21 protein-coding genes and 1 tRNA gene are annotated in these 48,676 nt (G+C 61.2%); 1 reads left to right on the top strand and 21 read right to left on the bottom strand.

Translation table 11 applies throughout. From position 1 onward, the window contains the following. Positions 1–73 precede the first annotated feature (73 nt). The 21 genes from IFO71_RS13830 to tpiA form a co-directional block, all read right to left on the bottom strand. Positions 74–277: a hypothetical protein gene (locus IFO71_RS13830; protein WP_192030238.1), complete on the bottom strand. Its 204-nt coding sequence runs from the start codon at positions 275–277 to the stop codon at positions 74–76. Between the two features lie 51 nt (positions 278–328). Continuing rightward, positions 329–817, bottom strand: coding sequence for an SMI1/KNR4 family protein (locus tag IFO71_RS13835; RefSeq protein ID WP_192030239.1), 489 nt, complete (start codon positions 815–817; stop codon positions 329–331). Positions 818–846: 29 nt separating this feature from the next. Continuing rightward, the gene (locus IFO71_RS13840) at positions 847–30,516 is read right to left on the bottom strand and encodes a CARDB domain-containing protein (protein WP_192030240.1); all 29,670 of its coding nucleotides are present in this window, start codon (positions 30,514–30,516) and stop codon (positions 847–849) included. Positions 30,517–30,563: 47 nt separating this feature from the next. Then, on the bottom strand, positions 30,564–31,034 hold the full coding sequence (locus IFO71_RS13845) for a hypothetical protein (RefSeq protein WP_192030241.1): 471 nt from the start codon (positions 31,032–31,034) through the stop codon (positions 30,564–30,566). Between the two features lie 153 nt (positions 31,035–31,187). After that, positions 31,188–32,630, bottom strand: a complete 1,443-nt coding sequence (nuoN, locus tag IFO71_RS13850; RefSeq protein WP_192030242.1) for an NADH-quinone oxidoreductase subunit NuoN — start codon at positions 32,628–32,630, stop codon at positions 31,188–31,190. Between the two features lie 14 nt (positions 32,631–32,644). Next, positions 32,645–34,156, bottom strand: a complete 1,512-nt coding sequence (locus IFO71_RS13855; protein WP_192030243.1) for an NADH-quinone oxidoreductase subunit M — start codon at positions 34,154–34,156, stop codon at positions 32,645–32,647. Positions 34,157–34,181: 25 nt separating this feature from the next. After that, positions 34,182–36,275 carry an NADH-quinone oxidoreductase subunit L gene (nuoL, locus tag IFO71_RS13860; RefSeq protein ID WP_192030244.1) on the bottom strand — a complete coding sequence of 698 codons (2,094 nt, stop codon included), beginning with the start codon at positions 36,273–36,275 and terminating at the stop codon, positions 34,182–34,184. A 42-nt stretch (positions 36,276–36,317) separates the two neighbouring features. Next, entirely contained in the window at positions 36,318–36,623 is a 306-nt protein-coding gene (nuoK, locus tag IFO71_RS13865; RefSeq protein WP_192030245.1) for an NADH-quinone oxidoreductase subunit NuoK, read from the bottom strand. Continuing rightward, complete coding sequence (locus IFO71_RS13870) at positions 36,620–37,228, bottom strand: NADH-quinone oxidoreductase subunit J (protein WP_192030246.1); 609 nt, start codon at positions 37,226–37,228, stop codon at positions 36,620–36,622. Before IFO71_RS13870 ends, nuoK begins: the two co-directional genes overlap by 4 nt. 60 nt (positions 37,229–37,288) lie before the next feature. Continuing rightward, positions 37,289–37,777: an NADH-quinone oxidoreductase subunit NuoI gene (gene nuoI / locus IFO71_RS13875; protein ID WP_192030247.1), complete on the bottom strand. Its 489-nt coding sequence runs from the start codon at positions 37,775–37,777 to the stop codon at positions 37,289–37,291. Positions 37,778–37,785: 8 nt separating this feature from the next. After that, positions 37,786–38,802, bottom strand: coding sequence for an NADH-quinone oxidoreductase subunit NuoH (gene nuoH, locus IFO71_RS13880; RefSeq protein ID WP_192030248.1), 1,017 nt, complete (start codon positions 38,800–38,802; stop codon positions 37,786–37,788). 4 nt (positions 38,803–38,806) lie between these two features. After that, the gene (gene nuoG, locus IFO71_RS13885) at positions 38,807–41,125 is read right to left on the bottom strand and encodes an NADH-quinone oxidoreductase subunit NuoG (RefSeq protein WP_192030249.1); all 2,319 of its coding nucleotides are present in this window, start codon (positions 41,123–41,125) and stop codon (positions 38,807–38,809) included. Further along, positions 41,122–42,435, bottom strand: a complete 1,314-nt coding sequence (gene nuoF, locus IFO71_RS13890; RefSeq protein WP_192030250.1) for an NADH-quinone oxidoreductase subunit NuoF — start codon at positions 42,433–42,435, stop codon at positions 41,122–41,124. Before nuoF ends, nuoG begins: the two co-directional genes overlap by 4 nt. Positions 42,436–42,444: 9 nt before the next feature. Continuing rightward, the gene (gene nuoE, locus IFO71_RS13895) at positions 42,445–42,972 is read right to left on the bottom strand and encodes an NADH-quinone oxidoreductase subunit NuoE (protein ID WP_192030251.1); all 528 of its coding nucleotides are present in this window, start codon (positions 42,970–42,972) and stop codon (positions 42,445–42,447) included. Positions 42,973–42,984: 12 nt separating this feature from the next. Further along, on the bottom strand, positions 42,985–44,238 hold the full coding sequence (locus IFO71_RS13900) for an NADH-quinone oxidoreductase subunit D (protein WP_192030252.1): 1,254 nt from the start codon (positions 44,236–44,238) through the stop codon (positions 42,985–42,987). A gap of 3 nt (positions 44,239–44,241) precedes the next feature. Then, the gene (locus IFO71_RS13905) at positions 44,242–44,958 is read right to left on the bottom strand and encodes an NADH-quinone oxidoreductase subunit C (RefSeq protein WP_192030253.1); all 717 of its coding nucleotides are present in this window, start codon (positions 44,956–44,958) and stop codon (positions 44,242–44,244) included. Positions 44,959–44,976: 18 nt separating this feature from the next. Next, on the bottom strand, positions 44,977–45,519 hold the full coding sequence (locus tag IFO71_RS13910; protein WP_192030254.1) for a NuoB/complex I 20 kDa subunit family protein: 543 nt from the start codon (positions 45,517–45,519) through the stop codon (positions 44,977–44,979). 3 nt (positions 45,520–45,522) lie between these two features. Then, on the bottom strand, positions 45,523–45,879 hold the full coding sequence (locus IFO71_RS13915; protein ID WP_192030255.1) for an NADH-quinone oxidoreductase subunit A: 357 nt from the start codon (positions 45,877–45,879) through the stop codon (positions 45,523–45,525). Between the two features lie 63 nt (positions 45,880–45,942). Then, positions 45,943–46,027, bottom strand: a tRNA-Leu gene (locus IFO71_RS13920). A gap of 71 nt (positions 46,028–46,098) precedes the next feature. Beyond that, on the bottom strand, positions 46,099–46,545 hold the full coding sequence (secG, locus tag IFO71_RS13925) for a preprotein translocase subunit SecG (RefSeq protein ID WP_192030256.1): 447 nt from the start codon (positions 46,543–46,545) through the stop codon (positions 46,099–46,101). Between the two features lie 30 nt (positions 46,546–46,575). Further along, positions 46,576–47,322, bottom strand: a complete 747-nt coding sequence (tpiA, locus tag IFO71_RS13930; protein ID WP_192030257.1) for a triose-phosphate isomerase — start codon at positions 47,320–47,322, stop codon at positions 46,576–46,578. Between the two features lie 167 nt (positions 47,323–47,489). Here tpiA and IFO71_RS13935 point away from each other — a divergent pair, with 167 nt between their 5' ends. Next, positions 47,490–48,287: an SDR family NAD(P)-dependent oxidoreductase gene (locus IFO71_RS13935; RefSeq protein ID WP_192030258.1), complete on the top strand. Its 798-nt coding sequence runs from the start codon at positions 47,490–47,492 to the stop codon at positions 48,285–48,287. Positions 48,288–48,676 lie beyond the last annotated feature (389 nt).

Consider the following 48,676-nt stretch of genomic DNA (forward strand, 5'->3'; position numbering starts at 1 on the left):
GCGCCAAGGCGGAGCAGCAGGCCGTGGATCGACGGCCATAGTCAATGACTAAACGGCGGGTTAAAAACCCGCCCTACAACAACCCGACGTACGCGCGGTACAACAACCCGCCGTACGCGCGGTACAACAACCCGACGTACGCGCGGTCAACATCGACCGTGGCGGCAGTGGAATACCCGAGGAAATGGCGCGATACACACGATTTGCCAGAGAGTTCGATGACCTCATCGAAACAGCCCGACAGCAGTACCTTGCCTTCCGCGCCGCCATCAAACATTCCCTGGCGGCCTGATGCAGCTAAACGGCGGGTTAAAACCCGCCTTACGAGTTACCGCGATAAAGCCTTCAGTTCCAATTTGTTGTACTCAACCATCGAAGCAAAGAAATCGGAAAACGATGCAAATCGATCAACTTCTTCGCCAGCCCACCACACCAAAGGCGGCTGCAGAGCACTGCCCTGCAACTGCATAAAAAAGACATCTTTATCTCTCGCCGAAGCAGCGATCGGGAACGCCGACGGTCTTCCAATACCACATTGAACTTCCAGGTATGGCTCAGCGGCATCGAGGATCTCATTCGCTGCAAGCATCGCAGGGCCACCGAGCAACTCGGGCGTTCCGAACAGGTTCACGCCCTGAAAAAACGACGGCCAGCCATCGGCTACAGCCAAGAAATTTCTGTACCCCGGATCCAGTTCAAAGCCCAGATGTCTCTCTACCTCGATAAGCGCAACTTCCGAAGCTGCAACGCGTGGCCAGTGGTACTCCCACAGACGCTCTTTGTCCGCTTCACACGTCGCTTGCTTGATCCGAATCATCTCGACAATGAGCGGCCTCCAATCTCGAATCACTGTAACCTCTCCAAATCTTCAATGAACTCGAAGATTGTTGGCTTGTAGCCTACCGGATACTGCCCAGCCTGCCCACCAAGACTTGTGTTAACCCGAGGGCTAAGATCTCCCCAACTCGGTGGCTCTGCCTTGCCAGTCCATGTCGTATCTGGGACGTGCCCGGCATGTCCTTGGTACGGCTCTCCCGCCGCTTCCGCACGCGCCCGTTCTCTGGCAGCAGCGCGCGAAGCCTCTTGGCGAAGTGCGCCCTTGGTTGAAACACGTCCTGTAGTTGAAAGCTCTCCTTGTGCGAGTGCCGTATTACAGCCTTCACAGTATGCGCGGACCTGTGCGATTTCCTCGGGAGTAGCGTTCGGTGGCGGGCGGAATTTGACAGGTCCTTCGTTAGTAGAGGCAACCGTAGGTGCCCCTGCGTTTTTCACATGGACTGCTGCACCACCTTCTGTGCTCTCGATCACAACTACCGGCTTGCTCTGCTGCGAGATACGCAGAGCCGCGCGTTCACTTCGCCATGTTACGTACTCTGCGCGGGCCACAACGCCCATCGGAAGCAGTCCCATGCCGGCTTCAAGCGCGCCACCAGCAAACTGCCATCCACCTTCAGCGGTGGCCATCGTGTGCACGCCACTCGCCACAGCCACAGGAGGCAAGGAATGAAAAGCAAGCTCTCCGGCAACTTCCGTCGTCCGACCATACAAGGAAATGTTGGGTTCAAAATCCAACGCCCGATCGAGATCAGCGCTGGACTGCATTGATGACAGCAGCGGAGACGATCCGTGTTCGATGTATGGGCGTCTAAAGCGCCCCGCTCCGCTGGCCAGCAATGGCTGGGCGACCATTGGCGCGTTCGCATCGCCTCCGGCAAACAGCCGCATGCGAGCTTGCGCTTCCAACAACGCACTCGCTTGTTCAGGTGTCCGCATCTGCGCCGGACTCAAGAACGGCAACGCACCCCCAGCCGTTGGCGCTGTCGTACAGCTGCCATCCTCCGCACAAGACGTGACGTCAATCTCGATGGACTGCCGCCCATCCGGATCAACAAACGTCAGCGGATTCCCATTCGCATACAGGTACTTGTTCAGCGTAATCGGCCGCTGCGTATCCCCCTCCCACGGATCCACCTGCAGGAACCGCCCCACCCCCGGCAACTGATACCGCGCCTTCGCATAATTCAGGCCGCTTTCGCTGTCGTGGTAATAGCCGGTATACCCAACATTCGACTGCAGCCCAGTGCTGGTCTGCCTCACGCCCCAAGCATCAAATCGGGTGCTGCCGGCAGTGCTGCCATCGGCATTAATGAGCCGCACGGGTGATCGTTGGGCGTCGTGGAGGAACTGGATGCTCTGGCCGCCCACATGAGAGCGTTGGCTGAGCGTATGGCCGGCGGCGTATTCGTAGACTTGTTGCGGGTTGCCTAGAACGTTTGTTTCAAGGCGGAGCTGGCCTTGGTCGTAGCCGAAGCGGGTGGCGCTGAGGGCGTCGCGCTTTTCGATGCGCAGGCCGCGGGCGTCGTAGCGATAGCGGGTGGTTTGGCCTGGGGGGGCGCCTTGCAGGCTGAGGGTGGCGAGCCGATCTTCAACGTTGTGGCGGAACTCGCGGGTCTGCCCGCCTTCGGTTTCGCTGGCAAGGTTGCCGTAGGGGTCGTAGGTGTAGGTGGTGGTGATGCCGCTGACCGCGTCGCGACGCTCGGTGAGCTGGTCGCGGTCGTTGTAGGTGTAGCTGATATTGGCCGTCAGCACCTGAGTGCCGGCATCAGTCACGCGCTCGGTCTTGCGATTGCCAACCGCATCCAGGGTGTAGACCGTATCTTGCTCGGGTGTGTGAACCTCGGTAAGGCGATCGTCATCGTCATAGACGTAGGTGGTGAGTCGCGTCGTACCGCCGCTGCTGAGGGTTTCGGTGAGTCGGTTGCCGCGGGCATCGTAGGTGTACACATAGCTTGCGACCTGCATGCCACTTTGTCGGTGGATCAGGGTGTCGAGTCGACCAAGATCGTCGTAGCGGTATTCGCTTTCGGCATGGGGACCGTTGATTTCCTTCAGGCGACCGGCCGCCGTGTAGTCAAGACCGAGCGCCTGGCCTTGACGTGGGTTCACCGCAATCACCCGATTCAGGGTATCGGGCGTGAAATCGGTGATGCCACCGACGTCTTCTCGCCTCAGGCGATTGCCGACGGCGTCGTAACTCCAGGTGGATTGCAGACCGAGGGGGTCGTTGTCGCTGGTCAAGCGGCCCAAGGCATCCCACCGTTGACTGCGATCGGTGGCGCCACTGACGCGCGACTGACGCTCAGTCAACACGCGGCCATTGCCGTCGTAGTCGAGGCTGACAGCAGTGGGTTGCTCGTTGTCAGTGAAGTCGGTGCTGCCGGCGGTGTAGTGGCGGCTCAGCGGTCGATTCAGCGCATCGTAGTCGACATCGACTTGCCGACCCTCGAAGTGCTGCTGAACCCGATTGCCGTTGCCATCGTATTCGAAACTGATGACCTTGCCGTCCGGCCAGGACTGGCCGCTAAGCCGATGCTCGGCGTCGTAGCTGAACTGGGTGTTGTGCTGCTCGGCATCGCGAATCTGGCGGCGCAGGCCGTCGCGCGTGTAGCTGTATTCGGTGCGGTGTCCGCTCGGGCTGATCACGGCGGCCAGTTGATTGGCCGCATCGTACTCGAATGCCCAGGGGTGGCTTGCGTCGGGCAGCGTGGTCGATGTGCGATTGCCTACCGCGTCGTAGCCGTACTCGGTGACTTGGCCGCGAGCATCCTCTTGCTCGATGCGGCGCTGGCGCACATCGTAGCGATAGGCCAGCTCGATGCCGTCAGCATCGGTTTCGGTTTCCACCTGATCGAAGGGCGTGTAGGTCCATTGGCGGTGATAGCCCAGCGGGCGCTGCTCGGACAGACGGCGGCCAGCCAGGTCATAGGTGTAGCTGGTGGTGCGCCCCAGTGCGTCGGCTGAGGTAAGCAACCGTCCGGCGGCGTCGTAGGTGCGGGTTTCGGTGGTGACTTCCAGCCGCGAGCTGGCGCCCTCGGCCGATAGGCGCTGGGTGACAAGTGGTCGGTTATTGCGATCGTAGCTTTGCTGCGTGCGCTCGCCGGCCCGGTCCACGGCTTCCAGCACATTGCCGGCCACGTCATAGCGCCAGCGCTGGCTGTAGTGTTCACTATCCAGCGCTACCCGCTCCTCGCTGCGACGCTTCAAGCCATCGTAGCTGAGGGTGGTGACGATGCCGCGTGCATCGGTTTGCTCAGTGAGATTGTCGTTGCCGTCATAGGCGAACCGACGCTCATGCCCTTCGCTGGCCTCAGGTACCGGCGGCCCGGTCGTCGAGATGCGGCGGTTGAAGGCGTCGTAGCCGTGTGTGGTGACATGACGCTCGGCATCGGTTTCGGTAAGCGTGTTGCCAATGGCATCGTAGCTCCAGTTCATCACCCGCTGACCGGCGTCGGTGGCCGGTAGGCGACGCTCAGTCTCGCGGCCGAGCGCATCCCACTGCGAGTGGGTGGCGCGATTGAGCGCATCGACTTGCAAAGTGACGTGATCATCGGCGTCGTAGGCAGTTTGGCCGACAACACCGAGTTGGTCTTCGATGAGAGTGATGCGATTGAGTGCGTCGAAAGATTGGCTCAGTTGGCGGCCGTCGGGCGATGCAATCAGGACACGGTTGCCGTTTGAATCCAGGGTGTACTTGGATTCCTGGCCTTCTTCAGGGCCCCGCTCCGCAATCACTCTATCCCGTCGATCGTACTCCGTTGTCCAGTATCCACCCGATGGATCCGTTCGGCCGATCTGATTATTGGCTTCGTCGAACTCGAAACTGGTCTGATTGCCCTCGCCGTCGAGGCTAGCCACAAGGCGACCGCGCGGATCATAGCGCCACTCGCGCTGCTGCGGAACGAACTCAGGGTCGTCGGCTGAACTCAGCGTTTCGAAGCGCTTCTGATCGGCGGCATCGTAAACGTAGTCGACCACACGTCCCTCAGGGGCACGTGTTTGCGCCCGACGATCGCGGTCATCGTAGCTGTGCTCAGTGCGGTTACCCTCCGCATCGACTTCCAGCGTGACATTGCCGTTGTTGTCATACTCGAAGCGCGATTCGTAGCGCTGCCCTTCGGCTACCCGCGCGACCTTGGTTCGCCAGTAGTTGGGTGCCTCGTACTCGTATTCAACAACGCGCGGCGGCGCTTCGCTGTTGCTCTCATCGGTAATCGATTCAGTTAACACGTGGCCGAGAGCGTCGTGCGTGTAGACCGTCTTGCGCCCCAAGGGCTCGAGCTTCTCGACCAGACGGTTGGCTGCGTCGTAGACATAGGTAGTAGGGTTACCGCGCCAATCGGTACTGCTGGTCTGATTGCCGTTCTTGTCGTAGGTGAAACGACGGGCGCGTTCAACCTGCGTGCCCACCGCCTGCGTCTCTTCGATGACCCGCCCCATCTCGTCGAAGCGGGTTTCGTGGACGATACCGTTGGGATCGGTGTGGCGGATCAGGCGCTGGGCGTCGATGTACTGTGTCGATTCTTGATCAGACCCGGCTTGCGACTGATCGGCCGTCCCCGGATAGCGCACCAGAGTGCGACGTCCACGAAGGTCGTACTCAAATGTAGTCTTCCTGAGTGCCCCATCCTGCAGCTCAACTTGCTCACTCAGATCGTTGTAGCGAGCCTTCCAACGAAGCCCGATCTCATCCCGCTGGGAAACTTCATGTCCGTACTCGTCGTACGAATGCAACGTTTCATGCAGCAGCGCATTGCTGGATGAGCGACGATCGCCGTTGCTCGCGACGACGTAGATCTCGCTGGAGTCTCCGCGGCTGACACCGAGCAGGTTGCCACGCGGGTCGTAGCTGTAGGTGGTAGCGATCTGACGTTGATCAACATAGCGCAACGGTCGATTTCGAATGGGCAGCGATTCGCCGTTTGCTTGCCTGAAGGCGGCCTCAGGAACGAATTCCCAAGTTCGAGAGTAGCTCCTGCCTGCTTCACTTCGAACTTCGCTGATCTTGTTGCCCGCATCATCATACTCATAGGCAACAACCGTGCCTTCGGCATCGGTGACTTGAGCCGGCTTCTGATGCAGGAGGTTCCATACTGTGGTCGTCGTACCCGCCGGATCCACAACCTGCTCGACGCCTCCGTATCGATTCAAGTGATAAGTTGTAGAGTGCGAGCGTGCATCTCTGACTACCACCCGCAAAGGGTCTCGCCCACGCAGCCCTTGATAGGCGAAGCGGATGTCGCCTTCATCGGCTTCCTCAAAGCGAACCACGCGCAGCTCGGGAACCAGCATGAGTTCACCAGGCTCGGGCTCCAGTGCGTTCCAGGCCTCCTCGTATTCATAAGCCTGGCGCGTCGACTCAACCGGTCGCACCACATCGGTAAGCCGAAATCCAAAGACCACAAAGCGCCGATCGCCATCCGGCTCAAGCAACTGAGAACCGCCAAAGTCCTCATACTCGTATTGTTCGATGTCAGTGACTCCACTGCCGTCGCTGGATGCCAGTTCGACCTTGATCAAGTTGCCCCAACCGTCGTAGCTGTATCGACGCTCCCTGCCTTCCGGCATCACCAGTCTTGTGAGCATGGGGCGTCGTACGCTTGAAACTATCGCGCCAGACCCACCGGTTCGGTTGATCAGTCTGACTTCATGCTGGAGCAGCAGCTCTCTACCACTTGTTTCGCCTATTCGCGACACAACCCATACGCCACCGAGTTGCTCGTAGTGGTAGTCAACTCGATTGCCGTTGGGATCTTCGATCTTCACCAGTCGATAGCCGAGCAAGGGCCGATCGCTATCGCCGTATGCGTACACCGTGCCGTCCGGTGATACAAATTCAAACTGGCCGGCAGTCAGCTGGCGCAGCGTGCCATGGTAGCCTCCGAGTGCGCGATAGATCGTACGGCCTTGCGCTTCGTCGTAGTGGTCGGCAACGAATCGTTGCCCCTGGCCCGCCCCACCCACCACGGTGTGCACGCCGCATCCATCAACCTGTAGTTCAGACTCCAAATCACTGAACCAACCATTCCCAAGGAGTTGCAGCAAGTTTCCTTGGTGACTGCTGTATGATCGCGACAACTTCAGCCCAGGCCCCCGGCCACCGAGCGACAAGTCCTCTCGGCTGATGACTGCATGCCCATCGAACAAATCAACCCCTTTGACAAAGCTGTGGGCCAAGGACGTGGTGTCGCGTCGCGTTAGCTGGTTGAAGAACTTTCCTGTGTAGTGTTCGACGGTGCCGTCATCGCTCAGTGCGCGAACCGTATACTCGTACGCGCCCATGGGAAGCTGCATCGGCCGCAGGTTGAGCGTATGCACTCCTGCGTTTCGACGAGCTTGCGGCAACCAGCTGAGAACCTCCGCGCTGCTGTCTCCGATCTGGTGGATCGAAACCGATAGGTCTGCCGTAGTTCCAATTGCGACAGCCAAACGCGTACCGTGTTCGCAGACGTGTTCGGCTGCCACGTCAGCCTCGAAGCTCATGTAAACAGGTTCAGAGCGTGATTGCGGAACAAAATTGTCCAGTTCTGGCGTTTGTTCAGCAGCGTTCAGCACGCGATGGCCTATCAGGGCCTTTCCCGTCAGCTCTACTGTCGCAGGCTCGGACACCATTTCGAACTTGGTGCCCACATTGATTCGCGTACGGATCTCGATTGGAGACTCTGCATCGAGTCGTTGGCGGGTGAACAGCAAACAAGAGGCCCGATCCCTGGCACCCAGTTGCAAACAGCGATCGCGGGGATCGACATTGGTCTCCCACTGGGCGGAATGGGCGGTGTAGGGCCGAAGGTGTTGACTCGCCTGCTGAATCCGCAGCTCAGCCCTGAGTGGGCTCGTGGTGTACTGCAGCGGATCGAGGGCCAGCGGTTGCGGGCTGAGTTCAGGAGGCATCAGGTCGATGACCCAGCTCTTGAGTAACTCAAAAACCACAGCCATTCCCCTAGTCTCACCTGGCTGCGATCCGACGAATCCGAACATTCCCTCGATCTCACCGAGGGATTGGCCTCGAAGATCGTACTCCCAGACGCATGAGCTCAATTTTCGTACGGATTCGGCGACACCGTGCTCCAGTTCGAAAATCCGGAGATCTGTGCTCTGTCCGAAGAACGTGCATGACTCCTCTACCAGATGAGCGCCCTCGCTTCGCAGATAGCCAATCTGAATTCTTCGTGGCTCAGGGAATAGGCTACCCGGACGAACGGCATCAATCTTGGTGAAGTCGTCTGCGTAGTTACCGTACCACCCTTCCTCCAGTTGCCTCGCATAAATGAAGCCCTTCCCCTGCGCCTCGTCTCCCAGCACGGTGGTTGCCCACTGCGTTGCCAGCAGCAATCCCGACAATCGCGCACTGCAATGGGTACCATTCCGTCCTACATAGCCGTTCCGGCCGAACGTGGCGGTGGGGCCATCCTCGATGCTAACCACAAGACGAAGGTGGCTTAGGGCCGAATATCTAGGGGCCAGATGAACCAGTGCCCCCCAGTGCTTGCTGGTCACCTGGACAGTCGGGCTTGCGCATGCGGGGACACTGGTCGAGTAGCGAGGCATGGGGCACTGGGAAGGCTCTATCAACAGACTGGCGCGACCGCCGCCAGCGCCCGGGCAGTCGGCGAGATGATCTCTCACTTCAACCTTAATGGATGCGTTCGCGACCGGGTTGCCAAATCTGTCCAACGCATACAGCGCCACCGGGATCTGCCCCGCAAACGACGTGTGCAGAAAGATTGAATGCGGATAGGAGTCTGAATCTGTTGGCGGAATCTGGCCGGAGTTGTCGAAAAGGAACAGATAGTCCGACCCAAGGCCCATGGTGAACTGAGCCGGCTCATCAGGGAAACCGTATGCGTAGAACGACGCATCAGAACTCACTTCACCGTCATAGGCGACTACGCTGGCACCCGTCCTGCTGTAGCTTGCGCGGTCGGCGAACTCGCGTTCTGAGCGCAAAATGTAGTTGCCAAGCCCGTTCGTCGCTTCCGCAAGCCAAGCCGGCATGTAGGCGATTCCGCGAGCGTCTGTCAACGCGACTGCAGCACTGGCATCTGCTGATGGTGTTTCCCCGAGGCGCAGACTGCCCTCCAAACGTGAAAAAGTAACGGCAGCCCCTTCTACCGGCCGCCCATGCCGATCCAGCACTCTGGCCGCCAGATCGGCCGGAAGGCGTTGGCCGACCGTTCCAAACTGCACGCTGGAACCCCGATCAATCTGTACTATCGCCGCAGCCAAAGGATCCTGATTGGGCAGCGGCGCATAAGGCTCAGCGATCAACGCCGCCAATTCGCTAAATAGCCACAAGCTTGGCGGTGTGATGGTCACACCACCGGCGTAGCCTCCGCTGATGAAGTAGCCGAATCCTTCTGCGTCGGGTGCTTCCACTATCCAGACCGAGCCGCGCCAGGACTGCAGTGAGAGCGGAATCGCGGGTGCCTTCACCTGGTAACCGCGGCGCAGCCAGGGTTCGATGGCGTCACGTACCGACTGTGGATGCGCGGCAAGGGCGGCGAGATCGGCGGCGCCGCGCAGCTCGATCAGTGAAACGCCCTGTTCGGCGGAGAGGCGCAGGCCCTTGTCAGCCGAGATGCTTTCCACGCCCCATTGCGACTCGAACACCTGGTGTTCGAGCGCGCTACCTTGCAAAGCAGAAAGCCGAATGAAGTCCTGCGGGTTGGCGCCCAAAGCCAGGGCGACCGGCACCTGGGGCCGGGCCATGGCATCGAGGGCCACGCCGTGGAAGTGGAAGCGCTGCGGTAAGTCGAGGCTGCGCTCGATCTCGTACTGCGGAATCGCCAGGGCCAGGCTGGGAAGTGGCCGAATGATGCGTGTGGCGGTGAAGTCGGCCAGGTCCTGGTCTGCCGCATTCCATTCGCTCAGATATCGCGCAAGAAACTGGTTAAGCACGCGCGAAGCCTGACCTGCGGCATCTGCCGGCAGGGCTTGCTCGGGATCAACCAAGACCGCAGCATCGTTTTGCGCATCGACGCGCAATGCTGCCACTCCGCCGGCCAGCAGCGTCTGCTGAGCAGACGCGAGCGGGGTATCGCCGATCAGCGACTCCACTGCGAACTCCACCGACTCGCCAGCCCAAATCGTACCCTCGCCGACTTCAACCGGGCGGCCGTCTACCAGTAGCACGGGGCGCAGTTGCAGGAGGTAAAGCGGAACGTCATGCAGACTCACTGCGGCGTTGATCAAGGCCTGATCTTCAACCGCCGCGGCCTGGAACTGGATCGCAATCTCCTTGCGATTCAGCGCGCTGAGAGGAAGCTCGACCTGCAGCAGCGGCGCCCCGTCGCTGGACGCGCGGATGACGATCCGCAGGTGCTGACGGAACATATCATCAAGTTGCGCCGACTCGGCGAATACTCGTTGCACGACATAGGGCGTGCCAGAGGGTGCGGCCTGCAGCGCCACCGCCGCGTTGTGGTGAATCGGGCGGTGCAAGTCGGGATCGGTGGGCGGTGTGAGTTGCAGGAAGTAGTCGATCAAACCCTGGCGCAACTCGGTCAGCGGCGCCTCGACGCCCGCGCCTTGCAAGTAATCGTGCACAAAGCCACTGGCATCGATCTGCGCCTGCTGCAGCAACGACGGCTGGGCAACGAATTCAGCCGGCTTCAGCGCAGGCATCAGGGGCAGCCAGGTCAGTTCATCCTGGCTGGCGGCGTTGCCGCGATAGACACCCACCGGGATACGCGCCGCGAGCCAGGTGTGTTCGATGTCGTAGGCGCGTACTCTGCCACCCGCCACGACCGGTTCGTGCGCAAGGCCAGCGGCGGCCAGGCCTGCACCGACTTCGCTAGGCTCGACACCCAACTGCTGGGCCAGATCCGCCTGCGGCACGCGCACCACGCCATGCTCGTAGCGCACCGCAACACCCGACGCTCGCAGCAAAGCGGCAAGCAGACTGGCCTGATCGACATCGTTACCGGCGCCAGTTTCCAGCGTGCCCTCAGCCGCCTTCTGCGCTCCGGCATACCATTGGGTGCGAATCTCGGTGCGAACAAAGTCGATGATGCGCAGGTAGTTGAATTCTAGTGAAGCGGCCTTGGCCAGTACCGCCTCGCTCAGGGGGGCATCGCCCGAGCCAAGATAATCCTCGGCGCGCGGTTCCGGATCGGTGGCGCCATTGGCGTAGACCGGTGCAATGATCGGCGAGCTGCGCGGTGCGGCAATCAGCGTCTGCGGTTGAAATACCGGCAGGCTTTGATTGCCAAAGACATTGGGACGATTCGTTACGGAGCGCTTCTTGCGCAGAGCACTTATCACCGACGTTGACGAACCTTCGTCTGCAAGACGTCGCAATGTATCGTCCGCCTCGGCCAACCATTGTTGACGCGCCTGCGCCAAACGCGCACGCGCCGCCGCCGACGCGCCCCATTGATCCAGTGCTTTGGCGTCCTGATCGAATGCCAATTCAGCCAAAGCGCGTTGCGCTCGCAGGCCCTCCAGCGGCAGGACTGACTTGGTACCGGGCTGCCAGTGAGCGACAAAGCGATCAAGCTCCTCGGAGAAGCTCAATCGCGGATCGGTCGGTGGATGCCACTCATACGATGGCTGCTCCCCAGCGGATTTTCCGTCAGCCTGGGCTTTCGCCACATAGCCTGCGGTTTCCTCGCCTCGCAGCAGAGCTTCAAGCGCGGGACTGACCCCAGCCCTTAGCGGCGGAGAGTACGCACCCAGCAACAGCGCAATCGCCATCAATGGGGTCAGCAGCGCGAGGCCGCGACGGCGCGCACGCAGCGCCACACTGGCGGCAACCAGCCCTGCCAGCATGATCAGCCAAGCGAAGCTCGTGGCCGGAATTTCCGGTGGCCGCTCAGGTCGCATCACGCCCAGCAGAGCTTCAGGGCTGCGCCTGCCCTGTGCGGTTTCTGCACGCAGCACGAAGCGATTCTGGCCCGGGTAAAGATCAACGTTGCGGAACACGAATCCACCTGCGGCATCGGCATAAAGACTGGCCAGCTCGTCGCGCTGAATAACCCCCGACACCGGAATGCGGCTTTCGCGCCAAAGCGTGACTTCCGCGCTGGCGGCCGTTCGCCCTTGAATGGAAGTCCTATCGCTGTACAGCATGCTGTTGTTCACGGGTCTATCAATCACCAAGCTGATATCGGCGGTCTCTACCTGCAGTTCGGCGGCATCGAGCTGCACCCAGCTACCGTCCGCTCTTTGCAGCATGAGTTGCAATGCCACCGCTCCGGCATTCCACTCGTGCGAATTCAATCGCACCAAGCGCTGATGGCTGGCGCCCGCAGCGAGGTCGAGCACGGCCTCTTCGGCCAGCTCAACGGGACGTTGCGCGGGCTGTTGATTCAGGCGATAGCGAAGACCGGAGAGCGCAGCGCTACCGGTGTTCTCAAGATTGATCTGCACGTCAACCGCATCGCCGGCGAAGACTCGCGAGGGTGCCTGCAACCAGCCCGCCAGCGGACTCGATGGATCGGCCACGCGACGCACCGATCGGATGGCAACAGGCCCGATGTTGCCGGCGCGATCGGTTGCCTGCGCCGACAGCTCGGTGTCGCCGATGGCAAAAGGCCAGCGCGCCACCAGGAACTGGCCGTTGGCATCGGCCTGGATCTGCATCGATTTGAGCGCGCTGTGCAACTCGACGATGGCGTCCGGTTCGGTTGATCCACCGACGCTGCTGAGCGGGCGGGTAAGCTCGACGCCGGCGGCCGGCAATACCAACAGCACCGCTGGCGCCGACAGATCGATCTCGAAGTTAAGCGCGGTCTGTGCCGAGTTGCCGGCGGCGTCCGTGGCGATCACCTCAAGCAGATGTTCACCCTCGTCTTCCACCTGCGACTGCAGCTCTATGGGCTCACCGTTCAGCAGTGCGACGATCTGCAGCGGCGCGGTGTCGCTGGCCGAAATGGTCAGACTGCGGGGGCTGGCATACAGCCCATCGGCAACCACGCCCTGTACCGAGATCAGCGGCGCGGTGAGGTCAATCTGAACATTGCGTTCCGCAACAGATGACCCATTGCCAGCTCCGTCAAGCGCCCGTGCTTGCAGTCTAAGCGCGCCTTCGGGCAGGCCCGACAGGGTCGCGTTGAACTGCCGACCATCGCCAGCATCAGTGGCCCTGACCCAGGCAGCGCTACCGGCACGGACTTCCACCTCGGCAACTCCACTGACGTCCTCATCGACAAGCAGCGTCAGGGTGACGGTGTCTCGATGGAAACTGGCTTCGACCGGAGCGCTGAACTGAACGACCGGGGCCACCGTGTCGACAATCTCAAACTGAGCCGATGCAATTTCAAGCGGCGCCGCACCTGAGCGATCCAGCAGGGCGACCCGATACTGGCCCAGCTGCCAAGGCTCACTGGGCAGCGCGCGCTGGCTTTCGCTGATCGATCCGCCATCGAGGTCTTGCACGAAATCCTCGGCAAAGACTTCGTTGCCGGACTGCACCTGCTCGACCCGAAGTGCAAACGGATAGGCAATTCTTGCTGCTGGCGCCGCATTCTCAACTTGCAGGTGAAGCTGCGCCGCTTGGCCGGCGGGAATCTGTGCAGGCTGCGCCCAGATTCGCGCTGAGATGGTCGCATCAGGATCTGAGATCCGCACCACCTGTCGCTCCACCCACTCACTTTGCAGGCCAACGCTGTCGGTGGCCTGCAAGCGCAGGACATTCTGCCCGGCACTCAGCGGAACCGCATCGAACTGAAACTCACCTTGCGCGTTGGCAGTGGTGAACAGCACGCTGCCCTGAGCCTGCAGTTCCACCCGCGCACCAGGCTCGGTCATCCCCACCACGCTTACCGAATCAGCCTGAATCTCCTGCTGTTCGCGAGGGCTCACGACGACCAGACCAGGGGGCTGGGTATCGACGACGAAGCTTAGCTGCAAGCTACTACTGTTTCCGGCCAGGTCGAGCGCGGTCACGGTCAGCCGATGGCTGCCGTTTGTGCTGATCGTCGAACCGGTCTCGAACGGCTCTCCATCGAGCAACACCTCATGGCTGCTCAGATGAATATCGCTGACCTCCACTACCGGCGATACCGGCTGGGCATAGCGAGCCGCATCTTCGACACCTCGCACGCGAATCTGCGGTGGTTGACTATCCACAGTGAAAGAACGGCTGACTGGCGTCGACGCGTTGCCGACGCTATCCACGGCCCAGACCCTCAGGCTGTGCACGCCGTCTGCCAAATCGCTTCGCTGCGCAGTGAAGTGTCCACCGGCAGCGAGCACAAGCTCGGTGCCCGATTCGGTACCCAGCGCATGTAACACGCTCGCCACCTGGCTGTCGGTGTCTTGCGCCGACGCCGCAATGACGACGGGCGGAGCCACGATGGCTGAGGCCAACGGGTTCAGAATGACCACGGCGGGCGGCTCACGATCGGCGATCTGCACGTTGGCAGAAGCAAGATTGCGCCATCCACCTTGTTCGGAGAGTTCAAGGTGCAAGCTGGCGCTACCGAGCAGCGACGACAGGCTGACGTCTTGCTCAATCCTTTGAGTCTGAGCACCTGCGGGTATGTTGGTGCTCCACTGGCTTGAGTAGGCCAGCTCCCCTGACGCAGCGAAGCCCTGAACACGCAGTTCTACCTGTCGGTCAACGCTGTCCGCGTTGCTGATCGTCGCGGTGTAGCCGATCGGCTGGTGACGGCCGATGGTAGTGACGCTGGTCTGCAAATGCCCCGATATCTGCGCGCCGCTTGTTCGAATCACCTGACGCAGCACCGGCGCGGAACGGTTTCCGGCAGCGTCCTCAGCCACTGCCGAGAGCAGGTTTGGCCCGAGTCGCAGAGGAATCTGTGGGTAACTCGCATTCCCTTCTGTATCGGCATCTGTGCTGAAGGTCTGACCATCGAGTGTGAGGCGGACGCGCGCGCCGGGTTCGGTGTGCATGGCCACCGCCAGCTCAGCCTGCTCGACCTCGACATCGTCTGCCGGGCTCACGAAGCTCAGCGCCGGAGGCACGGTGTCAATGGTGAAGGCAACGACGCGGCGACTGCGATTACCAGCGCTGTCCTCAGCAATCAGCTCCAGCGTATGGCTACCTTCCTGATCGACGCGCACCGGCAGTGGCGCTGGCTCTCCGTCGAGCCAAGCTGCCAGACTCTGTAGATGAAGGTCACTGGCGCTCGCTGCTGCCAGAACAGGCCGGTTGTAGAGGGCGCCCGCTTCCACACCACTGAGGTCGATGACCGGCGGCGTGTTATCCACCACGAATGGCCTGGGCTCACTTAGCGCCTCGTTACCCCATTCATCGGACGCTCGTACCCGCAACGAGTGAGTGCCGTCGGCAAGCTGCGACAGGCTGCTACCCTGATCGCCTGAGAGCCCGACCGTTAGTTGACTCCATGCGCCTTCATTGACCTGATAGCGTGCACTTGTCACGCGTGAGTGGCGATCGACCACGCGAGCCAATGCAGCCACCGGGGTGCGCTGCGCGGTGCTCACCATGGGCGCCAACACATTGATCATCGGCGGCTCGCGGTCAACAGCGAGCAGATTGCGGCTGGCCAGCGGACGCCACGCGCCGGAGAGGGGATCCAGCGCCTCAAGCCGCGCTTGATAGGCGGCTGCACGTGGCGGGAGCTCAGCAAGATCGAGGGCCTCGGGTTCGAAGGACGCGCCCGCAGCGAGGTCCACCGCATAGCTGCGCTCAAGAACCAGGGTGACCGGCGAATCGCTAAAGATGCGCAGTCTGGCTTGTGCAGACTGTAAATGGCCCGTTTCGTTGCTGACGCGCGTCTGTAGCCGGCTTGCACGGCCCAAAATCCACTCCGAACCCGGATCAAGGGTAAGTTCCCCGCGCAATGTCTCGATCGCACCGGCCGGGTCGATCTCGAGATCCAAACGCTGCGACAGCTGCTGCTGGTCAGACTGGAACTCCAACCTGACCTGGTACGCGCCAGTCGCGTTCGGTACCCAAGTGATCTGTCGTCTTGCCCGAGACCCAGGCGCCATGGCGCCCAGGCGCGCGCGCCAGATGGGCTGTGCATGGCCAGCCTCGGGCACGGCGCTCAATATCAGCTCAGCCCCGCTCAGCAGGGTGTTTCCGCGCAGATAGCGAAGATCAAGATCCAGGGGCACGGCGCTGCCCACTGAGTAACGCGCACTGTCCGCGCTGAGCCCAAGCTCGAGCACCGCGCCGGGAAGGATCTGTACCTCCACCCGGTCGACGTCCACCACGTGTCCGGCCAGGTCTAGCAACTCGGCCTGGACGCGATAGCCGCCGGCAAAAATCTCACGCGTGCTGAACTGCCAATCGCGTGAAACACGCTGACCAAACTGCATGCTTGTCAGCTCGTCGTTGGAGATGTTCAGTACGGTCTCATCTTCCTCGTCCAGCAATTTGAGCACCACCCGGCCGTCGAAACGGTCTCCAGGGTTGATCACGATCATTTGGCCCAATGCCGGCTGATCGGCAGCCACGGCGGTCTGCTGCAGACTCACCTGGATCGTCGGACGCGCCGACGAGCTGACCAGAAATTCTGCCTGCGCACGGTTGTTGTCCTCGCGTGGCTCCTGCAGACCCTGCAGCGGGTCGGCAAGCGCTTCAATGCGATAGGTTCCAACCTCATCGAGCCTGCCCAGGCGGAACACCATGGCCTCGCTGCCGCCCGGCTCGATCCACGAGACGGCGTGTTCTGCGCTCAATGCCCGGCGCCGACCGGAAGGATCGATCAGCTCGGTTGCCAGCAGGGGTTCGAACTCAGCCGCCAGCCTACCTCGATTGTGGATGGTCACGAAGGCGGTATAGGTCTCGCCGGCGGTACCAGCGGCGGGTGCCACCCGCACATCGGCATCTCTGATCTCAAGGTCAGCCAGTTGCGCTGTGCTATTCAGCCCGAACACAGAAACGGCGCTGGATGCCGCGCCTTCCTGTCCGGCGGAACCGACAGCGGAGGCCTGTAACAGATTGTTTCCCTGATGCGCCAGCACGTCACGCGCACAGAAGGTGCCGGCCGGCGCAATCACCACAGCGCTGCCATCATGCAGCTGCAGCAGAAGGTGGCCGGAGGGCTGCCAGGTCAGCGCAACTGGCGACGACGTCCCATCCGATTCCCAGATCAGCTCGCCTTCGCCCACGCCACTGACTGGCAGGAGCAGCAGTCCGTCGTCATCGCTGGTACTCAGCGCCAGCTGTTGCCGCGAGGGTGAAACAGACAACAGCTGACCGGCAATACCCTCAAGCGCAAGCTCCGAGGTGCTGCGGGTCAGCGGGTCAAAGCGCCACCCGCGGCGCCCGTCTGCGTCCTCAGTGAGGAAAAACAGGGTGCCATCGAGCGCCGATACCACGACCTCGCCCACGACCTCGTCGGAGACGTGAGCATCGACCAGCAAGGAGTCCGCATCCACCAGCACGACGCGTCCTGCGACCGAAAGCACAAAGCGACGACTGTCAGGCAACCACTGAACAGCACGATTCGGCAGCCAATCAGCTTCCATTGAGGGCAAGGAGCTGATTGCGCCGGTGACCGGATCGAGCCGTGCGAATTCGAGCGAGCCTGCACGGTAGCCCGCTACTAACCAGAAGGCAGCATCGGGCGCAATGGCAAGCTGCACCACCTCATCGAAACCGAAGTTTCCAAACGATTCCGGATCGCCGTCCGGCAGCTCAATGCGTTGCAGCTCTTCATTGCCCGAGCTCCAACCCCACAGCGCGTTTGCACCCGGATCAAAGCTCAATGCACGCCAATACCCCAACTCGCGCACCTCGCCTGCGGACTCGAGGTCATGCAGCAGGCTTTCTCCCTCCACCTCGGCGAGCAACCAGCGCCCAGACGGCGACAGCACGAGCTGTTCGGGCTGGCGGTCTGTGCGGCCGGTCAGCTGACGCGTGCTCAGTCGACGCAGTTCGGTGTTTTCCTGCAGGCGGACGCCCGTTTGCAGGGCCCGATTTCGTCGCAGTTGAATCAGGTCGGCGCCGGTCAAGGCAAGACCGCACACATCGAAATAGCTCGACCGCCAGGCAATTGGGTGGGCCGCGTTGGTCGGATAGTAAATGGCCGGAGCGCCTGGGCCGCCCTGGCGGCTGGGTACACCGCTACGAACTGCACTGTATGGACTGAGAGTGCCACTCGAATCGACCGCCCTCACGCTGTAGTAGTAGCGAATCGAGTTGCTAAGTCCACGGTCGACCAACTGGAGTTCCGATGTTTCGGCCACCTGTTCGAACAAGCTGAGCGGCGATTCGGTGAGCGAGCGATAGACTCGGTAGGCAGCAGGTGCAGGGCCCGACATACCCCAACGAATGCGCAGCGCCTCGCCCTCGGGGAGCGCCTCTACCGCGGTGATCTGCGGCGCAGGCAAGCCGCTGGCCACCACCTCAAGCTGCACGATGTTGGATGGCGCGCTCTGGTTGCCCGCGTTATCCACCGCATGCACCCAGTAGCGGTAGCTACCCTGGCTCAAGTTAAGGTCGATGTACTGGCGAGCGGCGATGACGGCTATCCGCGCATGATCGCGATAGAGGTGATACTCCGCCACATCGTTGGAAGCACTTTCGCTCCAAGAAAGTTCGGCACGGGTTCCTTCAACACTACCTTCCAGCTGCACCGCGAGCGGCGGCTCAAGATCACCCTGCGCTATTTCCCAGGCTGGGCTCAATGCGCCTTCGATGCCAAGCGCGCTCACTGCAGCCACCTGGTAACGATGCCGCCCGTCGCGCTGCACGTCACTCGACTGCAAGCCTGGCAGCAGCAGACGCTCAAACAGCTGGACCTCGGCAAGGGCAAACTGCCCGCCGGCGCTGGGCAGGCCGTGCAGTTGAAAAATCAGCCGATCGGTTGGATAAGCATGGTCGAAGTACAGCCGCTGACTCACTCCCGAGCTGTCGTCGAAGTTGCGCAGGGTGACCAACTCGCCGTCGGGACTACGCGCCCTGAGGCTGAATGACTGCGCCCGAGAAGCCGCGTCTCGCCACGTCAGTTGCACGCCGCCCAGCAGCCGCTGGGAATCCAACGTGAGTTCGAGCCTGGCATCGGTACGACGCGTGTTTCCAATGGACCGGCCCGTCCACACGGTGTTGGCATCACCGTCGACGGCGTGCGCCGCGCCGACCGATGGCTCGCCCGTGGTGGAACTTGGAGTTAGCGCGCGATCGATCTCGGTCTGACCGTTGCGATACAGGCGATAGCCGGCAATATCGCTGCCGCTTACTTCGGACCACTGAAGCGACACGCTGTCCGTCTGCGACTCGCCTTGCAGACTCTCGGGTGCCGGCGGCACCCTGCCACGTCGCACACCGCGTTCCGTCACCCGGCTTCGATGACCATCATTGGCCTGCAGCACCGCCCTAAGCATCGAGCGGCCGAGATCAACACCCATCGCGGGCAAGGTGAAATCACCGGACTGCTCCAACGGCCAGTAGGTGGTCGATACCCCACCCTGCTCATCTACCCGTTCCAGCGACAGGGTGCCGGCAGCCGGCGAGTAGCCTCGAAGGTCAACGGTGCTCGCCGACGTGGGCGTAAACGGTTGATCAACGGACAGGCTCCGAACGATACCCACTGCTTCGTTGGAGGCGCCCGAGAAATTGCCCGCCTGATCGCGCGCGTACACTCGATAGCGGTACTCGCCATCGGCCAGGTCGCGATGGGTGAATGCGGCAGAATCTGGCTGCTCCAGCGCGAGTTGTTGCCAGTCTCCTCCGGCGGATCGCCACTCGATCCGATAGCTGTCGAAGTCGCCTTCCAGGCTCGACTGCCAGCTAACCTCAACGCGCCCGCCGTCGGCCACCGCCGTCAATCCGACCGGCGCAGCAGGAGCCACCAGATCAACGTAGCTGACGGTCACCAATGGCGGCTGCGGATCGACCAGTCCACCAAGATCGGTAGCCACGGCGGTCAATTCGTAGTCGCCATATTCAAGCGCGTCGACGTCGAACAGCGCGCTCCAGCGTTGCCCGCTGCGGATCGCCTGAAGGTCGACCCACTCGTTAGCGCCAACCGGCCGCATGCTAAGGGCAACTGAGGCGATATCAAGATCGGCACTGGTGGCAATCAGCGCAATCGACTCACCGAGCCGCATTCCGGTTTGCGGCTGCAGGATCTCCATCGAAGGCGGCCCGTTGTCGAGCTCAACCTGCTGCGGCATGGAGGGCGCGCTGATATTGCCGGCCAAGTCGATCGCGTAGACGCGATAGTCCAGCACGCCATCGGGCGCCGAATCATCGCTGTAGCTATTGGCCGCTTGCGCTGCTGAACGCAGGTCGTCCGGCACGCTGCCGCGCACGGGAATCAACTGACCGCTGCGATACAGCAAATATCCCAGCAGGTCGGGCTCGCTATTGGCCTGCCATTGCAGCACCACGCCCTCGCCTTGCACTACCGCGGTGAACGCTTGTGGCGGCGCAGGCGGCAGGTTGTCGACCACGACCCCTGCGCGTGTCGCGGCACGATTCTCGCTGCGATCGGTGGCGCTCAGCTCCAACTCTACGCTGGATTCGTCAGCGTAGTCGCGCGTATTCCAGCGCAGCAATCGGCTATTGACGATCGACTGCTCACCGCGGGCCAGCAAAACGGACTCGCCAAATTGGGAGATTGCCTGCAGCAGGAACTCCGCCAGATCTTGATCACCCCGTGCGGTGCCAATCACCGGGTACTCGGCACGCACACGCTCGCCGGCAGCAGGGCGCGTCAGCTGCACCTGCGGCGGCGTGCGATCCACCTGCACTTGCGCCACATTGCTATCGGGGCTGTAGTTTCCGGCTCGATCAAATGCGCGCACGGTGTAGCGATAGGTACCATCCAGCGCCACCTGATCGTCGAACTGCCCTTGAACACCTAGAACCGCCCGCTCGCCGGCATCAGTTCTAGACACCACGAAGCCGGCCAAATCTTCGGTCTCAGAACCGTGCCAGTTCAGCCGCACCGTTCGGCCTTCGCCCACCTGGGCCGAGAGCACCGGCGCTGGCGGCGGCACGGCATCGACCTGAACGGCCACCTCGGCGGTGGCGCTCTGCCCCGCCTTGTCGATAGCCAGCACGCGGACGCGGAAGCTGCCCTCCTGGCCAAGGTACAGAGACGGGAATGGCGCGTTGTCCAAAGCCTGTTCACCCACGCGAACAGTTGACCAGCGCGCTGGATTCACCTGTTCAGACACCTGCAGCTCGTAGTGGTCGAGGTTTTGCTCTTGCACCGATCCAATCAGGCTGAGATTCGGCGTGACCCAGGCGCCATTCACAGGCTGTGAGATGGTGACCCTCGGCAATACGGAATCAATCTTGATTGCTTGCCAGGCCACGCTCTCGTTGCGCGCCTGGTCTTTCACTCGCAGCCCGAGCAGGTAGTCACCACTTATAGTTCCACCGACAGACCAATCCAACAGCTGTCCGTGGTCGACGGGCTGTGAGGAAACACTGAGTTGCACTCCGGCCGATGCGGCAGGCGGCTCGGTTTCAGAGCCAGAGCTCGGCAGCAGGCGCAGCTCGAATTCGCTGAAGTTGCTGTCACTGGCCTGACCCTGCACGGCTAGGCGCTGTTGACCTGCTGCCGCCACCCAGCCGTTCGCGATCGGGGTGTCGACACGCGCGATGGGTTCGGTGCAATCGAGAGTAAATGGAACGCTGCGGCTGAGCAGGTTACCGGCCTGATCGCTGGCTTCGATATCCAGGAGGTAGTCGCCCTCATTGCCTCCCTGCAGCACGTTCAGCTGCAGCGCATTGAAGCCACGCCCCTGGTCCTGCCAGACTGGCCCGCCTCCGACACGCGTCAGCACGGCCTCCCAACCGAAGTCGTGGTTATCGTCCAATACGAAGTCGAGTGTTTCGCGACAGTTGATATAGCCGTTGTCAGGCATCAAGTCGCGAAGCTCGGGGGCCTGCAGGTCGATCTCTACCCGCGTTTCCGCGCTGGCCTGGTTGCTGGCGTCCTGCGCGTCGATGGCGGACACAACCAGGCGGTACTCGCCCTCGGCACGCCCACGCGCTGTCCATACCTGCTCGAAGCGCCCGGCACTGGTCTGACGGCTGTCGACAATCCGTTCGACTAGCCGGCCTTCGAGATCCACCGCATCAATGCTGACCACGCTGGGCTGTTTCAGGCTGACGCTGATCGTGGTGGTATCCGAACGCTGGTCTGCATTGGGCGAGAACACAGCGGGATGAGCCTCAACTGCATCGATCAAGTCCTGACCGGCGGTAAGTTCAATTGCCCACACCTTGCGCGAACGGTTGCCCAGCCGATCCTCAGCGTCGATGGCGAAATACTGCGGGCCAACATATCCATGGCTGGACCAACGCCCCAAGGTTTCAGCACGCGCCTGCACCTGGTCGGGACCGGGGCTGCCCTTGAAGCTGCCTTCGGCCAGCTGCTGCCATCCTGAATTGGGGCTGTGCGAGGTGGAGAGAGTCCAGCGGCCGGTGTGCCAGTCGGCAATACTGGCGCGAATCAACAGACTGACTTCTGAACTGACGCTGTTCTCCGTCGGCGTTTCGACAGCGATCTCGGGCCCTGAGCCGTCAAGCTCAACCAGTCGACTAAACGAGTCGTTGTGGTCGCAGCGGTCGACGGTTACGAATTCAAGCATGTAGACGCCATCAGGCGCACCGGCCCCATTCCAGCTGGCGTACATCTGCCGGTTTGGCCGGTCCAGTGGATGGGTGTGTGCACCCAGGTCGACCTCAGCAAACAGCGTCGTGCGCGCATACTGCGGACGAGCACCGATCATTCCGGTGAATTCAGTGTTGAACACGCGAGCCGAGAGATGGACGTCCTCGTATGGATTAAGAATCCAAGCGGCTTGAGGGTAGTCGCCGCCCGGAGACAGGCAGCGCCCGATTCCGCAGTCATGAGCAACAGAGGCGTGCCGCGTATCCACCAAGCTGGTGCCGGCGTCGTGCTCGAATGTCACCAGATCACAGGCTGAGTAGCCTGACTGCTGCACGATAGTCTGCCCCAGTGTGACGGGCCCGTCGGGATAGCATTCGCGGTCATGCTCCCAATATGGGAATACGCACTCGGGCTTGAGCCCCGGTGGCGCCCAACGACGGGTTCCCATCACCCCAACAGTTCGACCCGGCGCCAACAAGGGCGGAGAATTCGGCCCCCGATCTACGATTGGGTCATATCCCACTTCGTAACACCGGCCATCCGACAACGGTGTGCTGCCTGCGGGACAGCCCTGCAGTGCCTCACCGAGCGACGCCGAAAAATAGGGTAGCTGCGAATAGCGCTCGCCCAGAATATCCATCTGCCCCGATCGCCCGGTGCACACCAGCTCACCGCTCGACGGCCAGGTCGTTCGAACCTGAGCGACACCACTGCTGAACAACTGGAACCCACCGTCTGTCGGCGGAGCATAGGTTGGCATCTCACCGCCTGGCGATGAAGCTATCAGTTCAGAATCCCAGACGCCGCGCGGAAGCCCAGCCGAGCTGAAAGACAGAGACCCTCTGAGGCGAACACCACCACTCTCGAATTGCTCCACCTGCTGCAAAGGCGTTTCAAATGCGAGAGGCCCGACCTCGACTCCGCCCGGCCCCTTGGCCTTCAGTGAGAACGCCAGCTGCACGGCACTGGCGATGTACTCATTCGGCACATCCAAGCTCAGTTCAGCTCTGAGGAGTTCGGGCTGCGTCGATCCACAGGCTAAATTGCGGATGGGCGCCACCTTCAGGCTGGCAACAAAACTAGCGGTGTTTGTGGGACATTGACTGGAGACAGGTGGCGTCGTCGCCTGCGCCAAAGGCAAGCGCCACTCGCGGCCGCGGGAATCAAGAAACACGATGGTCAGCTGGCTGTATGCACGCCAACTCGCCACTACTCTGTGGAATACGCCGTTGAACAGACCGCCCGGAAAGCTATGCACGCGCCCATCTGCATCACGCGCCTCCAACCGGAGCATGGAATGCGCATCGGTGCCGGCAATCGGCGCTTCGATGGCGAGCAGCAGCTCGACCTGAGTGGAGTCGGTGGACTCGAAGATGGAGCATTGCTGACTGAGCAGACGAACGCCGGCTGTACTGACATCGATCGGCGCACTGATGACGCTGGTGGTTCGCACTCGTACTTGCAGATCAGTCAATGGCGGGAAAGCGCTGAAATCGAGATCGGCCAGCCAGGAATACCCGGCCGAACGGCCCTGCGCATCGGGGTTCAGCCGAAGGTTGGTGTGAGTGACGACGGTCCAATCCGACGGCGAAGAACCACCGCCGCTCGACGCTGTGCGGGCCTCGAATGCGAGTCCATTGAGGTTTGAACCAATGTGTTGAAACTCGGCGGTTTCCAGATACTGGGAAGAGAGGTGCGCGCTATGAAGCGACATCTGCAAGAAGTCGACCCGAGGCCCGAAATCCTTCGTTCGCGAGTTTCCTGCCGAATCCGTCGCCAGCAGCCGAAGTTCAAACTGCGATCGCTCGCGCAAACTCAGATCAACACAGCCCAGCCATTGCTCACTTTCTGTCTGCGCATCCAGCTCACGCAAGGTGACCCAAACCGAACCACCGGTTGGGCGCCCCTGCAACCACACCTCGGGCATCGGCCGATCTGCGGCACCCTGCTGGAAAGTCGAGTAATGGAAGCTGGGTCCCGAGAAGGGCGTTGGCATGCTGCCCGTGCTTGCAAAGTGTGCTCGCGCCTGTTGGCAAGTCTCGACGCCGAGGGGAGTCAGCCGATCGGCAACCCTGTTTTGCGCCATCACCTGCAAGTTGGGTGCAGTCCGATCCACTTCGATACCGATGGCAAATCCAGTGTCAAACTGCAGTCGGTACTGCCCATCCGGCACCGGCAGCCCTCGCTCGTCCTGCCCTTGCCAGATCCAGGTATGCTGACCCAGATCGGCTTCGCCATAAGAAAGCAGTTGTTGTAGCCAGATCCGACCGGACGAATCGACGATAGACAGGCGAATCGTCCCCGCTCTTAGCACTGAGAAACTCAGTTCGGCGTCATCCAGCACGCCATCGCCATTAGGCGAGATCTCGCGATTGCTAACGCGCAGATCAGCCATCGCAGACGGCTGCTCAAGCGAGGCCGAAGCAAAGGACTCGGCCCGATTGCCCGCCTTGTCCTCAACAGTCAGCCGAAACAGATAGGCACCCGCTGTCGGCGGGGCCCAGCTCATAAACTCGGAAAAACGAACTTCTCCCGCGGTCGGCGGCAGCAACACGCGCCAGCGATCGCTTTGCTCAATCGGAGCCCAGTCGATTCGATAGCTAAGTAAATTCTTGTCGCTTGCTACGCCCCACAGACGAACCGACCTTCCGTCGCTGTCTGCGCGCAACTCAGCGCTCAGGCGATCCAGGGTGCTGAGCACGGTATGCGGCGGCAGAGGACGCTCAGCTTCGGGGTCACCTCGCTCGGCGAACAGCAAGCGGCCTTGCGCCTGCAGATGGCCGAAGTACTGTCCGGCGAGCGGAAAGGCGCGCTCAACGAACCAGTTGTCGGCACGCATGATGCGCCCATCTTGAAACAGAGTGGTTCCATTCTGCTGAACCAGAATTGGCCAGCCATCGGGAGAGGCTATCGGCTCAAGCCCGGTCTGCTCCGCCAATGCATAACGTTCTTGATCGAGGACGGATGTCAGCGGCCAGGTCGTAAAGCCGCCCATCCGTTGCAGCTCAGCACCCAGCTGCCAATAGTCGGTTGCGCCGTGGCACAAGGAGTAGCGGAATCCTGGCAGATCTTCGACGCGCTTGCCCTCAGACCCGCCGTCGTTTTCACCCGCGCCTGCTCGAACCAGTTCGCCGCTGCGCAAATAGGTGGTGTGCGTGAGTGGGTCGAGCAGCACCGCACCGCTATCGGGCTCACCGTCGAACTCGATAAAGCGCTTGCTGCCATCGTCACCGCTTTGCGGCAGCGCACACTGATACGGATACAGCTCACCCTCGATAGCGCCGACAGCAGCCTCCTCAAAGCGATACTCGCTGTAATCGATCTCTGCCGGAGAAACGTACTCACCCTGCCGTTCCACTGCAGGAAATTCTCTCTGCAACAGCAGCTCGCCCTTGCCATCGAACCAGCGAATGATTCGACCCTGGTGGTCCACTACCGATATCTTCTGACTGCTCTCATCCCAGTCAATCTGCAGATGGCCTGCCCCCTCTATCTCGTGATGATCAGCGCTTGCCAACCGCACACGGGTACCCGAGCGAAAATCGATCAGACGCGCTTCCTCGCCCCCTGGGCCTGAGCCCAGTACAGCGAGCCGCGACGCATCTCTCAGCAGGCGCCAATCCTTGGGATAGAAGTCATCCGACGCTCCGGACAGGTCGAGCGCTGCTCTAGCCGAATCCCAAGGTACGAACTGCCACGGGCGGCGAAAGCGCGTCAGGAACACCCCGTCGTCGTTGCCCCACACCACCCGGGCCTGATGGTCGACGGTGTCAATCTGCTGACTCTGTGCGGTAGTCGGGTCGAAACGCACCACGTTGGCAGCACCATGATCGAACCCGAGCAGCAAGGCTCCGTCCTCCAGCACCTGAACGATCGGCGCTAGCGAATATCCCGGAACGACGTGCAAGCGCACTGCATCTGAGGCAGAGGTAACCGAGCTGCGCCAGATCGAAGACTGCTGAGCGCCTCCTTGCGTGAGTTCCCGCAGGGCGAAATAGAGTGCTCTGCCGTCAGGCGAGAATGCCAGCTGGGTAACCTCTACCTCGCGCAGATTGTTGGCAGCGCGTGTCCGTTGCAACCATGCTTCGTCAATGAAGCTGCTCGACCGCCCGAACAGCACGTTAAAGCGGGCGATGCCAGAGCGCAAAGCTGCGTCGTCGTTCGACACATGGCCCACGACAAAGAGATCGTTGTCTGCGCCTGCGCCCGTGGCCGGCGCTGCCAACCACGGATGATAGGACGGCGGCAGCGCTCGGTAGATGCCACGCGATCCCCGCGCGGCATCGAGAGGTGCTGCCAGATTGCGATCGACGACCGCATACAGCGCCTCAGCGGCGAGACCTGAGTCTGACTCGAGCTGCATCAGATATTGGGCGTCGGGCACCGTATAGCCGAACTCATCGCGGCCATCCCAGATGGCCCGAAGATGGCCCGAATTGCTGGGCGTGAGCGACAGTGTGCGGACCTTGCGCCCCACCGAGTTGTAAACAGAAAGCCTCAAGCCATCCTGCGGATCAAGCCGGTACACCGCCTCGGTGTGATCGCGAATGCCGTCTTCATTGGGAGAGAAGAAGCGCTCGGTCAAGAACGCGCCGCCCTCCTGCACATTGACCGCAAGCCAGGACTCGTTGTCAGCCTCGTTGTATTCGCGGCGCTCAGAAAGTGGATCTGCCACGGCTACGATCGCCTGCAGTTCCATCCCCTCAGGCAACAACCAATCGGCCTCGACCCGAACCAGACCGCCAGCCTGGATCGCCGGAACAGCAAGGCCTGGAGCGATATCGACACGTCCAGCTGCGGTGCTGGCCTGCAGCGCCAGCGTGCCGGGAGGTAGATCCTGCTCTCCGCTGTTGGCCAGATCAACGGCAATACGCAGGGTTTCACCGGCAACCGGTGGACTGGGACTGAGCTGAATCGAAGAATCACTCAGCTCATAGTTGCCCGCGGACAAGGCGAGCACCGGCAACACACCAAGATTGTCATTCTCGTTGAGTTCCTCAATCTGGCCGGCACTGTCAACTCTAAAATACAGGTCCAGCTCACCCGAGGCCGGAAGGTCATCGACTGCCATACTGATAGCTTGGCGACCGCCGGCCTCAATTGCCGGCACCACCACGCTCTCAGCCAGCTTGCGCCCGTCAACGCGCGGGTCGCCCAGATACACCGCCGCACTGCAGGCCGCACTAGCCACTCCGCCCGTGTTGAGCAGCGAAGCGTGCATTACGAAGGGCTGGAACTGCAGCAAGGGGCTGGGCTGCACACTGAGGCTGGCCAGTTCAAGAGACAGATTTGCGCGATCGCCTCGTCCGATCTGAAAAACCCGCTCGACCGCATTATTCGCCTCTTCGATCTCGCTGATCGCGTCGGAGGGGTCTATGATCACCCTGAGGCGCTGCTCACCCTCTCGATCCACTCGCCAACGAAGCAAACGCTTTTGTGAGCCCCCGGAAAACACGCTTACTTGAGACGACGCCAACGGCTGCCACGCGTCCTGCTCACGCACCTGCAACTGCAGCTCAGCCAAGGGAGATTCCAATGTGCCGAAGTTCTGAACGTCTACTTCAAGCTCAAGATCCTGACCGAGCAGCGGGCTGGCGCTAGACCAAACGATACCTTGTTCTTGAACTGACAGATCCACCGTGGGGTCAAACGACACCCTTACCGATGCGCGGTTGTTGTCGCGATCGCTGTCTGAGGCCAGCCGTTCAGGATCCAGCTGTACTTCCAGTTCAAGCTGAGATCCCGTGGCGACCATCAGCTCAAGCGCTACCTGCGAGACACTGGCTGCTTCAAGGTCGACGAGCTGTCGCGCCAATGCGATGTCAGGATTGGACGCGTCAACCACTACCACCGGCAGCTGCTGCAGCGCCGAATCTCCGAGGTTCCGCACCCGCACCTGCACCTGCAACTGAGAGGGCACGCTCGTGATGCGTGCAGGCTCAGCGCTGATATCGACGGCGAAAACTGCGGGATCCGCGCCCGCTGATCGTTGCTGGATCTGGTAGCTAAGTTCTGCAGTATTGTTGGACTCATTGGACTCAGCCAACTCGTTGTCTGGGTCGAGGTCGGCGACCAGCTGCCCGCTTGCAGGCCAGTCGGGAGTTTCCGCCCAAACCGACAGTTCGATTGACTGTCCTGGGAGCAAGGCAGGCAGTGGCGTGCTGGCAACCGTGCTGGCGTCAGCTATTCGCCACCGCAGCACCGATTGAGGTGAGCCCACTGCAGCGCGGTTGGTCACACGTGCAATCAGCAGCACTGGCTCACCTTGGCGCGGTAAGGCCGGCAGAATCTGCAGCGGTGCGAGCACCTCGAGGTCTGGCTGCGTTTGCATCGAATCGGCCAGCAGGTACAAGGCCGTCAGATAGTTGCTTTGCTCGACCTGATGGTGCTGCTCAATGGAAGCTGCCGCCCTCGACTGCGCAAAGCTCCATAAAGCCGCCTTGAAATTGAGCGGCAACTCCGAAGCGGGAGATGCGACCAACAATTCCAGCGACGAAGTCAGACTTAGCTTTGAACTTGGGTCGCGCACCAATGGACCCAGATCACGCAGCCAGGTGAACAGCCTGCTCGCCGACTCTGCGGATATTGCTCCCGTGCCGCTGCCGATAACCGACGCAAGCAATCCGCTGGTGACCAGGCGACTTGGCCCTTGGGCAACAAAGCCAAATCCTCCGTCAGGATTCTGCTGCCGTGTCAGCCATTCGGTTCTGGCTGGAACGCCCGCCAAGCCCATGCGTTGCTGCAGTGCGCTGACCACGGCGGTGTCATGCAGGCTACTGGGCCACTCTTGATCCAGCCCGTAGCCGCCGTCTGAGTTAGCAGTCAACGGTGGCTGCGTTGGATTTCCCAGCGTCTGCAATGCAAGCGCCCGCCAGGCGCGCTGCTCGTTGGTCGTGGGCGTTTGAGCCGTGAGCCAAGCTACAGCCTTCGCGCGCGCCAACTCTGCCTGACTGCCCGCGCTGGCCAAGGTCAGCAGTACCACCGACGTATCGCGAATGCGTGTGGCAGCGCTGTCCTGCCAACTGCCGTCATCACGCTGGGTCGCCAGCAGCCACTCCACCGCGTTGGTGTGGGGGCGCGTGGCAACCGGAGCCGCCGGCGGCGTGGGCGCACCGACTCGCACATTGCCGTTCGGCGACGATTCGATTCTGATCTGCCCGCGACCGCGCGTCGCTGCAGCAAAATATCGCTCAAATTCTCTGCTAAGTACGCGGAGATCGTGAACCACCTCGTCAGACACCACGTCGCCTGGACGCTTTGCCAGGATGACCGCTGCCCGAAAGTGCTTGGGTGAGGTGCTGAAATCCGGCACCCGGTTGCCCAATGCCGCAATGACCGAGGCCAGTTCCACCTCCCGCGGCGGCCCGGCAACCGTCGCTCCCAGAATCGGCAGACTGGTAGCTGGCTGCTCTGCAGCGGGAAGCACGGCGATCGGCGGCAGCTCTTCCGTTGCGGCGAGGCCCGCCAGATACATATCCCAGATGCTGTATCGCTTTCGCGTCTCCACCGCCTCGTAAAGTCCGTCGTCACGCTGTTGCCAACGTGACCCAAACATCAAGGAGGCGTCGGAGTCGACATAAAAGCTCCAGTGTGATTCGGAGTCGCCGATCAGATCAGTGCGCTCAATGCCGGCTTCATCGAGATAGCGCGCACTGATTCCCCAGCGGTGCATCACCTCATGGGCGAGTACATTGAGCAGCCCCTGATAGCCCGGGCTGGACCGATTCCAGTCGTAGCGAGAAAGCGCCGACATGTCGATCAGACCCTGCAGCTTGCCTGCGCTGCCATAACTGGCGGACGCGTCGGATTGCGCCAAGCCAATACCACTCACGTCATTCTTGATTCGATTGTGGAACGCCAACGCACCACCGGTGTCGTACTCGAACGTGGTGAACACGATCAGAAAGTCGAACTCATCGCGGTGGTTGCTGTAGAACCGTTGAGCGATGGCGGTGCGTGGCTCGCTGTTGCCTCGCGTATAGTCGCCTTCGAACTCGATGACCGTGAGTTGGTCGAGTTCACTGGCGCTGCGGATAACAGTCTGTTTATCAGCCTTGAACTGCGCATGCTCTTCGACGCAGCTCGGCCCGTGCAAATGGCTGGCGGCAAACGCGGTACTGGTCAGTAGCAGCGCGACGCCGCAGAGAGCTCGTCCAAATCTCTTCAAACCATGGGCGTTGGACTTAGTGGCTGAAGCACCCAATCCGAGCCCGATCACTTGCTGTCATCCGGCTGAATCTCGATGGCCTGGACGAAAGGAACTTCCACGGTGCGCGACTCTCTTGCCCTCGCGAGGACCGCTTCGGCCGCGGGCATCGTTTCGCCGACACCGATCACCACCAACAGTTCTTCGCCCTGGTCAGTGAACCTGATGACAGCAGACTCGTCCCGTACCGCAGTCAGGATGGGGAGGCTTCGATCCGCATCGAACTTCTTCAACACGACCTGAGACGCGGCGCACTGCAGAACCGCAGCCTGACTCCGCGTATCGACCGCCAGCAGGCGACATCCCGCGAGCCCGTCCGCCCGTTCGTCGGCGGCAAGAGGACTTACAGACAGCAGCAATAAGCACAACAGGGCCGTCCCGACCATTCGCCGGGCCAAGAACGCAAAACGCCAACTCACTCGAAAACCCCCAAACAGCGCACCAATCGCGACTTCCCCTGTCACGATCAGGCCTTTCACGCAGCCCTGGCGCCCCAATGGGGGCAAAGCCTTCTGGGTCGACAGCCCATGGTCAACCCGTTCAAATCACGGTTTCTTCACCGCGAAGGCACAAAAGGTACACCAGTCAATCACCCAGAGAAAAGCGCTAACCGACCAGCGGTCGGGTTTGGCTTAAATCAACCCAAAACTCCGCTCGCACCAAGCGAGCAAGGGCGCTGAGAACAGGCCGAGGATCACCATCAGCATGGCGTTGGCGGCGAACAGCCAGCGCAATTGGAAGTCGCCACTTGGGGCGATCTTCAGCGACTCATCGGGTTGGTCGAAGAACATGACCTTCATTACCCGGATGTAGTAATAACAACCAACCACGGCGAACACGACGCCAACGATGGCGAGCCAGAGCAATCCGGCATCGATCGCCGCTTTCAGCACTGCCAGTTTCGCCCAGAACCCGAGCAGCGGCGGCAAGCCGGCCAGCGAGCCCATCAGCAGCAGAATGCAGAAGGCATAGCCGGGGTACTTCTTGCCAAGGCCGGCGAGGTCGCTGATCTGCTCGGCTTCAAAGCCCTTGCGCGACAGCAGAATGATCGAGCCGAAGGCGCCCGCTGCCATCAGCGCATAGCAGATGGCGTAGAACATCGCCGCGGAGAAGCCGGCGGCGGTACCGTTGGCCAAGCCGAGAAACAGAAAGCCGACGTGAGAGATCGTCGAGTAAGCCAGCAGTCGCTTGAAGTTGGTTTGGGCGATGGCAATGATGTTTCCGAGCGCCAGCGAAATCACCGCCAGCCAGGCCAGCATCAGTTGCCAGTCGGCTTCAATGCCGCCAGCCACGCCGCCCAGCAACCGGTAGGCCATGCCAAAGGCGGCCAGTTTGGGCGCCGAACCGATGAACAGGGTGACCGCAGTCGGTGCGCCCTGATACACATCGGGCACCCACATGTGGAACGGCGCGGCACCAAACTTGAACGCGATCCCGACCAGCACGAACACCACGCCGAGCATATAGATGACCTTGTTCTCGCCGAGATTGCCACTGGCAGTGCGAATCTCGGCGATGTCCAAACTACCTGTTGCACCGTACAGCATGCTCATGCCGTAGAGCAGCATGCCCGAGGCCAGCGCGCCGAGCACGAAGTACTTCATCGCCGCTTCGGAAGCGACTTTGTTGTCACGATCGATCGCTACCAGGGCATAGCTCGACAGCGCCAGCAGCTCCAGGCCGAGATAGACGGTGACCAGATTGCCGGCCGAGACAAGAATCATCATGCCGAGCGCTGCGAACAACACCAGCACGTGGTACTCGCCGCGGAACAGTCCGCGCTCGCTCAAATAGGGTCGGCCATAAATCAGCGCTGCGCCGCTCACCAACAGGATGAACAGCTTCAATGCGTCGGCCACACCGTCGCGCAGGAACATGCCACCAAACGCGACGGCATCGGCCTGCACCGGCTGACGTACCAGCAAGGCGGCGGTGGCGGCCAGGATGACCAGAGATAGAAAATGGGTCAGTCCGCGACGGTTGTCGCTGATGAACAAATCAACCAGAAGCAGCCCGCAGACCGCGGACAGCAGGAAGATTTCCGGGAACAACAGCGCGAAGTCCTGCGAGGTCATGGCGAGCGGCTCCCTCAAAGCTTGGTCGCGGCGAGCTGCGTCGCCAATTGAGCGATGGAAGCATCCATCAGGTCGGTCAGCGGTTTCGGATAGATGCCGAAGAACAGCACGGCGGCGGCGAACAGGCCGAGCACCAGTGCTTCCCGTGCATTGATGTCAGTGAGTTCAGCCACATGCTTGTTGCCGATCTCACCGAACACCACCCGTTTCACCAACCACAGCGTATACGCGGCACCAAAGATCAAGGTCAGTGCTGCGGTAGCGGCCAGCCATGGGTTCACCTGGAAGGTGGCAAGTATCACCATGAACTCACCGACGAAACCCGATGTTCCGGGCAGGCCTGAATTGGCCATGCCGAACAACACGAAAAAGGCCGCGAACCAGGGCATGGTGTTGACCACGCCGCCGTAATCGGCAATGCGACGGGTGTGCATGCGGTCATAGACCACGCCAACGCAGGTGAACATCGCGCCGGAAATGAAACCATGCGAAATCATCTGCACCATGGCGCCCTGCAGGCCAAGCTCGGCCGCATCGATGTGACCGCCGCGAATCAGGGCGAACACGATGAAGCAGCCCAGGGTGACAAAGCCCATGTGCGAGATCGACGAGTAGGCGATCAGCTTCTTCATGTCTTCCTGCACCAGGGCGACCAGACCGATATAGACCACGGCGATCAAACTCATGGTGATGACCAGCCAAGCCCATTCGAATGAGGCGTCCGGCACGATCGGCAGCGAGAAGCGAATGAAACCGTAGCCGCCGATCTTCAGCATGATCGCGGCCAGAATGACCGAGCCACCGGTCGGCGCTTCAACGTGAGCATCGGGCAACCAGGTGTGCACCGGGAACATCGGCACCTTGACCGCAAAGGCGATCAGGAAGCCGAAGAACAGCCACATCTGCTCGGTAGCGGTGAGCTGCAGGGCGTACATGTCGGCAAGCTGGAAACTGCCGCCTTTCAGATACAGGTAGATCAGGCCCACCAGCATGAACACCGAGCCGAGGAAGGTGTAGAGGAAGAACTTGATCGAGGCATAGACGCGACGCGTGCCACCCCAGACGCCGATGATGATGAACATCGGAATCAACATACCTTCGAAGAACACGTAGAACAGCATCGCGTCCAGGGCCGAGAACACGCCGACCATCATGCCTTCGAGAATCAGGAAGGCGGCCATGTATTGGTTGACGCGGTCGTTCACCGAGCCCCAGGCGCCCAGCACCACCAGGACGGTGGTAAAGGTGGTGAGAATGATCAAGGCAATCGAGATGCCATCCACGCCCAAGGCGTAGAAGACATCGAAGGCGGGAATCCAGGCCGCGCGTTCAGCGAACTGCATGGCCGCGCTGCTGGCATCGTAGCCGGTGTACAAAGGCAGGCTGATCAGGAAACAGGCGAGTGAGATCAGCAGAGCCAGCCAACGGGCCAGATTGGCACGTTCAGCTCCGACCGCCATGGTGGCGACGCCGCCCAGTACCGGCAGCCAGATCAGAAGACTCAACAGGGGCAGTTCGGATTGCATCGAATCGTCCTAGTCGGGAGCGCGCTCAGCGCAACCAGTAGATAAGCGCGCCCAACAGCGCGATGAGACCCACAATCATCGCGAAGGCGTAGTGGTAGAGATAGCCGGACTGCATCAGGCGAATGATGCCGGACAGCCGATCGACGAAGGTGGCTGAGCCATCGACGATCACGCCGTCGATCACTGCACTGTCGCCGCCTTTCCAGAAGGCGCGCCCCAGCTTTAGGCTGCCGCCGGCAAAGATCTTTTGATTGAAGTCGTCAAAGCCGTACTTGTTCTCCAGCAGTCGGTGCAGCGGCGCCAGGGCTTTCTTGGTCTTGTCGGCAATGGCCGGGTTGAACAGATAGATGTAGGCGGCGCTCAGGAATCCGAACAAAGCGAGGTAGAACGCTGGAGATGCGTAGAAGTGCGCCCCAAAGGCGATTGCTGCAGACACCCAGCCCTGGTCAGCGTGCCAGATCTTGTCGGCCACCTGCCCCAGGGTGTTGTTCGCCTCGTTGACAAAGATTGCGCCGGCGAAGAAATCGCCAAACAGCATCGGCCCGACGCTGAGGAAACCAATCGCAATCGAGGGAATCGCCAGCAGAATCAGCGGCAGCGTCACCACCCAGGGCGACTCATGCGGCGTATGCGCATGATGATGATCGTCATGGGCATCGTGCTCGTGCGCCAGGGCCTGCTCGTGCTCGGTGCTGTCGGCTTCCGGTGCGACGTAGTTGCCGTCTTCGATATGGGCATCGAAGCGCTCCTTGCCGTGGAAGGTCAGGAACAGCAGGCGGAAGCTGTAGAAGCTGGTGACGAACACGCCGAGCAGCACCGCCCACATGGCGTACTGCTGCACCCAACCGCCATGTTCGGCAGCAACTTCAGTGGCCAGGATGATGCTGTCCTTGGAGTAGTAGCCGGAGAAGAATGGCGTGCCGACCAGGGCCAAGGTTCCGATCAAACTGGTGATATAGGTGATCGGCATGTACTTGCGCAGACCGCCCATCTTGCGCATGTCCTGCTCGTGGTGCATGCCGATGATCACCGAACCCGCGGCCAGGAACAGCAGGGCCTTGAAGAAGGCGTGAGTCATCAGGTGATACACCGCACCGGCGTAGGCCGATACGCCCAATGCCACGGTCATGTAGCCGAGCTGCGACAGCGTCGAATAGGCCACCACGCGTTTGATGTCGTTCTGCACGATGCCGATCAAGCCGGTGAAGAAGGCAGTGGTGGCACCGATAAACAACACGAAGTTCAGTGCCGTCTCGCTCATCTCGAACAGCGGCGACATGCGCGCCACCATGAAGATGCCTGCAGTAACCATGGTGGCGGCATGGATCAGCGCGGAAATCGGTGTTGGGCCTTCCATCGAATCCGGCAGCCAGACGTGCAGCGGCACCTGGGCCGACTTGCCCATCGCGCCGATGAACAGGCAGATGCAGATGAAGGTTGGAATCGACCAGCTCGTGCCATCCCAGGGCACGAAGGTGGCGTCCTTGATGCTCGGCGCCGCGGCGAACACTTCGGCGTAATCCAGCGAGCCGATCCAGAACAGCACACCAGCAATACCCAGCAGGAAGCCGAAGTCGCCGACGCGATTGACCAGGAAAGCTTTCAGATTGGCGAAGATCGCGCTCGGCCGCTTGTACCAGAAGCCGATCAGCAGATACGACACCAGGCCCACGGCTTCCCAGCCGAAGAACAGCTGCATGAAGTTGTTGCTCATCACCAGCATCAGCATCGAGAAGGTGAACAGCGAGATATAGCTGAAGAAGCGCTGATAACCCGGGTCTTCGTGCATATAGCCGATGGTGTAGACATGCACCAGCAAGGACACGAAGGTGACCACCACCATCATCATCGCGGTGAGCTTGTCGACCAGGAAGCCGACGTGTGCCGAGTAGCCGCCGATCTCAAACCAGGTGTAGATGTTTTCGTTAAAGGTGGGCGCGCCACCCCAGACCAGGTCGTACAGCACCTTGCAGCTCAGCGCACAGGCCACCAACACGCCGAGAATGGTGACGGTGTGTGCCCCTGCCCTGCCCACCTGACGGCCGAACAGACCGGCGATCACTGCGCCCAGCAGGGGCGACAGCGCGATAGCCAGCAATGTCGATTGCTCGATCACCATGAATTACTCCACCACATTCGGTTGCGACGAGGCCTGCATCGATCAGCCCTTCATCGAATCAAGATCAGCCACCGCAATCGAGCCGCGGTTACGGAACAAGGTCACCAGGATCGCCAGACCAATCGCCGCTTCGGCTGCCGCTACGGTCAGGATAAAGAACACGAACACCTGACCATCGACATTGCCGAGATAGCGCGAGAAGCCGACAAAATTGATATTCACCGCCAGCAACATCAGCTCGATCGCCATCAGCAACACGATGACGTTCTTGCGGTTGATCACGATGCCGAGCACGCTGATACAGAACAGCACCGCGCCCAGCCCAAGGAAATGATTGAGACCGATCATTGGCCACCTCGGCTCTTGTCAGCATCGACCTTCACCAGGCGCACGCGGTCATCGCGCCGCACCATGACTTGTCGTGACGGATCCTGATGTTTGGTGTTGGGACGTCGGCGTAGGGTCAGCATGATCGCTGCGATGATCGCCACGGTGAGAATCACCGCGGCGATCTCGAACGGATACAGGTAGTCGGTGAACATCGCCTTGCCGATCCAGTAGGTATTGCCTTTTGCCAGCGCCGGATCGGCGACCGGCAGCGGCTGCGCAGAGCGACCAACACCCAGCAGAGTCAGCATCTCCGCCGCCATCACACCAGCGACGATCAGGGCCACCGGCAAGTGCCGACGCATGCCGGCGCGCGCAGTCTCGGGTTTGATATCCAGCATCATCACCACGAACAGGAACAGCACCATCACCGCACCGACGTAGACCAGCACCAGGGCGATGGCCAGGAACTCAGCCTGCGCCAGCAACCAGATGCAGGCGGTGGAGAAGAAGGTCAGCACCAGCAGCAAGGTGGCATGCACCATGTTGCGGGCCGTCACAACACCCAATGCCGCCGCGGCAGTCACGGCAGCAAAGAGGTAGAACGCGATCAGAGTGAATTCCATTGCTGTCTTCTTCTATCTCTTTCCGCGATCAGCCGCGGAGGCATGGAGCGGTGAGGATGATTAACGATACGCAGCGTCGAGCGAACGACGCTCGGCGATCTCGGCCTCGAGTCGATCACCAATCGCCAGCAGTTGCGACTTGTTAACGACGTTCTCACCGCGCTTCTCAAAGTGATATTCGTGGATATGAGTTTCGACGATCGAATCGACCGGGCAGCTTTCTTCACAGAAGCCGCAGTAGATGCACTTGAACAGGTCGATGTCGTAGCGCGTGGTGCGGCGGCTGCCGTCTTCGCGCGGCTCGGAATCGATGGTGATCGCCAGCGCCGGGCACACCGCTTCGCACAGCTTGCAGGCAATGCAGCGTTCTTCGCCATTGGGATAGCGACGCAAGGCGTGCAGTCCGCGGAAGCGATGGGACTGCGGAATCTTTTCCATTGGATAGCGCATGGTGTACTTGGGTGCCCACAGGTAGCGCCAGGTCAGGGCCAGCCCCTTGAGCAGCTCGAGCAACATCAGGCTCTTGAAATAGTGCACGACGGCGTTCATGGCGAGCCTCAGGTTCCAATCTCAAACCAGCGCGCGTGGGCAAACCACGCCGCGGCGAGAATCCAAACGATGGTGATCGGGATGAAGATCTTCCAACCCAGACGCATGATCTGGTCGTAGCGATAACGCGGGAAGCTGGCGCGGAACCACAGGAACAGGAAGGCGAACACGAAGGCCTTCGCAAACAACCACCAAATGCCGCTTTCCGACAGGAAGCCAAGTCCCCAGCCCTGGAACGGACTAAGCCAGCCGCCCATGAACATGATGGCGGTCAGGAAGCTGACCAGGATCATACTGGCGTACTCTGCCAGGAAGAACAGCGAGAACGCGGCGCCAGAATATTCCACGTGGAAGCCGGCAACGATCTCCGATTCGCCTTCGGCGACGTCGAACGGTGCGCGATTGGTTTCGGCCACGCCGGAAATGTAGAAGATCACAAACAGCGGGAACAGCGGCAACCAGAACCACTCAAAGAAACCAGCATCACCGGCCTGCGCGTTGACGATCTCGGTCAGGTTCAAGCTGCCAGCGGCAACCAGCACGCCGACCAGGGCAAAACCCATTGCGATTTCATAACTCACGACTTGTGCGGCGGAACGCAGTGCGCCGAGGAACGCGTACTTGGAGTTCGAGGCCCAGCCGGCGAGGATCACCCCATACACGCCCATCGAGGTCATCGCCAGCAGGTACAGCAGGCCGGCGTTGGCGTTCGAGATCACCACGCCATCTTCGAATGGAACCACGGCCCAGGCAGCGAAAGCCGGAGCCAGGGAAAGCACCGGAGCCAAACGGAACAGGAAGGTATTCGACTTGGTCGGAATCACCACTTCCTTGAACAGCAGTTTGAACACGTCGGCGAACGGCTGCAGGATGCCGGCGCCGACATGCATGGGCCCGTGGCGCACGTGCATCCAGCCGATTACCTTGCGTTCCCACAGGGTGTAGAAGGCGACCGCCAAAATCAGTGGCACAGTGACCGCAAGGATCTTCAGCAGGGTATAGACCAGCAGCAGCAAGGTTTCCATCAGCTCAGGCCTTGTTGACAGACAGCACATGACCGGTGCCGGCCAGCGCTGCGGTAGCAGGATGATGCGATTCGATCCACACCGAGCCGCGGGCGACGCCAGCGTCGATCACCACCGGCAAGGTGGAAGTACCGAGCGGATCACTGACCTTGGCCATGGCACCCTGACTCAGTCCGCGTGCCAGCGCGTCTTCCGGATGGATGCGCAGCTCGGCGGGACGCGAAAGCGGATGCGCCTGCAGCGGAGCTGCGCGACGGACGACGGCATCGCAGCCATAGATCGGTGTGGTAGCGATGCGTTGCAAGCCCTCACCATTGCTGTGGCGTTCGCCCAATTCACTGCCACGTCGTGCAGCGTCGCTCTTCGCTGCAGGCAACTCGCTGAGCTCGTTGAAATCGAAGCCAGCCAGGCCCAGCTGCTCACCCAGGGCACGCAGCACGCGCCAACCGGCACGCGCCTCGCCGGGTAGCTTGGCACCGGCTTGTACGGTCTGCGTTTCACCGGTGGCATTGGTGAGACTGGCATTGATCTCAGGCAGCAGGCCGATCGGCAGCAGGACCTGGGCAAGATCACGCAGCGTGTCGTTGGCATAGGCGGTGAAGGCCACGACTTGCTTGGCTTCGGCCAATGCGCCCAAGGCATTGCCACAGGCGATATCGAGCGCCGGCTCAATACCATAAAGCAGATAGCCAGCTCGTGCGGAGTCAATCATGTGCTTGGCATCGAGACCGCTCGGCTCAACACCGTGTTGCGACAGACCCAGGGCATTGGCGCCGGCCCAGAGCTGATTGATGCGGGCGCCGCAACAGCGCGCGATGTAGCCCAGCAGCTCGCGTACCCAGGCACCGTCGACGTGATTCAAGGCCAACTCGCCGACCTGGATCAGCGGACGCTCGGCCTTGCTCAGCGACTCGGCAAAGGCGCTCGCTTCCGCATCCGCCGACGCAGCAGAAATTGCCGACGCCAGGCCGGCTGGCGGGGCTTCCCTACCCTCACTCAGCTGCTTGGCGACCGCCAGCAGAAAATCGACCAGCGCACTCGGCGAGCGCACCACGTCGGCACTCAACTTGACGTTATGATCGAACGACACCGCTCCGACGGAGAGAATCTTCGCACCGGCTTTCCAGGCCTTGCGCACGCGATGGCCAAGAATCGGCGCTTCCCAACGCGCATGGCAGCCGACCAGAGCCAGCACATCGGCCTGCTCGATATCGTTCAAATTGGCAGAAAACGCCTGCGGGCGCGGGTCGTCGCGGAAATCGCGAACCTGGATTCGGTAGTCGATATTGCCGCACTTCAAGCCCTTGGCGAGCTGGGCCAGCAACTGACCTTCTTCGTTGCTGGTACTGGGGTGAACCAGGATGCCCAGTTGCTCACCACTGGCAGCGCTGAGTGCATCGGCGGCCGCCTTCAGCGCCGTCGGCCAATCCACCGTCTGCCATTCACCGCCACGCTTGATCATCGGTGCCTGCAGACGATCATCGCTGCGCAGGCCGGTATGGCTGTATCGATCGCGATCCGACAGCCAACTCTCGTTCACCGATTCATTGTCGCGCGGCACACAACGCATCACTTCGCCGCGACGCGTATGCATGAACAGGCCGGAACCCAGCGCGTCGTGATAGCCGATGCTCTCGCGCGCAGTCAGCTCCCAGGCGCGAGCGCGGAAACGGAACGGCTTGTTAGTGAGCGCACCGACCGGGCAAACGTCGATCACATTGCCCGACAGCTCGCTCTCGATGGTCTTGCCGATATAGGTGCCAATGCTGAGATTCTCACCGCGACCCATGCCGCCGAGGTCCATGGTGCCGGCGATTTCGGTACAGAAACGAACGCAGCGCGTGCAGTGAATGCAGCGCGTCATGTCGGTGGCAACCAGCGGCCCCATGTTCTCGTCGGCTACCACGCGCTTGCGCTCGGTGAATCGACTCACCGAACGGCCATAGCCCATGGCTACGTCCTGCAACTCGCACTCCCCGCCCTGATCGCAAATCGGGCAGTCCAGCGGGTGATTGATCAGCAGAAATTCCATCACGTTGCGCTGGGCATCGAGCGCACGCTTGGAGCGTGTGTAGATCTTCATGCCTTCCATCACCGGCGTGGCGCAGGCCGGCATAGGTTTGGGCGCCTTCTCGACGTCGACCAGGCACATGCGGCAGTTGGCCGCGATCGGCAATTTGTCGTGGTAGCAAAAGCGCGGGATCGGCACGCCGGCTTTGTCAGCGGCATGGATGATCATCGATCCTTTCGGCGTCTCCATCGCGACGCCATCGATCTCGACATTCACCATTCCGGGCGCGGGTTGCTGTGGCGCGGCGCTCATGCGGCTTTCCCCATCTGCTGGTCGACAATCGACCGGCCGTTCTTGATGTAGTACTCGAATTCGTCCCAGTAGTGACGCAAGAAGCCCTGCACCGGCCAGGCGGCTGCTTCACCGAAGGCACAGATGGTGTGCCCCTCGATCTGGCCGGCGGCGGCCTTCAGCAGGTTCAGATCGTCCAGCGTGGCCTTGCCATCGACGATGCGCGACAGCACGCGGTACATCCAGCCGGTGCCTTCGCGGCACGGCGTGCATTGACCGCAGCTTTCCTTGTAGTAGAACTGCGAGATTCGACGGCAGGCCTTCACCATACAGGTCGTTTCATCCATGACGATGACCGCGCCCGAGCCCAGGCCCGAACCGGCCTTTTGCAGCGCGTCGTAGTCCATGGTGAGACCCATCATGGTGTCACCCGGCAATACCGGCATCGAAGAGCCGCCGGGAATCACTGCCTTCAGCTTGCGACCACCGCGCACGCCGCCGGCCATCTCGAGCAGATCCTTGAACGGTGTGCCCAGTCGGACCTCGAAGTTACCCGGATTATTGACGTGACCGGACACCGAGAACACCTTCGGCCCGCCGTTGTTCGGCTTGCCCAGGTTGGCAAACCATTCGGCGCCGTTGCGGATGATCGCCGGCACCGAGGCGAAGGTTTCGGTGTTGTTGATCGTGGTCGGCTTGCCGTAGAGGCCGAAATTGGCCGGGAACGGCGGCTTGTAGCGCGGCTGGCCTTTCTTGCCCTCCAGCGACTCCATCAGGGCAGTTTCTTCGCCGCAGATGTAGGCACCAGCGCCCAGAGCGCTGTACAAATCGACATCCACGCCCGAGCCAAGGATATTCTTGCCCAGCCAGCCCTTTTCGTAGGCCTCTTTCAGGGCCTGCTCAAAGCGCTCATAGGGTTCATGGTGAAACTCACCGCGCATGTAGTTGTAGCCGACGGTGGAACCCATGGCGTAGCAGGCAATCGCCATGCCTTCGACCAGTGAATGCGGGTTGAAGCGCAGGATGTCGCGATCCTTGCAAGTTCCCGGCTCGGATTCGTCTGAGTTGCACAACACGTACTTCTGGCCCGGCGAATTGCGCGGCATGAAGCTCCACTTCAGTCCGGACGGGAAGCCGGCGCCACCGCGACCGCGCAAACCCGACGCCTTGACCATCTCGATCACCTGCTCCTGCGGGATCTTTTCGGTGAGGATCTTGCGCCAGGCCTGGTAGCCAGCGGCTTTCAGATAGTTGTCGTAGGTCCACGGCTCCTCAAAGTGAAGCGTGGTGTAGACGACGTTGTGTTCCTGCGGTACCGGGCCGTACGCCATGGCTCGTCCTTATTTCAGACCGTCGAGGATCTGATCGACCGATTCGGTCGTCAGCTTCTCGTGGTAGTGGCCGTTGACCACCATCATCGGGGCGCCACAACAGGCGGCCAGACACTCTTCTTCGCGCTTCAGATAGACCCGGCCGTCAGCCGTGCTCTCGCCGAGCTTGATGCCTAACTTCTTCTCGCAGTGGGCGACCAGATCTTCCGCGCCATTCAACCAGCAGGAGATATTGGTGCAGATCGCCACATTGTTGCGACCGACCTGCTGGGTTTCGAACATCGAGTAGAAGGTAGCGACTTCGTAGGCCCACACCGGCGGCAGATCAAGGTACTTGGCCACCGCAGCAATCAACTCGTCGGTGAGGAATCCGTCGTTCTGATGCTGTGCGGCGAACAGGCCTTGAATCACCGCTGAGCGCTTGCGCTCGGGCGGAAACTTGGCGACCCAATGATCGATCTCATGGCGCGTGTGCTCGCTGAGCACGACGTTTGGATCAACGTCTTTCACCGCCTCGAAGTTGCCAGTGGCCTTCATATCTATCCTGCCTTAACGATCGATTTCGCCGAAGACGACATCGTAGGTACCGATCATCGCCACGACGTCGGCCAGCATATGGCCCTTGACGATCGCATCCATCGAAGAAAGGTGGGCAAAGCCCGGTGCACGCAGCTTCAAGCGGAACGGCTTGTTGGCACCGTCCGAAATGATGTAGGCAGCGAACTCGCCCTTCGGCGCTTCGACAGCGGCGTACACCTCACCTTCGGGAACGCAATAGCCTTCGGTGAACAGCTTGAAATGGTGAATCAGGGCTTCCATGTCGTCTTTCATCTCTTCGCGAGACGGCGGAACGACTTTGAAGTTCCTCGGCATCACCGGACCTGGATTCTTGCGCAGCCACTCAACACATTGTTTGATGATGGCGCAGCTCTGACGCATTTCCTCAACGCGCACCAGATAGCGGTCGTAGCAGTCGCCGTTGACGCCCACCGGAATATCGAAGTCGACCTCGGCGTATTTGGCGTAGGGCTGTTTCTTGCGCAGATCCCAGGCGATGCCGGAACCACGCAGCATCGGGCCCGACATGCCCCAGGCCTTGGCCATCTCGGGCGACACCACACCGATACCGACGGTGCGCTGTTTCCAGATTCGGTTGTCGGTCAGCAGGGTCTCGTACTCATCGACCCGGCGCGGAAAGTCGGCGCAGAACGCGTCGAGGAAATCCAGCATCGACCCCTCGCGCCAGGCATTCAGCCGTTTGACGTCCTTGGCCTTGTGCCAGGGCGACTCACGGTACTGCGGCATCTGATCCGGCAAGTCACGATACACCCCGCCCGGACGGTAGTAGGTGGCGTGCAGACGCGCGCCAGATACCGCCTCGTAGCAGTCCATCAACTCTTCGCGCTCGCGGAAGGCATACAGGAACAGGGCCATGGCGCCGAGATCAAGGCCGTTCGAGCCAATCCACATCAAGTGATTCAGGATGCGGGTGATCTCATCGAACAGCGTGCGAATCCACAGTGCTCGCTCGGGAACTTCCAGACCCAGCAAGGTCTCGATGGCGCGCACATAGGCGTGCTCATTGCACATCATCGACACGTAGTCCAATCGATCCATATAGCCAATCGATTGGTTGAAGGGCTTGGATTCGGCCAGTTTCTCGGTACCGCGATGCAGCAAGCCGACGTGCGGGTCAGCGCGCATCACCACTTCGCCGTCCATCTCCAGCACCAGGCGCAGCACACCGTGCGCGGCAGGATGCTGCGGTCCGAAGTTCAGGGTGTAGTTGCGGATCTCTTGCATGCTTTACTTCCCTGCCTCGGCGCGGGCCTGGTCATAGCGCGAATCTTCGCGCACCACGCGCGGCACCAATACACGCGGTTCCACGCTGGTCACCGGCTCGTAAACCACACGACCCTTTTCTTCGTCGTAACGCACTTCAACATTACCGATCAGCGGGAAATCCTTGCGGAACGGATGCCCAACGAAGCCGTAGTCGGTAAGGATGCGGCGCAGATCGGGGTGACCTTCGAAAACGATGCCGAACAAGTCGAAGGCCTCGCGCTCGAACCAGTTCAATCCCGGCCAGATCGACACCAACGACGGCGCGATCGGCAAGCTCTCGTCATTGCAGAAGGTGCGCACGCGCACACGCTGGTTGCGTGCCACCGACAGCAGGTGCAGAACCACAGCAAAGCGACGTGCATTGCCTGTCTTGCGCGGCCGGCTGGCCCAGTCGAAGCGCCCCGGGCCCTGCCCTTCGACGCCGCGGGAAAAGCCTTCGTTGGATACCTCATCGGTATCCCACTCGTCGTCGCCATAGCTCAGGTAGTCGACACCACAGAGATCGACGGCGGTGTCAAACATGAACTCACTGTCATCGCGCAACACGCGCGCGACTTCCACCCAACTATCGACGGGGACTTCCATCGTCGCCTCGCCGTGCTGCAGCTTCAGCGAGACCTGTTTTTCTTCGAAGCGCGCCTTCAGTCGTTCGACGAGCGCGGAGGCGTGTTCGGCCATGGGGTGGCAACCTCGGGGTTAGCGAGCGATGGTGTTGGTGCGGCGAATTTTTTTCTGCAACTGCAAGATGCCGTAGATCAATGCTTCCGCGGTGGGCGGGCAGCCCGGCACGTACACATCGACCGGCACGATCCGATCACAGCCACGCACCACGGCGTAGGAATAGTGGTAGTAACCGCCGCCATTGGCGCAGGAGCCCATCGAGATCACCCATTTCGGGTCGGGCATCTGGTCGTAAACCTTGCGTAGCGCCGGGGCCATTTTGTTGACCAGGGTGCCGGCGACGATCATCACATCGGATTGCCGTGGACTGGGGCGGAACACCACGCCATAGCGATCGAGATCGAGGCGCGAGGCGCCAGCGTGCATCATTTCGACCGCACAGCAGGCCAGACCAAAGGTCATCGGCCACATCGAGCCGGTACGCGCCCAGTTGACCAGGGTGTCGACCGACGTGGTGACGAAGCCCCGCTCAAGCAGCGGATTGTCGCCTTCCGGACGGAGGATGTCGTCTACGCGACCGATCGGTTCAGGGTTGTGGAAAAACTGCGCGATACCCATGGCTCACTCCCACTCCAATGCGCCTTTTTTCCACTCGTAGACAAAGCCCACGACCAGAATGCCGAGAAAGATCGCCATGGCGATGATCGCCGTCAGCCCGATTTCCCGGAACACCAGTGCCCAGGGAAACAGGAAGGCGATTTCCAGATCAAAGATGATGAACAGGATGGCGACGAGGTAGTAGCGCACGTCGAACTTCATGCGCGCGTCTTCAAACGCTTCGAAGCCGCACTCGTAGGGCGAGAGCTTCTCGCCATCGGGCCGCTTGGGGCCCAGCAGCCAGCCGACCGTCAACAACACGATACCAAGACCGGTGGAGACGATCAGGAACAGCAGTACAGGAAGGTATTCTGCCAACACGGTGGAATCCCTTGGCCCTCTCGGGCGCATCCTTGCGGTCGTCGGCGACGACCCCGTTCTAATTGGTGCCCAGAGCGGGACTCGAACCCGCACAGCTTGCGCCACTACCCCCTCAAGATAGCGTGTCTACCAATTCCACCATCTGGGCAAAACTTGTTTGGCTTGCGCCGGTTTGCAGCCGCGGCATTGTATCAGCCCGGCTGCGAAACTGCCGAGCGATTACTTGTCGGCTGCTTCGCTTTCTTCCGCCTGCGGAGCCTCATCCGAGGCGGCCTCAACCGGATCCTCGGCGGATGCCGGCTGCGCAGCAGCAGGCTCAGCCTGCGGCAACTCGCCATTGCTCGGCAGCGCGGGCACGGCAGGCTCAGCCGCCGGCACTTCTTCGAACTGGCCCATCACGCCGAGATCGTCGGTGGACGGCGCTTCATTGGCACGATGACTCGCCAGCATTGCCATGCCCAGGCTGATCACGAAGAACAGCGTGGCCAGAATGGCGGTCGACTTGGAAAGAAAGTTGGCTGAGCCGCGGGCGCCGAACACCGTTGCGGAAGCGCCACCACCAAAACCGGAGCCAGCCGCTGCACCTGCGCCGCGCTGAAGCAGGATCAGCACCGTCATCGCGATTGCGATAAGGACATAGGCCACGTTGAGAAAAGTATTCAGCATTGTCCGTCAGACCGGGTCAGACCGCGCCGCTCAAGCCGCGGCAATGATCTTTAGAAAATCATCGGCGAGGAGAGAAGCCCCGCCCACCAAGCCGCCATCGACGTCCGGCTGCGAAAACAGCTCGGCGGCATTGGCGCCTTTTACACTGCCGCCATAAAGGATCGGCAGCAAGCCCGCAATGTTAGCATCGTAGGAGGCAACTTCGCTACGGATAAATGCGTGCACATCTTGCGCCTGCTCCGGCGTGGCGGTTTTGCCCGTGCCAATCGCCCACACTGGCTCGTAAGCCAGCAAGGCGTTCTCGAACGCCGCCGGGCCACCGGAACGCAACACCGGCTCAAGCTGCTGCTGCACCACATACTCGGTCTGGCCGGCTTCCCGCTGGGTCAAGGTCTCCCCAACGCAAAGCACCGGGATCAGGCCGGCTCGGCGCGCCGCCATGAACTTCTGCGCCACCAGCTCACTGCTTTCGCCCTGGTACTGACGCCGCTCAGAATGTCCGACCAGCACGTAGCGGGCGCCAGCGTCGATCCACATCCGCGCCGAAATCTCGCCGGTGTAGGCCCCCTCTTCATGCGGCGAGACGTCCTGGCCACCAAAAACCAGACCGCTGGAGGCATAACGCGCTGCCAACTCGGCCAGCAGGGTGCTTGGCGGGCAGATCAGCACCTCAGCGGCCGGCTGGCCCATGCCGGCGACGATAGCGTCGAGCAGCGCTTGCGCTGAGGCGCGGCTGCCGTTCATTTTCCAGTTTCCGGCGACGATCTTGCGGCGCATTGAACATCCTCCTGGGCTGAGCGGCAGGCCGCGACAGCGACGTACCTGAGGGCGCGCAGAATACGCCGCCCGCGCGCCGTGTCTCAAGTCCGCCGCAATCTACGCAGGACTTGGCATCGTCGACCAGCTTGTTGATCATCCTGCCTCGACCTGATGTGGAGAGCAGCATGAGCATCCCCCGCGGCTTTGCCTTGATCACCGGCGCCTCTGCCGGCATAGGTGAAACCTTCGCCCGCCAGTTGGCACAAGCGGGACACCCGCTGGTGCTCTGCGCCCGACGTCGCGATCGCCTGGAAGCGCTGGCGGCCGACCTTAGCCAGAAAGTGCGTTGCGAGATCGTGGTCGCCGACCTCGAAGCACCTGACTCAGCGGAGCGACTGGCCGAGGAACTTGAGCGGCGTGGGATCGAGGTCGGCTATCTGGTCAACAATGCCGGCTATGGCGTGCCGGGCGAGTTCCTGAGCAAGGATTGGCAGGTGCACCAACGCAGCCTGCAACTGATGCTGACCGGCGTATGCGAACTTTCCTGGCGACTGCTGCCAGGCATGCGCCAACGCGGTTTTGGCCGAGTGATCAATGTCGCCTCGCTGGCGGGCCACCTACCTGGCTCGGCAGGCCACACCTTGTACGCCGCCATCAAGAGTTTCCTGATCAAGTTCAGCCAGTCACTGGCGCTGGAGAACGAGACCCATGGCGTCAAGGTCATGGCGCTTTGCCCCGGCTTCACCTATTCGGAGTTTCACGACGTCACCGGCACCCGAGGGCAGGTTTCGAAGATGCCAAGCTACATGTGGATGACGGCCGAGGACGTGGTGCGCGATGGCCTGCGCGCGATCGAACGCGGTGAGATCGTGCACATCAACGGTCGCCTTAACCGAATGATTGCGCGTCTGTTCGCCTGGCTGCCCAGCGGCCTGGCGCTGCGACTGATCCGCAAGCAGTCGAAGAACTTTCGCAAGCTGTGATGCAGGCACTCGCGGGCGCGGCGAAGGAGCCGACGCTCGCATGGTGCACCGAGGCGCACCCTATGGTTAAGTTGGGACAGGGTGCGCCTTGGCGCACCGAATGCCGCCCACCGGTGCGAATCGCTCCGGTCGTGGAACACTAGCCCGGATATTTCATGAGGGGGCGCGGATGATCACCGAGGACTTTGCGTCGAGTGCAAGGCGCGACGAGCCCAAGTGGTGGGCCCACTTGGGCGTGAAGCAACGCCGCAATCGGCGCAATCGGCGCAATCGGCGCAAAGGACCTCAGGGCGAATGCCCTGCGTAGCCGCGCAGCGGCCGAATGAGGGCCGTGCCAGCGCCGAAAGATCGCGAACACTCTGTTATCTCAACACCATCGGTCGAAACTC

Origin of the sequence: Pseudomarimonas arenosa, assembly GCF_014841215.1 — a bacterium.
GTDB classification, from domain to species: domain Bacteria; phylum Pseudomonadota; class Gammaproteobacteria; order Xanthomonadales; family Xanthomonadaceae; genus Pseudomarimonas; species Pseudomarimonas arenosa.

Coding starts and splice junctions, on each gene's coding strand:
- IFO71_RS13910 (WP_192030254.1), bottom strand. CDS start 45,519: ATGGGTATCGCGCAGTTTTTCCACAACCCTGAACCGATCGGTCGCGTA.
- nuoK (WP_192030245.1), bottom strand. CDS start 36,623: ATGATCGGTCTCAATCATTTCCTTGGGCTGGGCGCGGTGCTGTTCTGT.
- nuoF (WP_192030250.1), bottom strand. CDS start 42,435: ATGGCGTACGGCCCGGTACCGCAGGAACACAACGTCGTCTACACCACG.
- IFO71_RS13905 (WP_192030253.1), bottom strand. CDS start 44,958: ATGGCCGAACACGCCTCCGCGCTCGTCGAACGACTGAAGGCGCGCTTC.
- nuoI (WP_192030247.1), bottom strand. CDS start 37,777: ATGAACGCCGTCGTGCACTATTTCAAGAGCCTGATGTTGCTCGAGCTG.
- IFO71_RS13830 (WP_192030238.1), bottom strand. CDS start 277: ATGTTTGATGGCGGCGCGGAAGGCAAGGTACTGCTGTCGGGCTGTTTC.
- IFO71_RS13900 (WP_192030252.1), bottom strand. CDS start 44,238: ATGCAAGAGATCCGCAACTACACCCTGAACTTCGGACCGCAGCATCCT.
- nuoH (WP_192030248.1), bottom strand. CDS start 38,802: ATGGAAACCTTGCTGCTGCTGGTCTATACCCTGCTGAAGATCCTTGCG.
- nuoG (WP_192030249.1), bottom strand. CDS start 41,125: ATGAGCGCCGCGCCACAGCAACCCGCGCCCGGAATGGTGAATGTCGAG.
- IFO71_RS13870 (WP_192030246.1), bottom strand. CDS start 37,228: ATGGAATTCACTCTGATCGCGTTCTACCTCTTTGCTGCCGTGACTGCC.
- IFO71_RS13835 (WP_192030239.1), bottom strand. CDS start 817: ATGATTCGGATCAAGCAAGCGACGTGTGAAGCGGACAAAGAGCGTCTG.
- IFO71_RS13855 (WP_192030243.1), bottom strand. CDS start 34,156: ATGCAATCCGAACTGCCCCTGTTGAGTCTTCTGATCTGGCTGCCGGTA.
- nuoL (WP_192030244.1), bottom strand. CDS start 36,275: ATGGTGATCGAGCAATCGACATTGCTGGCTATCGCGCTGTCGCCCCTG.
- secG (WP_192030256.1), bottom strand. CDS start 46,545: ATGCTGAATACTTTTCTCAACGTGGCCTATGTCCTTATCGCAATCGCG.
- nuoE (WP_192030251.1), bottom strand. CDS start 42,972: ATGAAGGCCACTGGCAACTTCGAGGCGGTGAAAGACGTTGATCCAAAC.
- IFO71_RS13935 (WP_192030258.1), top strand. CDS start 47,490: ATGAGCATCCCCCGCGGCTTTGCCTTGATCACCGGCGCCTCTGCCGGC.
- tpiA (WP_192030257.1), bottom strand. CDS start 47,322: ATGCGCCGCAAGATCGTCGCCGGAAACTGGAAAATGAACGGCAGCCGC.
- nuoN (WP_192030242.1), bottom strand. CDS start 32,630: ATGACCTCGCAGGACTTCGCGCTGTTGTTCCCGGAAATCTTCCTGCTG.